This is a genomic window from Pseudomonas avellanae BPIC 631, assembly GCF_000444135.1.
Lineage (GTDB): Bacteria > Pseudomonadota > Gammaproteobacteria > Pseudomonadales > Pseudomonadaceae > Aquipseudomonas > Aquipseudomonas avellanae.
The window spans coordinates 1-46,097 of sequence record NZ_ATDK01000006.1 but is presented as its reverse complement, the minus strand read 5'-3'; the positions used below and the strand labels follow the sequence as shown (position 1 = coordinate 46,097).

Genomic DNA, 46,097 nt, shown 5'->3' with positions numbered 1-46,097 from the left:
GGCTGCGGCACTTATCCATTGCGCGACTGGGCGGGCTTGTGGGTGCAGCGACTTTGCCGCGCACTGGAGCGTGTGCGAACTATCGTTACGGAACGATGGTGTCAGGAGAATGCCCTGTAGGAGACTTCAGTGTTAGATTTGGGACACATCGTGTAGGTAACGCTACCTGCCGGCAGAAAGCGATCAGCGCCAGACTGTCGCGATAACGACCCACCTGCCATGTGCTGAGGTGATACGCCGAATTTGGCTTCGGTGGGTCATTCAATCTGAAGTGGTGTGTTAATAGTTCTTTATTACAGCAGGCCATCTTGTGCACAGACGCTGACAATTTGTTCGCGAAACCAGTGACTCACGCTGTCCTGCCCCAACTTTTCGTTCCACAACATGTCGAGCGTAAAGCTGGGTAAACCGGTGGGCGGTTGGCAGTGTGCGAATTTGTCTTCATTACTGATCAGCATCTGGACACGCCGAGGCAACGTCAGCACGAAATCGGTTCCAGGAATCATATACAGTGCCGCAACGTAACTATTGGCTCGAGCCGCTATCCTGCGGCTGTAAGCCCTTTGGCTGAGCCAGCCATCCACCATGTTAGTGTCTGAAGTCCACGGGGTGGGGAAGATGTGCTGACGTGCAACAAAGCTGTCTAGGCTGAATTCACCCTCCGGCGGGGCAGCATTTTTATCAACGACACAGACAAGATCATCTTCCAGCAGAACTTGTGACTTCAAATTTTCGAAGCTGCTATGGAAGTTGGGGCCGAAACAAATAACCAGATCAAAGCGACCGTCGATAAGCTCTTCGGCTGGAATATCTTTGTGAAACTTTTGGATGTTCACAACGACCGGAAAACAACTGCTAATAAAGCGCTTCAGCAAGCTTGGAAGTATCAAAAGCTCAAAGTACTCTGGTGCACAGACATTAAAAGTAATCTCTTTTTGCGTAGGGTCGAATGCATGCAAGCCGGAATGGCATATGTTTATGCTTTTCAGGATTTTCAGGATATGGCCATACATGGTGGCGGCCTTTTTAGTCGGCCACATGCGATTACGGGTTTTGATGAACAGCTCGTCGTCGAAGCACATACGCAACTTTTTCAAGCAGTAACTGACGGTGGACTGGCTGACGCAAAGGGCTTCAGAGACCTCTGTGACGCTGCTTTTTTCGTATACGGCAACGAACACCATCAGATCCTGCATATCGAGTTTTCTGAGCAAATTACTAATAATCATAAAATTCTTCTCGGTGAAAATCCACGTGAGTCATTATTTTTTTTGAAAAAAATTACTTATTATTTACAATATAACAGACGCAATTTATTTTTTAAATAGCCTTTCTGGGGTTTCCTTAATACATTATCGCTCACTTTAACAGGCGTCGCGAACAGGGACTAGGAGGTCAAAGTGTTAGTACGTGTCACAGAAAGCCATACACCATTATGGGTGCAAGCCACTGAAATTGTGAAGGAAAAATTTCGCAGTTCTTATAAGGCAACAGTAGAGCCCAGCCCGCAGTATTTTGCGATGACTCTGGATAATGAGGGTCGCATCCTCTCTTGTGCCGGTATAACGTTTGCAGATCACCGCACACTCTTCTCTGAACAATATCTGTCGCAACCGATAGAAAAGATACTCTCCGACCGTTTTGAAAAACCTATCGATCGGTCAACTATTGTTGAAATCGGTAGTTTGATTTCCCATCACCTGACGGCCGGAATGATCATGGTCAACATGATCCCATTGTTGGCCTGGTGCATGGGTGGTCACTATCTACTGTGCACCGTCACACCCCGGGTCCGGGAAATGATGGAAAGCTGCCAGATCGATTTCGAACCGCTGTTGACAGCTGATCCAGAGCGCCTGGCCAACGATGGCGGGAAGAACTGGGGGTCTTATTACTCGAAAATGCCGGTCACCGGTTTTATCCGGGTGGACCCGAAACGTTCGCGATTCGCCGCCATGACCCTCGGTACATTGTTTACCCAATTGCCGACGGACCTGCCGGAGAGGGCGCAATCATGAGTGACCGCTTTATTGCAGACCTGCGTCAGGCGCTACAGGTCAATCGCGAGAAAGTCTGTGTCGTCGATAGCGCCGCGTCCGGGCTGGAAAACGCCACGGTCATGACCTTCGGCGAACTGGAATCTCGGACGTTGAACCTCGCAGCTGAATTGCAACGGCGTTTTGACACCCCGGCCCATGGCGACCACGTCGTGCTGGGCATTGCGACGCGAAACAGCAGCGACTGGCTGGTGGCCGATCTGGCGTGCCTGTTTGCCGGGATTACCGCTCTGCCTTTGCCGCTGGCGTTCAGCCAGGCCCAAGCCGAACATTTGGCCGAGCGTTGCGACGGTTTTCTGGTGGATGCCGCCGGCGAACGCATCCTGGCCGAACGCTGGATGTTGGATTTTCCCGAGAGTCGCTTGAGGCGCCTCAGCGAACCAGCCCTTGAGCAGCCATTGCTGCGTGAGCCGGAAGGCGTCAGCGACTGGATCTGCAAAATCATTCACACTTCGGGCACGACCAGCCGTCCTAAGGGCGTGCGCCTGGGCACGGCGGCAGTCGGCGCGGTGTTGAACTCCCTCCGCCAAGGAATGCCGGTCGACGCCCATCGCCGTTACCTGTCGCTGGTGCCGTTGAGCCTGCTACTTGAACAAGTCACTGCCGCGTATCTGCCGCTGTTGGCCGGCGGCACTGTGTACTTCCTGCCAGAAGGCGAACCATTGCTCGGCGAACCGGGCACTTCGCCGCAACGTTTGATCGCGTGGATTCTGCGAGTCGAACCGACGGCGCTAACGGTCCCGCCAGTGATGATCAATCGCTTCTACGAGCAACTCGCCCAAGGCGGTGCGCAACGCGATCACTTGTCTCAATATCTGCATTCTGGCGTGCATATCACCTGCGGCGGCGCGGCGGTCAGCATCGACATCCTCAACGCCCTCGCCGAGGACGGCATCCCGGTGTTCCAGGGTTATGGACTGTCCGAAAACGCCTCGGTGGTCAGCATGAATACCGCTCAGCACCAGCGGCTGGGCAGCGTCGGCAAACCCTTGCCGCATGTGCAGGTGCGCATCGGCGCCGACCAGACCATCGAGGTCAAGAGCGGCTCCTTGTTCAGCGGTTACTCCGGCAAGGACCCGAGCGCCTGCTCGATGTCCGACGACGGCTGGATGGACACCGGCGACCTGGGCGAACTGGATGCCGACGGCTATCTCTACGTCCGTGGCCGCAAGAAGAATGTGATCTGCCTGCCCAATGGCCGCAACGTCAGCCCGGAGCAAGTCGAACTGGAATACCGCGAGTTTCCCGGCGTACGCGATGCCGCCGTGTTCTTCGATGAAACCCATGGCCTGGTGGCGCTGCTCTGTGTCGAGTCGGCGCCGGACCGCGACGAGTTAGCTTCTTGGTCAACCCGACGCTTTTCGGACATCGAGCGCCCGACTCGCCTCGGTGCAATACCGTGAAGGCACCGCCGATTTTCTGGTGTTGCTGGATGCCGAGCGCGAGCGTCTGACGGCCGAGGACTCTCAGGCCCAGGCACAAATCGAGCTGTATCGCGGCATCGTGGCAATCTACAAGGCGCTGGGCGGTGGCTGGCAGCCGCAAGCCTGATACGCAAGTCCAATAAATGTAACGCCGTGTAAAACGCCCCGCGCCCCCAAAGGCGCAGGGCTTTTTTCTGCCAGCCGTTCAATGCCCGTAAGATTGCCGTTTGACAGCTGCCATCGACTCCCCGAAGCTGCAACCCGTCAAGCATTGGAAACCGATATGCCCAGACTGCCTTTCAAGGGGTTATCGCCTCAACCCACTACTCGACGTCGCTGGCAGACAGGCGCAGCGGCCGCGGCGCTGCTGACGCTTGCGCTGGCGTTCTGGTGGTGGCGCATGCCAGTACAGACAACGCCAGTCAAGTTGAGCCATACCTACGCCCAGGCACTGGAGCAGGCACATGACGGCAAGCCCGGCGCAGCGCGCGTGCTGTATCAGCAACTGGCTCGCACCGATTTGTCTGACGAGCAACGCATCACGCTGCTCGCCGAATTGAGCGATTATCCCAGCCCTCAAGCGCTCAAGCTGCTCGACGCAGGCCTTGGCAACGCTTCCGATCAGGTGCGCAAGGCAGCCATCGACGCCAGCGTGAAGCTGGTCTCCAACAGCCAGCGCAGCCTGTTACTGGGCCCACTGCTGGACGACCCCGAGCAATCGGTCAGGTTTCACGCCACCCGTGCGCTGCTCGGCTTGTCACCCGACGAGCTGGGCCCTGTACTTCGCCGTCCTGCAACAAAGTGCCGAGGCGTTTCAGGAGTCGCTCAAAAGCCAGCCGCAGGATGCTCAGAACCAGCTGCAACTGGCCAGACTGTATCTGCAGACCGGCGACCTTGAACCTGCGGTTGCGGCGTTGCAACGGGCCACATCGCTGGACCCCGGCAATATTGAAGCGGCACTCGCCCACATCGAGCTGCTGGACCGCAAAGGCCAGGCCGAACAGGCGCGCAGTCTGTTTGCCGGGCTGCTTGAGCGCAACCCCGGCTCGTCAATCCTCCAGCACGCACTGGGTATGTGGCTGTTGAACCACGGGCAGGCCGAATTTGCATTGCTTAGCCTTGCCAAGGCCACCGAGCTGGCACCCGACAACAACGACTATCGCTACGATCTGGCGGTAGCACTGCATTCCTTGAACGAGCTTGAGGCGGCGCAAAAGCAGCTGACGCAGATCGTTCAAAACCAACCCGCCAACCGCAAAGCCAGGGTGCTGCTGATTCAGTACTGGAAAGAAACCGGTCAGTTGCAGAATGTCCAGATATTGTTGGCGGAGCTTGAGCAGCAGAATCCCGACGACCCGGTGCTGCAACAGGAGTTGTAGAGTCAAAAAACGACAAAAAGGCAGGCCAAAGGCCATCCCTTGGCACGGCTGCAGGCCTTTCAACTCGCTGCCTACGGACATTCCTGCCTCTCCCACACCTGACAGCCTTCATGCCTGTCAGATGTTTCTTTTTTTATGCGAGCCCTTCTCACATGGCACGTTTCTCATCAGCGACTATTATCGGAAATAACTTACAACGCACCGCGCCCGAGTACCCAGAAATCGTCACCTATATCCAACCGTGGCGAGCGGGTTCATTTAAGGAATTTGAAGAAGACTATTTTCTAACTGAAAAAAAAGGTGCATCATTTGCGTGCTACTGAGTTATAAACACCCTCTATCTGCGCAATGACAAGCCGAAAAGGCCAAGTTTCACCATAGAAACGGCAGGTAGCGGGCAGAATTGATTGAGCGAATCGGCCAAATAGTTTGGTCTCATCGCTTTATAGGGCTGACAACAGCCATTACATTGTTGGAGTGTATTACTTGTCCAGACTTGCCGAGTTTCGAGCAGCAGAGAAAGCCCTTCAAGAGCAGCTTGCACAGCTGGAATCCTTGAAAAATGACGCCGGATTGAAGAAGGAGATCGAATTCGAGCAAAAGCTCCAGACCCTGATGGGCACCTACGGCAAAAGCCTGCGTGACATCATCGCTATCCTTGACCCTTCAAGCTCTACGTCGCTGGTTGCGCCCGCCGGGCCCAAGCGCCGTCGTGCACGCGTGGTCAAGGTTTATCAAAACCCGCACACCGGCGAGCTGATTGAAACCAAGGGTGGCAACCACCGCGGTCTCAAAGCCTGGAAAGAACAGTACGGTGTGGACACTGTTGATTCGTGGCTTCGTGCCTGATTGCAACTACGTCATTTGAAGCCCTGCACTTGCAGGGCTTTTTTTTACCGGCCTGCGCGCCCGTCAATCGTCAGCGCATTGCCGCCGCGTGAGCATGCGTAACAACTGCGCAGCACCTCGACACAATCTGACATTCATACAGATCATTAAGTGAACTGGCCGGTACATCAAACTTCGGTGGCAGGCGGTATTAATACCGCGAGAATAATGACGCCAATAAAGTGCGGCTGATGCGATTCACTGCACAGTTACAAAACTGAACAATACCTGAACCGGGTAGAGTAATTATTCAGTTTATCTCCAGTAATGACATATAACAGATTTTGTAACCGGACGCGTCGAGAGGCGCCGGGTGAGCGAGGCGGTAGAGCTTCACACTTTTTTCACATGGAATCTCGGATGATGAAGACCGCTAAAGGAATAGCGCCCCATGCCCGCCTCGGCGGGCTTCTTTTTGCCTGCAGAAAAGCCCCGCCTTACTGCTCGGCATCCAGACGCAGACTCTCGCGAATGCGTAACGCCTCGTCCTTGTTGGCTGCATAACCTTCAGCCGACCCTGCGTACGACAGCGACCAGGCCATCTCTTTATTGGCAGCCGCCACCAGCGTCTGGGTCAGCACATGCACACCGTTCTGAGTGATGGTGCAGGTGGTTTCCAGCGCCGGCACGACGCTCAGCTGGCTCTTACGAACATGCGTGCAGACACTTTGCAGACCGCTGCGGGCGAAATTGACCTGCACGGATTTGCGCATCTCCAGCAGCACCCCCTGAACATTGACCTCATGACCGGGGCTCAGGCGCGTCTGGGTCAATTCCATGACCATCAGCGGGTTTCCACTTTGATCGTTTTTAACCGCGCGCTGTCTGACCTGCACGGAGGGTTGAACGGGCGTGTCCGACTCGGTCGGTAACGACTCGACCTCCCAGCCCGCAGGCCAGATGATCATCGCATCGGTGGCATGGGCATGTGCAGCGCACAGCAGCAGGCACAGGCCTGGCAAGAAACGTCGGTATTGCAAAGCAATCATGGTCAGGTCGCCAGAACGGTGGACCTGAAATTCTGAGCCTGTTACCGGCATCGAGCAAGGGCATAACGATGTTATCCGGGCCAGGGTTTGGCACTGACCGCCCTGCCCCGTATCATTTGGCACTAATTTGTACATTCTGTTGGAGACATATTCATGAGCTTGCACGAACTCAACACACTACCGGGCGTGACAGCCAACCCTGAAGCGGCTACCCGGCAGTTTGTGTTCAATCACACCATGCTGCGCGTCAAGGACATCACCCAATCGCTGGACTTCTACACCCGCGTGCTGGGCTTCAGCCTGGTTGAAAAACGTGACTTCCCGGAAGCTGAGTTCAGCCTGTACTTCCTTGCGCTGGTGGACAAGGCACACATCCCGGACGACGACGCTGCACGCAACAAGTGGATGAAATCGATCCCGGGCATTCTGGAGCTGACCCACAACCACGGGACAGAAAGCGATGCGACAGCCTCGTATCACAACGGCAACAGCGACCCGCGCGGCTTTGGTCACATCTGCGTGTCCGTACCCGACGTAAAGGTCGCCTGCGAGCGCTTCGAAGCGTTGGGTGTAGACTTTCAGAAACGCCTGTCCGATGGCCGCATGAACAGCCTGGCGTTCATCAAGGACCCGGACGGCTACTGGGTAGAGATCATCCAGCCAACACCGCTCTGAGGCCCTGCGTGAATCGTTCTGATACTGAACGATAAGCGAAAAAAAAACCCGTGATTGCTCACGGGGTTTTTTATTGACCGCTAAGCCATCAGGCTGGCGCGGAGGTACGGATCAGGTGATCAAAAGCGCTCAGCGAGGCCTTGGCACCCTCGCCCAGGGCGATGATGATCTGCTTGTACGGCGTCACGGTCACGTCACCGGCGGCGAAGATCCCCGGCACTGACGTTTCACCACGCGCATCCACCACGATCTCGCCACGCGGCGACAACTCAAGGGCGCCTTTGAGCCATTCGCTGTTGGGCAGCAGGCCGATCTGCACAAAAATGCCTTCCAGAGGAATGGTGATTTCTTCGCCAGTCGTGCGGTTCTTGTAGCGCAGGCCATTGACCTTCTGCTCGTCGCCAGTAACTTCAGTGGTTTGCGCACTGGTAAGCACGGTGACGTTCGGCAGGCTGTGCAGCTTGCGTTGCAGCACTGCATCGGCGCGCAGTTGCACGTCGAATTCCAGCAGCGTGACGTGAGACACGATACCCGCCAGGTCGATTGCCGCTTCGACGCCCGAGTTACCGCCACCAATAACGGCAACGCGCTTGCCTTTGAACAGCGGACCGTCGCAGTGCGGGCAATAAGCCACACCCTTGTTGCGGTATTGCTGCTCACCGGGAACGTTCATCTCCCTCCAGCGCGCGCCAGTAGCAAGGATGACCGTCTTGGCCTTGAGGCTCGCGCCGCTGGCGAACTTCACTTCGTGCAACTCACCGGCTGCGCCCGGAATCAGCTTGTCGGCGCGTTGCAGGTTCATGATGTCGACTTCGTACTGCTTGACGTGCTCTTCGAGCGCAACAGCCAGCTTCGGCCCTTCGGTGTGTTGTACCGAGATGAAGTTTTCGATGGCCATGGTGTCGAGCACCTGACCGCCGAAACGCTCGGCTGCAACACCGGTGCGGATGCCTTTGCGGGCGGCATAGACCGCAGCCGCCGAACCGGCAGGACCGCCACCCACCACCAGCACATCAAAGGACTGCTTGGCGTTGAGCTTCTCGGCCTGACGCGCACCGGCACCGGTGTCGATCTTGGCGAGAATTTCTTCCAGGCCCATACGGCCCTGGCCGAACAGCTCGCCGTTCAGGTAGATGCTCGGCACCGACATGATCTTGCGTTCGGTGACTTCGTCCTGGAACAGCGCGCCGTCGATGGCGACGTGCTTGATGCCAGGGTTCAATACTGCCATCAGGTTCAACGCCTGGACGACGTCCGGGCAGTTCTGGCAGGACTGCGAGAAATAGGTTTCGAAATGGAACTCGCCTTGCAGAGCGCGAACCTGTTCGATGGTTTCCGCACTGACCTTGGGTGGGTAGTCGCCAACTTGCAGCAACGCCAAAACCAGCGAGGTGAATTCGTGGCCCATGGGGATACCGGCGAAACGCAGGCTGATATCGTGGCCAGGGCTGTTCAGCGAGAACGACGGCGTACGTACGTCGGTGCCGCTGTCATTCAGGGTGACGTCTTTGGAAACACTGATCACATCGTTGAGCAGTGCAAGCATTTCCTGAGACTTCGCGCCGTCATCAAGGGACGCGACGATCTCGATGGGGCGAGTGACCCGCTCCAGGTAGGATTTCAACTGGGCTTTAAGATTGGCGTCCAACATGTGGCGACTTCCTGTTTTACAAAGGGTAGAAATAACAACGCCCAGGCGATTACCGCCCGGGCGTTTTATGGGGCGATGCGGTTTACTTGCTCAAGAGCTCAACGCCCCCAGCCGATTCATGTGAATCAGATCTTGCCAACCAGGTCCAGAGACGGAGCCAGAGTGGCCTCGCCTTCTTTCCACTTGGCAGGGCAGACTTCGCCCGGGTGAGCAGCAACGTACTGAGCGGCCTTGATCTTGCGCAGCAGCTCGGAAGCGTCACGGCCAACGCCGCCGTCGTTCAGTTCAACGATTTTGATCTGACCTTCAGGGTTGATCACGAACGTACCGCGATCCGCCAGGCCTGCTTCTTCGATCAACACGTCGAAGTTGCGCGAGATGGCCAGGGTCGGGTCACCGATCATGGTGTACTGGATCTTGCCGATTGCTGGCGAAGTGTTGTGCCATGCAGCGTGAGCGAAGTGGGTGTCAGTCGAGACGCTGTAGATTTCTACGCCCAGCTTCTGGAAGGTGTCGTAGTTGTCAGCCAAGTCTTCCAGCTCGGTCGGGCATACGAAGGTGAAGTCGGCCGGGTAGAAGAATACGACAGACCACTTGCCTTTGAAGTCGGCGTCCGAAACGTCAACGAAAGAGCCGTTCTTGAAAGCGGTAGCCTTGAACGGTTTTACCTGGCTGTTGATGATAGGCATCGGTATATCTCCTGATGGTTTGGATGGGTTGTGAATTCGATGGAGTGAAGCTTACGCATCATCCGTGACAATCGCTCATTGGCAAACCTGATGTCACTGATTGCTTTTCACTATGAAGGCAGCTTATCAATAGAAGAAACCTTCAGGCCGATTCCGCTCTCCGGGTTGCCTGGAAACGGCGCGGCGTCAATGTAACGCATCGCCGACTTGATGTCCCTCCAGCCGACATAAGCCATCAGCGACTTGAGATCCCAGCCAGCGGCATGCGCCCAGCAGGCAAAGCCACGACGCAGCGAGTGGCTGGTGTAATGCTCGGCTGCAATGCCTGCGCGTTCGAACGCCTGACGCAGCAACGGAATGACGCTGTTGGCATGCAGCCCCTCCTCCTGCAGATTGCCCCACCGGTCAACGGCTCTAAACACCGGACCGCGCACCAGCGCCGCACAGTTGACCCACTCGATGTAGGCCTGCACCGGGCACAACCGCTGCAAGGCGGGTGTCTGATAAGTCCTGCCCAGGTTGTCACGATCCCCTTTGCTGCGCGGCAGATACAGGGTGATACCCGAGTGGGCGATGGCCTTGATGTCCTGCACTTGCAGACGGCATAGCTCATCGCTGCGAAAACCCCGCCAGAAACCCAGCAGAATCAGCGCCGAATCACGACGACAGCGCAGCAGGCGCGGTTGATCGTGCTGCGCGGCCGCGTCCTGTATTTCGAGCTGCAGCCAGGCGATGACCTTTTCGAGGTCTTGCAACTGCAAAGGCTCGGCCTGTTTTTCCTGTGCCGGGTGCAGCGCACGAATGCCCTTGATGACCTTGCGCACCATCGGCGCCTTGGTGGGGTCGACAAAACCCTGGCTGACATGCCATTGGGCCAGCGCCGACAGACGCAGCTTCAAGGTATTGACCGACAACGTTCCTGCATAGCAGGCCAGGTAGCGCGCGACGCTTTCGCTGGTTGCCGGCAGAAACCCGCCCCACGTCACCTCGAAATGTTCGATGGCCGCCCGGTAGCTGCGGCGCGTGTTGTCACGGGTCGCGGCGTCTATATAGCGATCGACGTCATTCATGGCTGCTCATTGCTCAAAGCCTGCGGGTGTACCGGAAAAGGCATTCAAAAGGCCGCTGACAGCGCCTGACACGGGATAATACGCCAATATCCCATGTTAATTAATTCAAATTATGCGGATTTATTTTAGATAATATAGTATGTAATTACAGGGTACATACCACAGTACGAAATCGTAGGAGAAAGCATGGCTCGGGGCGGCGTAAACAAGGCATTGGTGCTCAAGGCAAGGGCTTCGCTGCTGGCCAGAGGCGAGAACCCGAGTATTGATGCGGTACGCATCGAAATGGGTAATACCGGCTCGAAAACCACGATTCATCGCTACCTCAAGGAGCTGGATGACACGCACGCGCCAGCGCCGGACATCAATGAAGAATTGAGCGATCTGGTGGCTCACCTAGCCCAGCGCCTTAACGAACAGGCGCAAGAGCGCATAGATGAGGCGCACGATAAGTACCAGGCCAGCTGCAATGACCTGCTGCAACAACTGGCGACAGCCCGGCGACAGATCAGTGAGTTGCAGGAACACCTGCAGCAACGCGACGAGACCGTCGAACATCAGGCCACCGCCCTGCTCCAGACCCGGCAAACGCTGCAAAGCGCCCAGACCGAACACGCCAGGCTGCTGCAGGCCAATCTTGATCTGGAATCTCGCCTGCAAGACAAGGAGGGCCAGATTCACTCTCTTGAAGAAAAGCACCAACATGCCCGCGAAGCCCTGGAGCATTACCGCAACTCAATCAGGGAGCAGCGCGAGCAGGAGCAGCAGCGCCATGAAGGCCAGGTTCAGCAATTGCAGATGGAATTGCGCCAGGCGCAGCAAGGCATCGCCATGCGCCAGGAAGAGATCACGCAGTTGAATCGCGACAACGAACGGTTGCTGGCTGAAAACCGCAGCACTCTGCGTGTCGTGCACGACCAAAAAGATCAGCTGAGCCGCGCCACCGCCCAGGCCGCTGCGTCAGTTGAACACCAGCAACGCACCCACACACAGTGCGCATTGCTGGAAGAAAGGCTACGCAGCCTGCAGGAAGAAAGTGCGGCGCTCAAACAGAGCATGACCGATGCCCAACAGCAAAACCGGATGCTGGAACTGCTGCTGATCAAAAAGGAAGTCGCACTGGAAAACCTGCAACTACAGGCTAACCCGCCTGAAAAACCTGCGACGGGCAAAAAGAAGCCACTCCACAAAGCGTAAGGGACAGATTTCAGGCAGTCGCTGCGTCACACGGCAGGTACAGACAAATCCGCGTGCCTTGACCCTGCTCGCTTTTTATCTGCACATGCCCGCCAGTCTGCTTGATGAAACCGTAAACCATCGACAGGCCCAGGCCTGTTCCCTGGCCAACGGGCTTGGTCGTGAAAAACGGGTCAAACACTCGATCGATGACATCCTGGGCAATTCCACAGCCATTGTCTTCGACACTGAGCCGCACATAGTCGCCTGCAGCCAAAGCACCATCCTGCGCAACAAGCCGCAAAGCCTGACTGCGAACCCTGATCAAGCCAGCGACAGGAACAGCATCACGCGCGTTGATCACCAGATTCAATAGCGCGTTTTCCAGCTGATGTTCGTCAGTCTGAATGGCGCTCAGCCCCTCCTCCAGCTCAACGTGCAATTGCGCATGATTGCCGACCGTGCCACGCAGCAACTCTTCCATCGAGCGCACCATGCAATTGATATCCACCGTACCGACACTCAGCGACTGACGGCGGGCAAAGGTAAGCAATCGTTGGGTCAGCGCAGCAGCACGATTGGCTGAACTGACCGCAGCGTCCACGTAGCGATCCACCTCACCGAAGCGCTGCGCTCCCATGCGCAGCCTGATCATCTCCAGCGCGCCGAGCACACCGGACAGCATGTTGTTGAAGTCATGGGCAATGCCGCCGGTCAATTGACCGATGGCGTCCATTTTCTGCGCATGGCGCAACACCTCTTCAGCCTGAGCACGCTCCGCGATTTCGACCTGCAACAACTCATTGGCCTTTGCCAGTTCGCGGGTACGATCAGCCACGCGCAACTCCAGACTTTCGTTGAGTTCGCGCAACGCTTCTTCGGCATTGACCTGAGCGGTGATATCGGTGTGAGTACCCAGCCAGTGGGTGATGTGCCCTTGTGCATCGCGCATGGGCAGTGCGCGTGACAGAAACCAGTTGAAGGCACCGTCCTTGCCGCGCAGGGCAAAGGTGTCCTCCCAGACAGAGCCGGTGGCAAAGCAGTATTGCAAGCGCGCCATCACCCGCTCGCGATGCTCGGGGTGCACGACCGAGCGCCAGCCCAGTGCCACCATAGCCTCCAGCGTAGTGCCGGTGTAAGCGTACCAGCGCTCGTTGTACCACTGGACCTGGCCACGCGGGCTGGCAGTCCAGGCCAGCTGACTCATGTTGTCAGCCAGCGTCCGCTCACGCAGCACATCGACAGGCTGCGCGACCTCACAGTCCTGCCTGGTCGGATACAGAGGTATCCAGGCCGAGGGGTTTTCTCTATTCACTCAGGGATCCGTCCTTTCAAGCTTTAACCCGGAGACCGTCCTGAACTCCGGGTACTGCGCGGTTTAACGCTTGGCAGGCGTGCGCATGGTAACGAACTCTTCTGCAGCCGTAGGGTGCACGCCGATGGTATCGTCGAACACCTGCTTGGTTGCACCCGCCTTGATGGCAATCGCCAGGCTCTGCACTATTTCGCCAGCATCCGGCCCTACCATGTGGCAGCCCAGCACCCGGTCGGTCTTCGCGTCCACCACCAGCTTCATCAAGGTGCGCTCCTGATCGTCGGTCAGCGTCAGCTTCATGGGCCTGAACCGACTCTCGAAGACCTGCACATCATGGCCCGCCTTGATCGCATCTTCTTCTGTCAAACCGACAGTGCCGATGTTTGGCAGACTGAAAACCGCTGTTGGAATGTGATTGTAGTCTACCGGACGATACTGCTCGGGCTTGAACAGGCGACGGGCCACGGCCATACCCTCAGCCAGCGCCACCGGCGTCAGCTGCACACCGCCTATGACGTCGCCGAGCGCGAGAATGGATGGCTCGCTGGTCTGGTAATGCTCGTCGACCTTGATGTAGCCGTGCTCGTCGAGCTTGACGTCGACACTGTCCAGGCCGAGGTTATCCAGCATCGGCCGACGACCCGTCGCATAGAACACGCAATCGGTCTCCAGCGTGCCACCGCCCTTCATGGACAATAGCAGACTGCCATCAGACTGCTTGTCGATACGTTCGATATCACTGTTGAAGCGGACCGTCATGTGGCGCTTGAGCAGCTCTTCATGAAGATGGCTACGCACGCTGCCGTCAAAGCCGCGCAGGAACAGTTCGCCACGGTAGACCAGCGTGGTGTCGGCGCCCAGGCCATTGAAGATCGACGCAAATTCCACGGCGATATACCCGCCACCTACCACCACCACGCGTTTTGGCAGGGCCTTGAGGTAAAAGGCCTCATTGGACGTGATGGCATGCTCGCGCCCAGGCACGTCAGGCACCTGCGGCCAGCCGCCGGTTGCAATCAGGATGCGATCGGCGCTGTGGGTCTGGCCGTTAATCTCGACCTGCTGCGGGCCGACGATCTTCGCATGACCTTCCAGCAGAGTGACGCCGCTATCAACCAGTAACTTGCGGTAGATGTCATTGAGGCGATTGATCTCGCGGTCCTTGTTGGCAATCAGCGTGGACCAGTCAAAGCTGGCTTCCCCCAATGACCAGCCGAACCCCTTGGCGTGATCGAAGTCTTCGGAAAAATGCGCGCCATACACCAGCAATTTCTTGGGCACACACCCCACATTCACGCAGGTTCCACCCAGATAACGGCTTTCAGCCACCGCCACTCGCGCGCCGAACCCGGCCGCAAAACGCGCCGCCCTGACGCCACCCGAACCGGCACCAATTACAAACAGATCAAAATCAAAGGCCATTGATATCTCCTAGGCAGGGGCACAGCATAACCGCTTGGCGGTCTGGCAGAAACGACAAAGCCACCCGAAGGTGGCCTTGTGCAAAAACGTCATCAATCAAAAATCAATGCGCTTTGCCAGCTTTGTAGAAATGTTCGAAGCAGAAGTTGGTCGCTTCGATGTAGCCTTCAGCGCCGCCGCAGTCAAAGCGCGTGCCCTTGAACTTGTAGGCCAGCACGTTACCTTCCGCTGCCTGCTTCATGAGGGCGTCAGTGATCTGGATCTCGCCACCCTTGCCTGGCTCGGTCTGTTCGATTTTTTCGAAGATGTCCGGCGTCAGGATGTAACGGCCGATGATCGCCAGGTTGGACGGTGCATCTTCAGGCTTCGGCTTTTCGACCATGTCGGTCACGCGGAACAAGCCTGGTTTGATCTCTTCGCCAGCGATGACGCCGTACTTGTTGGTTTCCGACGGATCGACTTCCTGAATGGCAATGATCGAGCAGCCATAGTGCTTGTGCAGCTTGACCATCTGCGCCAGCACGCCATCGCCTTCAAGGTTGACGCACAAGTCATCGGCCAGCACTACGGCAAACGCTTCATTGCCGATCAGCGGACGACCACTAAGGATAGCGTGGCCCAAGCCCTTCATTTCGGTCTGACGCGTGTAGGAAAAGCTGCACTCGTCGATCAATTTGCGAATACCGACCAGGTACTTTTCTTTGTCAGTACCTTTGATCTGATGCTCAAGCTCGTAGCTGATGTCAAAGTGATCTTCAAGAGAGCGCTTGCCACGGCCAGTCACGATGGAAATTTCGGTCAGACCTGCCGCGAGCGCTTCTTCAACACCGTACTGGATCAGTGGCTTGTTGACCACCGGCAGCATTTCCTTGGGCATGGCCTTGGTCGCTGGAAGGAAGCGAGTGCCGTAACCGGCTGCTGGGAACAAGCATTTCTTGATCATAAAAGTCCTTGGTAAGGGCTGATGGTGTTAACGAGCCAGTCTAATCAGGCGGCGGCCACCTTACAATGACCCGCCACGGGCCGTCCAATGCCATGATAGAGGAATCCACAGCCAGATAGTTCCGCACAATCTCGTATATTGCGAGCATCGAATGGCGCCGCTTGGGCATAAAACTGCCCCACTCTACTGACAATCAGGCTGAAGATAACGCCAGTATCAGCCGATGCAATAGGGGTGCAATAACGTAAAACATGGCGGAACGATGGCACCCACTTAAAGTCCAACGCTCGCTGTTGCCTTTTCTCTGAACTTATATCGAAGCGAAAAACATGATCAGACTCCTGTCCATTATTGCTGTGCTGGGCCTTGCCGGCTGCGCGACTGCCTCAAACACCTACCTGAAAAACGGTAAACAGGGGCTGAGCATCGACTGCTCCGGCGAAGCCATGTCATGGGCCAGTTGCTATGAAAAGGCCGATGCGTCCTGCGCAGGCACAGGCTATGAAATCGTCGGTACAGACGGCACGCCACAGCCTGCGGAAAGCGACAAGACCCTGGGCGTGGACGTCGGTAACTACAAGAGCCGCAGCGTGCTGGTGGTGTGTAAATAAGTCAGGCCTGCCGCCCCGTGTAAACACCACCGGGCGGCGTGATCCAGAAGGGCGCATCCGAACAGGGTGCAATCAGCCGGAAATACACGCGTCGGCGGCGTTCTGAACGTCCCTGAAGCGGATAGGCACATTGGAAAGTCGCTCATGGACCTTGATCGTACTGCCGCCCGAGCGGGTCTCGATATCGACGACGGCCGCTGGCGACTTGCTGAGCTTCTGCGCCACGATGACTCGCAAACCGTCATGACGAGGCTCTACCAAAGGGGGCTTGCGGCTGCTACTGATCTTGCCAATGAAACAGTCCGCATATTCCTGAGGCTTCTTGCCCGACATCACGCTCATGGTAGGGAGCGTATGCTCGATGTCATCCACAGTGGCACAGCCAGTCATCGCCAGAGCCAGGACTACTACAGCAGCCAGTTTCATACAAAGCCTCCGAATAAAAGTCCTACGACAAGCCTGGGCGCAATTAAATCCCGACACGGGTGTTTTTTGCGAGAAACACAGCAAATTAGCTGCCATGAGCGTCAAATTGCGAGCGTCACATGCTATCGTTTTGATTTTTCAGAAAAACCCTCGCTTCGGAGCCCGTCATGAAATTCGTACACCAGCGTGAGCATCTCAACGAGGACGACCTGGTCGTTATCGAGTGCTCCCAGACCTGCAATATTCGCCTGATGAACGACGCGAATTTTCGCAGCTTCAAAAACGGTGGTCGGCACACGTATCACGGCGGTGCGTTTGACACTTTCCCGGCCAAGATCGCTGCACCCAGCACTGGCTTCTGGAACATCACCATCGACACCGCAGGCCGCAAGGTAGATACCAACGCCGGACGCAAACCGCCTTTTACCCACAAGATCAAAATCGTCCGGCGCTCGACCTCTCGCCTGGGATGATGCAAGGAGTCACCGTGAACAATCCAGCACCGCGTACCACCAAATTCGCCGTCAGCTACAAACTCAACGGCGAACGCCGCTTCGAGTTCGCCCAGTTGCAGTCGGCTTCGGTAGAAGAAGCCGAGGCAGCCCTGAAGAAAATGCATGGCCCGGGCGACGATCAGATTACCGACGTCAAGGTCAGCAAGGCGCTCTGATTAAACGGAGCGCTGATTCAGCAAAGCACACGATACTGCCAGGTGTTCGACCCGATCATGCAACGCAAAGGTGACACTCCCGCCACTCTGGACCTGTTTGCCGACCAGACACCCCAGCCTCGACTCGACGAGCAGATCGGGCCGGGGTCATGGTTATTCAGCGGTTTCGCGCTGCCTGCCATGCCGCCGCTGCTGCTTGCCCTTGAACAGACGCTGGGCCACTCCCCGTTCAGACACATGCTCACACCTGGCGGGCTGAGCATGTCCGCTGCATTGAGCAGTTGCGGGCCGCTGGGCTGGATCACCGATCGTCACGGCTATCGCTACAGCAACGTGGACCCGCAGACCGGGCAACCCTGGCCTGCGATGCCGGACGTTTTCATGCAGCTGGCGCAGGACGCCGCACTCGCCGCCGGCTATCGCGGTTTTGTGCCTGACGCCTGCCTGATCAATCGCTATATACCCGGCGCAAAGATGTCGCTGCATCAGGACAAGAACGAGTACGACCATCGCTGGCCCGTGGTGTCGGTGTCATTGGGTATCCCGGCCGTCTTCCAGTTCGGTGGCATGCAACGCAGCGACAAGACCCGGCGCATTTCACTGTTTCATGGTGACGTGGTGGTCTGGGGCGGCGAAGACCGGCTGCGCTTCCACGGCATCTTGCCGATAAAGCAGGCTGACCACCCATTGCTGGGCGAGCAACGGATCAACCTGACGTTCCGAAATGCCGGTCACGATAGCTGACAGGCCTTCTAAGCCCCCTAAAGCGCCCCTGAAGTCCGTGTCAACGCAGGGCAGACCGCTCGATGCAGGTTAAGCGCGGTACTGATAATGCCGATGTGGCTGAACGCCTGCGGGAAATTGCCCAGCATCCGGCCATCCTTCGGATCATATTGCTCCGCCAGCAGCCCGACGTCATTGCACAGACCGCACAACCGCTCGAACAGCGCTGCGGCGTCATCGGCCCGGCCCAGCAGCACGTAGGCATCGGCCAGCCAGAACGAACAGACCAGAAAGGTCCCTTCGCGCCCCGCTACGCCATCGACGCTGCGCTCATTGTCGTAACGCAGTAACAGGCCATCCTGCATCAGCGTGCGCTCGATCTGCGCGACAGTGCCGATGACACGAGGGTCTTCGGGTGGCAGGAACCCGGTCAGGACAATCTGCAGCAGACTGGCATCGACCTCTGCCGAACCGTAGGTCTGTACGAAACTGCCCAGTTCGGCATCAAAGCCATGGCGACAGACATCCGCATGGATTTCATCCGCCACTCGCCGGTAGTGTTCCGCCAGAGCACGATCTTCTTCGCCTTCGGCAGCCTGAGCGATCTGCGTAGCGTTGCGGTCGAAGGCCACCCAGGCCATGACCTTGGAATGGGTGAAATGACGTGGCTCGGAGCGAATCTCCCAGATTCCTGCGTCTGGCAGGTGCCATATCTTCGCCAGATAAGGCATCACCACCTTGGAAATCGCCACGCTGCGCGGGTGCTGCGGCATGCCGCCTTTAAGGGCCTGAATCATGGCATCTGCGACTTCGCCGTAGACATCCAGCTGAACCTGATTGGCCGCGCCATTACCCACCCGCACCGGCAGCGAGTGCTCGTAGCCGCTCAACCACGGCAGCTCGTATTCCTGCAGACGCCGCTCACCGCCCACGCCGTACATGATCTGTATCTGTTCCGGGTTGCCGGCAATCGACCGCAATAGCCAGTCGCGCCAGGCGGTGGCTTCCTCGAAATAACCCAGATTCATGAAAGCCAGCAGGGTCATGGTCGCGTCGCGCAACCAGCAATAGCGGTAGTCCCAGTTACGCTCGCCACCCAGTTGCTCGGGCAACGACGTCGTCACGGCGGCAACAATGCCGCCGGTGGGCGCATAGGTCATGGCTTTGAGGGTGATCAGCGAGCGCTTCACCTGACCCGTCCACGGCCCGACATCAGGGCACCGATCAGAAAACTCGCGCCAGTAAGCTGCAGTGGCCTCGAGCGCATGATCGGCATCGATCTGTGCGCGCAACGGTTCGAAGGAAGGCTGGTACGCCAGAATGAACACCTTGCGCTCACCCTCCCCGACCTGAAATTGACTGGCGGTATGATGATCCTGCGGATGCAAGGCCACCGGGCTGTGCAAAACCAGCATTTCGGGGCCGGCCACCGCTGTCAACGTATGCGCGTCCTTGCGCTCGACCCACGGCACGCTGCTGCCGTAATCGAAGCGAATGGCAAGGTCTACGCCGAACTCCACTTGCCCGCTCAGCCCGACCACCATACGCACCACATGGCCGCTGGTGTTCATGGGCATGAAATCGATCAACATCGCGCGACCGTCACGGGTTTCGAAGACGGTCTCGAGAATCAGCGTCCCTTCACGATAACGGCGCTCGACCGCGATAACCTCGGCGCGTGGCGCGATCTTCCAGCGCCCGTGTTCTTCGCTGCCCAGCAACGCCGCAAAACAGGCCGTCGAGTCAAAGCGCGGGAAACACAACCAGTCCAGCGAGCCATCCCGGGCAACCAGGGCAGCTGTCTGACAGTTGCCCAGCAATGCGTAGTCTTCGATCAGTGCAGCCATTCAGAAATGCCCGTCTTGAGAGAGGGTTTGTCAGCGCGTACCACAGGCCGGTTCAGGCTGGCAGGATGTACCGCTCGATGGCTTTGGCAACACCGTCCTGCTCATTGCTATCTGTAACATGGTCAGCCTGTCCCTTGACTGTCTGCTCACCCTGCCCCATCGCGATGGACAACCCGGCTACGTGAAACATCGCCACGTCGTTACCGCCATCACCGATGGCTGCGGTACGGGACAACTCGACACCCAGGTATTTCGCCAGCGCGACCAGTGCCGAGCCCTTGCTGGCGTCCAGCGCGGTCACGTCCAGGTAGTATTTTTGCGAGCGGGCGGCCAGCGCCAGGCCTTCGATCTGCGGGTTGAGCTGTGACTCGAGGGTCTTCAGCAGCTCGAAATCGGCACTGGCTGCGACGATCTTGTCGACGCGATCAAGGTACGGCTCGAAACTCTCGACCTGAACATAATCGTAGCCCAGCGCGTCGCGCTCATGATCGACGTAGTCCGCGCCAGGGTCGAGCAGCAGCCACTGATCATCGGCGAACACCCAGATGCCGACGTTATGCCCTGCGAACAGGTCAAGGCAGGTCCTGACCGCCGCCGGATCAATACGATGAGCCGCGAGCAGGCTGCCATCGGGATGAGTAATGGTGCCGCCGTTAAAGGCCACCGTTGGCAGATCGACACCCAACGCTTCGATGACCTGGCGCATGGCCCTTGGCGGTCGGCTGCTGGCCAGGGTGAAATGGATGCCTGCCTGACGCAGGCGCCTGATCGCCTCGATGTTGGCATGACTCAGGCTGTGATCGCGGCGCAACAACGTGCCATCGATATCGGACAACAGAAACTGTACAGAGGATGAAGACGGCTCAGACATTCAGATCTCTCCACTCGCGACCATCACGACTCAGCAACTCGTCACCCGCATCAGGTCCGTTCTTGCCAGCCTCATACAGCTGAACTTCCGGCTGGCTGGCCCAGGCATCAAGAAACGGCTGCACCGCACGCCAGCCGTTTTCGATGTTGTCGGCACGCTGGAACAGCGTCTGGTCGCCTGTCAGACAGTCGTAAATCAGGGTTTCGTAGCCGGTCGAAGGCTGCATCTCGAAGAAGTCCTTATAGGCAAACCCCAGCGCGATGTCCTCCATGTCCAGCGTCGGGCCGGGCCGTTTGGCGAACAGGTCGAACCACATGCCTTCGTTAGGCTGAATCTGGATGCGCAGGTAGTTGGGCTTCAAACGATCGACTTCGGTGTCACGAAATTGCGCATAGGGCGCAGGTTTGAAACAGATGGCAATTTCAGTGCTGCGGGCACTCATGCGCTTGCCGGTGCGCAGATAAAAAGGCACGCCCACCCAGCGCCAGTTGTCGACCATGACCTTGAGCGCCACATAGGTTTCCGTCGTGCTGTCAGGCTCGACCCGATCTTCCTGGCGATAACCGGCAACCTCCTTGTCGCCCATCGTGCCCTGCGCATACTGACCGCGTACCGAATTGGCCAGTGCTTCCTCTTTGTTCCACGGCCTGATCGCGCCCACCACCTTGGCTTTTTCGCCACGGACCGCGTCGGCGCCGAATGCCGCCGGGGGTTCCATCGCGACCATCGCCAGCAACTGGAACAGGTGATTGGGCACCATGTCGCGCAGTGCACCGGTGTGCTCGTAAAAACTGCCACGGGTCTCGACACCCACGGTTTCCGCAGCGGTGATCTGCACGTGGTCGATGTAGTGGTTGTTCCAGAACGACTCGAAAAGGCCATTGGAGAAACGGCTGACCAGAATGTTCTGCACCGTCTCCTTGCCCAGGTAATGGTCGATTCGGTAGATCTGTTTTTCGCTCATGACCTTGAGCAGGCAGCCATTGAGCTCTACTGCACTGGCCAGATCGGAGCCGAACGGCTTTTCGATGATTACCCGGCGGAAGCCGTCATCGGTTTCATGCAGCAAACCGGACGACCCCAGGCGCTGGGCCACCTCGCTAAAGAACCGTGGCGCGGTAGCCAAGTAGAACACTGCATTTTTCGCACCGGTGCTCTCGATCTTGCTGGCGATATCCTGATAGGTCGAATCATCGAGAAAGTCGCCCTGCACATAGCTGATACGCTCGGCAAGCTTGCTCCACAGCGCGGGATCGAGAGGATCCTTGCCACCGCCAGCAATTTTGCCGGCAGCTTCGTCACGGATGAAATTCTCGAGTTTTTTGGCGAAGTCTGCATCGCTGATCGCGTTGTGATCGACGCCGACGATGTGCAGCCCTTCGTCCACCAGACCGTCGCGCGACAGGTTGTAAAGCGCCGGCATCAGCAGACGCTTGACCAGGTCACCGTGCGCACCGAACAGAAACAGGGTCGTCGGGGGCGCAACTTCGGCTTTTTGCTCGGCACTGCCGCGCGACAGCCCCATTACTTGGGTTCCTTGTGGCCACCAAATCCAAAGCGCATGGCAGACAGCATCTTGTCTGCATATGAGCTTGTCTGACGGGAGCGGAAGCGCGCGAACAAGGCGCTGGACAGCACCGGAACCGGTACGGCCTGCTCGATCGCCGCCTCGATGGTCCATCGTCCTTCGCCACTGTCAGCAACCGAACCGGAAAAGGCATCCAGTTGCGGGTCAGTCGCCAGGGCATCGGCGGTCAGGTCGAGCAGCCACGATGAAACCACGCTGCCACGACGCCAGACTTCGGCAATATCAGCAGTGTTCAGGTCAAAACGCTGCTCGGCTGGCAGGTGCTCGGAGTTTTTCTGCTTGAGCAAGTCGAAGCCTTCGGCGAAGGCCTGCATCATTCCGTACTCGATACCGTTGTGGATCATCTTCACGAAATGACCCGAACCTGCAGGGCCGGAATGGATGTAACCACGCTCGGCGCGGTCGTCGGTCGAGGTACGACCGCGGGTGCGCTCGATCGAACCAAGGCCGGGTGCGAGGGATGCGAACAGCGGGTCAAGACGCTCTACCTCCGCCACGTCGCCACCGATCATCATGCAGTAGCCGCGCTCAAGGCCCCAGACGCCATAATGCAGGCCTTTTTCGCTCAGTTCCTGCGCGCGACGAATGTCGTCCTTGTAGAAGGTGTTACCGCCATCGATGATCACGTCGTCGGCTTCAAGCAACTGACTGAGGGTCTGAATGGTGTCTTCGGTCGGGGCGCCTGCCGGGAGCATGACCCAGACTGCACGGGGTTTTTCCAGCGCACTCACCAGTTCCGCCAGATCAGCAACGGCAGTAGAGCCCTCATTGGCCAGGGCGCTGCGTGATGCCTCATCGCGGTCATACACCACTGTAGTGTGACCATCCAGCATCAGTCGCCGTGCAATGTTGCCGCCCATGCGGCCCAGTCCAATAATCCCAAGTTGCATGAAGGTGCTCCTTAAATCGTAAAAAGGTGCCCCACTTGCCGTCCAGCGCATCGACGGGTTGCGAGCATGCTGTTTAGTCAAGCGAGGCAGAACGTCGGTTCCCTTGCAAGAAGGTGAAGGCGGGATTGCCCTCCGATGGTGCATTTTGTCGCGATCAATAAACATTCGCGACAATTAAAAATAAAAAAGTTCCAAAATCATGCAAAAGAAATCAAAATCGGTGCCGATAGAGAGGTAAGCAACGGCGCTCATGGATTGAAAGTCATTGCCACGGACCTTTCTGAGGTTGAATCCGCCATTTGCGAGGTGAGCAATGGGCACTGTACTACCAGCACTTGCACCACAAACCCTTTATGTCACGATCCGTCGCGACGAATTGCGTGCGTTGAAAGAAGAACGCGAGCAGTTGCAGCGCAAAGTGGCTCACTTGAGCATGATGTTGCAGCAAAACCAGCTGCCTGCACCCGGTAAGATGCTTCAAGCCTGACCGCAGTTGCATCACCCTTCAGACCGCTCCGCGGCAAGCCCGATATGCTGGCTTGCCCGCTTGATCTGATGCTTTCCGTCACTGCCTCCGCTTCTCCCTCCCCCGGCCCGACCTGCAGCAGGCGCCCGCCACATTGGCTAGAGCGACTTTTGCCAGAACATCGCACGCCCCATTTCAGGGTTCAGCTGATAATTATCGAAGCCTAGCTTTTTATAAGCGCCTTGCGCCACGTCGTTGCCCTCGAGCACTTCCAGGGTCAGCTTGCAGCAACCGCGTTGACGGGCAATTTCTTCTACTTTGAGCAACATTTTGTGGCTGATACCCAGACCGCGATATTGCGAGACCACCGCCACGTCATGAATGTTGACCAGAGGGCGACAGGCAAAGGTTGAAAAGCCTTCGAAGCAGTTGACCAGCCCGACCGGCTCGCCGGAAATAAAGGCCAGCACGCTGAAGGCATGTGGACGCTTGGCCAGCTCTATGGCCAGTTGCTGCCGGGTATCACTGGACAGTGGCTTGCCCGACCCCATGACATCCATCGAATATTCGTTCAAGACAAATCCGATCGCGTCAGCGTGCACAGGATTTGTATAACTCGCTTGCAGTACCAGTACCTCGGGGGCTTCCATTTCCATCCTCGTCAATTCAATCAGAGTGATTCGGTTAAATCAGTCAAAGGGTCGCTCATCGGGACCAGCGCCAGGGCTGGGACGGCTGGTGCGATTCTATCCTGCCTCGCTCCAAAATGTTCCAGCACAAATGTAGGAAATTTCTACCCATGCCCGGAGATTGAACATCAGGCGCACCCGGAAAAGGCGTGCTGCACCGATGAGGCTCATCACCCCCTCGCGTTACTACCCTTCTGTTACAAAAACGAAGCACTTGGCAGGTATTGTCGAACGATCCGACGACCGGTCATGTGCGGCGCAGCCTCGAAATTGAGCCCGAAAAAAACGTATCGACTGCCGTGCCGGCTCTTGCAGCATGCCCAACGCTGCGGCGTCGAAGCCCATGCCAGACATTCGTAAATAAAAAAGTCGAAACTTCTCAAAAACCGCCGGGTCAGGTGAATAGAGCATCTATGCTATTGGCTGACATCCGGTTATGGCGACATCACGCCGCTTTGTCACTACGCATAATCGAAACGGGTATTGATCTTGCGTAGTGCACGTATGTGTACCCGGCCATAGGAAATGGCCAATAAAAATCAAAGTGATGCACCAAGACTGTTTAAGGGGAAAAATCGATGATTAGCGCTGCTGTCAAAACCCAGAAGGGAGAGAGTTTTAACCAGCCAGTTGGCGAGCTGACTCATCTGCCGATCTTTGCTGCCAAGAGCGTTACTTCGCTGCAATTGCCGACCTCGACCGTTCAACCGACCCTGTCTCAGGTCAACAGGCGCAAAGTGCTGTTCGTGACCTCCGAACTGGCCGATCTGGTGAAAACCGGCGGGCTGGGCGATGTGTCTGCCGCACTGCCACGCGCCATGCGCCACCTGCACGACGTTCGCGTTCTGATTCCTGGTTATCCGCAAGTGATAAACAGCGGCAACCCGATCCATATCATCAGCCAGCTGGGCGGGCATGCTGCACTGCCGCCCTGCAAGGTCGGGCGTATGGACATGAAAGATGGCCTGGTCATCTACGTGCTGATCTGCCCTGAATTGTACGAGCGCGAAGGCACGCCTTACGCTGACACTAATGGCCGCGACTGGTCCGATAACCACATCCGTTTTGCGCGTCTGGGCCTGGCCGCTGCCGAGTTCGCTGCTGGCGAAGTGAAAAGCCAGTGGTGCCCTGAACTGGTTCACGCCCACGACTGGCCTGCGGGGCTGGCGCCGGCTTACATGCACTGGCGCGGGCAGTCCACGCCGAGTATTTTCACAGTTCACAACCTGGCCTATCAAGGCACCGTGAGCACTGCGTCGAGCCGTGAACTGGGCATCCCGGATGAGGCGATCACCCCGGAAGGCATGGAATTTTACGGCAAGCTGTCGTTCATCAAAGCCGGCATGGCGTTCGCGAACCACATCACCACGGTCAGCGCCACCTACGCCCGGGAAATCACCACAGCTGAATTCGGCTGCGGCCTTGAGGGCTTTTTGCAGAGCAAGGCCGACAAAGGCCAGCTCAGCGGCATCCCCAACGGTATCGATGAAAGCTGGGACGCCGCCACTGACGAACACCTGATCTGTCACTTCGCGCCCAATGAATGGACGCGCAAGGAAATCAACGCCGATTACGTCCGCGAGCTGTTTGAGCTGGACGCCTCCAGCGGGCCGCTTTACGCGGTGGTTTCGCGCCTCGTTTATCAGAAAGGCCTGGACCTGACCATTGGCGTGGCCGAGCACATAGTCAACAACGGTGGGCAGATTGCAATCATCGGCCGCGGTGAGCCAGAAGAAGAAGATGCCATGCGCGCACTGGCGGCACGCTTTCCCGGCCGTATCGGTGTGCGTATCGGCTTCAACGAAACCGATGCACGACGCATGTTTGCCGGCAGTGATTTTCTGCTGATGCCGTCGCGCTATGAACCCTGCGGCTTGAGCCAGATGTACGCCCAGCGTTTCGGCTCGCTGCCTGTAGCCCGCAACACCGGCGGCCTGGCGGACACCATCGAGGATGGCGTTACCGGCTTTCTGTTCAATGAATCAACCGTCGAAAGCTATACCGAAGCCCTGAACCGCACGTTTCAGGTCTTCGCTCACCCGGAACTGCTCAATGCCATGCGCTGCCGCGCAATGGCTGCCCCCTTCAACTGGCATCAGGCAGTGGAGCCCTACGCAGAGCTTTATCGCGACCTGTTGAAGAAAAACGTGAGCATGACCAGCAACTAACCAGGTTAAGGATTAGTGGATGCCCCTGCGTACAGACGATAACTGGCGCCACGGCGCCGTTTTGTTGGACCCTGAACACACCCGGTTTGCCCTCTGGGCACCGGATGCCTCCTACGTAAGTGTCGAACTGCAGGATGGCCAGTCTCTGGCCATGCTGCCCCAGCCAGAAGGCTGGTTCGTGCTTGAGGCCCGCTGCAAGGCGGGTACTCGATACCGCTTCAAAGTCGACCATACGCTCGAAGTGCCAGACCCGGCATCGCGTGCGCAGTTCGATGACGTTCATTCGCAAAGCATCGTGGTCGACCCCCAGGCCTATTCGTGGCGAAACACTGCATGGAACGGTCGTCCGTGGCATGAGGCTGTTATCTATGAGCTGCACGTCGGCGCGATGGGTGGCTATGCAGCAGTCGAGAAGTATCTTGCGCGCCTCGCCGCGCTGGGCATCACCGCCATTGAGCTGATGCCGCTGGCGCAGTTCCCCGGTGATCGCAACTGGGGCTATGACGGCGTTCTGCACTATGCCCCGCAGTCTTCATACGGCACTCCCGAACAGCTCAAACACTTGATCGACACCGCTCATGGCGTTGGCCTGATGGTGATTCTGGACGTGGTGTACAACCACTTCGGTCCGGACGGCAATTACCTGGGCAGTTACGCCAAGGAATTCTTCCGCAGCGACCTGCACACACCGTGGGGCGACGCGATCGATTTCAGGCGCCCGCAAGTGCGGGATTTCTTCGTCGACAACGCCCTTATGTGGCTGCTCGAATACCGCATCGACGGGCTGCGCATGGACGCCGTCCACGCCATTCGCGACGAGACCTTCCTGCCCGAGTTCGCCACCCGCGTGCGCGAGCGGATCGAACCGTCCAGGCATGTGTGGCTGAACCTTGAAAATGAGTTCAATCAGGCCAGCCTGCTGGACAAGGGTTTCGACGCGCAATGGGACGATGACGGGCACAACACGCTGCATGTGCTGTTGACCGGCGAAACGGACGCCTATTACTCGGACTTCGCCAAAAAGCCGACCCACAAACTTGCGCGCCTGCTCAGCGAAGGCTTTGTCTACCAGGGCGAACAAACGCGCCATGGGCACACCCGAGGCGAGCCCAGCGGCCACCTTGCACCGACCGCCTTTGTGCTGTTCCTGCAGAACCACGACCAGATCGGCAACCGGGCGCTCGGCGAGCGTCTGCCACAACTTTGTTCCCCCGATGCGCTCAGGGCCGCGACTGCGCTGTTGTTGCTCTCGCCGATGATTCCGCTGATGTTCATGGGCGATGAATGGGCCGCGAGCGAACCTTTCCTGTTTTTCACCAGCCACCACGGCGAGCTGGCCGACGCCGTGCGTGAAGGGCGTCGCAAGGAGTTCGCCGACTTCGCAGCGTTTGCCGACCCGGAAAAGCGCGAGCACATTCCTGATCCCAACGACATCAAGACCTTCGAGGCCTCCCGCCCGGCGTTCTCGGCGACCGACCTGCAGACCGAGAAAGGCCTGGAACACCGTCAATGGGTCGATTACTACGCACAATTGCTGGCCTTGCGTCATCAGGAAATCGTCCCGCGCCTGCCGGGTGCGCGCTTCCTCAACACCGAGATCCTTGGCGACAAGGCGGTCAGTGCACGCTGGACGCTGGGCGACGGCAGTGTGCTGCGTATCGACCTGAACCTCAGTGAGCAGGCCGTTACAACCACGCCTGCGCCACGTGCACGGGAGATTTTCTCCAGCGCTGCGAAATCGTCCGAACTTTCCCGGGACGCAATCCTCAATCCTTACACGGCCATTGTCAGCCTGACAGCAAGTGATGTTCTGGAGGAACAGGATGAACAATGAGCAATTGGAGCGGCTTGCGACCGAGGCAGGACTGTCGGTGCACTGGGTCGATGCCAACGCGAGGCCACAGGTCGTCAGCCCTGATGTGCTGCGCAAGGTTCTGGAAGCCTTGGGCTATCCTGCCGAAAACGGCGAGGCCATTGATGCCAGCCTGCAAAAGCTGCAGCTCGCCCGTCATGGCGCAAGCGCCCCGCCATTGCTGACGGTCGATCAGGACAGCAATCTGGACCTGTCGGAATGGTTTTCGGCGCAAACACCGTTCACGCTGCACCTTGAAGACGGCTCGTCGATCGACGCCACGCTGACCGCAAGCGGCGAGTTGCCGGCACTTGCGCCCGTCGGCTATCAACAGCTGGAAATTGCCGACCAGCATCTGACCATCGCTGTTGCACCGAAAACCTGCTTCAGCATGGCAATGGCTGTCGATGCGCCAGTGCCGCGCGGCTGGGGCCTGACGGCGCAGCTTTACAGCCTGCGCCGCGACGGTGATGGAGGCTTCGGCGACACCGAGGCACTGGAAATGCTGGTGCGTTCGGCCGGTGAGCGCGGAGCCGATGCGCTGGGCATCAGCCCTATTCACGCCATGTTCGCCAACGATCCACACCGTTACAGTCCGTACTCGCCTTCCAGCCGGCTGTTCCTTAACAGCCTGTACGCCGCGCCGGGTGCAATTCTCGGCGAGCGCGCCTGGCGCCAGGCAATCGAAGATGCAGGCGTAGGTGAAGAAATGGCGCGCCTGGAAACACTGTCCTTGATCGACTGGCCAAGCGCAGCCAACGCAAAATGGAAAGCGTTGCACGCCCTTTACGACGTGTTCAGCACCGGCGCGCATCCACTGCACGAAGACTTCAACAGTTTCCGCCACAGCGGTGGTGAAGCGCTGGAAAATCATTGTCGCTTCGAAGCCCTGCGCGCCGAATCGGCCACGCTGGGTATCAGCGAAAACTGGCACGAATGGCCGGAAACGTTCAAGGACCCGCGCAGCCAGGCTGTCGCGCAATTTGCCGAAACACACGGCGAGCAGATCAGCTTCCATGCCTTCGCCCAATGGCTGATTGCCCGTGGCCTTGAGCGTGCTCAGGTTGCCGCGCGCAGCAGCGGCATGCGCATCGGCCTGATCGCCGACCTGGCCGTGGGTGCCGATGGTGCCGGCAGCCAGGCCTGGAGCCGTCAGGATGAGTTGCTCTCGGCCCTGACCGTAGGCGCGCCGCCCGATATCCTCAACCGCGCCGGACAAAGCTGGGGCATCTCGGCTTTTTCACCAGATGGCCTCAAGCGCAACGGGTTTCGGGCATTCATCGAGATGCTGCGTGCCAACTTCGCCCATGCAGGCGGGTTGCGCATCGACCACGTCATGGGGCTGCAGCGTTTGTGGGTTGTCCCGCAGGGTTCGCCGCCCAGCGAGGGTGCCTACCTCAACTTCCCGCTCGACGACATGTTGCGCCTGCTGAGCCTTGAATCCTGGCGGCATAAGGCAATCGTGCTGGGCGAAGATCTCGGCACCGTTCCTGAAGGGCTCAGCGAGAAACTCAGCGCGCGAGCGATTCTGGGCATGCGCGTACTGTTGTTCGAACAGAACAACGGCCAGTTCAAACCGATCCTCGACTGGTCCGATCAAGCCCTGGCCACCACGAGCACGCATGACCTGCCGACGCTGGCGGGCTGGCTCAGTGAGCTGGACATCGAATGGAACGCCCGCCTGGGTCACATCGATGAACAGCACGAAGCCCAATGGCGTGATGAACGTGTACGTGAATACCACAGCCTGCGTCGCGCCTTGAGCCAGAACATCGAAGAGATGCCCGCCGACAGCGAAGACCCGGAGCAGATTATCGACGCGAGTGTCCGTTACCTGGGCCACACGCGTGCGCCGCTGGTGCTGCTGCCAATGGAGGATGCACTGGGTGTCGAGGAGCAGGCCAATCTGCCCGGCACCATCGACAGCCACCCGAACTGGCGCAGGCGCCTGCCCGGCACTGCTGCTTCCCTGCTTGATCATCCACATGCTGCTCGACGACTGGAATTGCTGTCCCAATCCCGGCTGCAAGCTGCGGAGCGTGACCGATGAACCGTCCATTACAGCCGTTGCGCGCCACCCAGCGCCTGCAATTTCATAAAGACTTCACCCTTGACGACGCCGTGCCACTGGTGTCCTACTTCGCTAGTCTGGGCATCAGTCACATCTACGCGTCGCCGTTGCTCAAGGCCCGCGCTGGCTCCATGCATGGCTACGATGTGGTCGACCCGACCGTCATCAACCCGGAGCTGGGCGGCGAACCTGCCCTGTTGCGCCTGGTATCGACCCTGCGCGAACACGGCATGGGCCTGATCCTCGACATCGTGTCCAACCACATGGCCGTCGGCGGCGCCGATAACCCGTGGTGGCTGGACCTACTGGAATGGGGACGTCGCAGCCCTTACGCAGACTTCTTCGACATCCAGTGGAACTCCCCGGACCCGCTGCTGGAAGGCCAATTGCTGCTGCCGTTTCTGAGCAGTGATTACGGCACCGTGCTGCAGGCCGGAGAAATCCCCTTGCGCTTCGATGCCGAGCGCGGCGCGTTTTACATCGAGCACTATCAGCATCACTTCCCGATCTGCCCGCTGACGTATGACTTGTTATTGCAGGCAGTGGAACAGCCGCACTTGAAGGAGATGGCGCAGCGCTTCACGGCGCTGGCGCAATACCCGCAAGCGTATGAACGCGCACGTCAGGCCAGGGCCGAATTGGCTGAACTGGCCAAGGATGCGCAGGTTTCGCAGGCTATCGAGCAGATTCTTGCGCACTTCGACTCCAGCAAACCGGAGGGTTTCCAGCGTCTGCATCAGTTGCTTGAGCGTCAGCATTATCGTCTGGCCAGCTGGCGCACCGCCGGTGATGACATCAACTGGCGGCGCTTCTTCGATATCAACGAGCTGGGCGGCTTGCGCGTCGAGCGGCCGCAGGTCTTCGAGGCCACTCACGGCAAAATCTTTCAGTTGATCGCGGACGGCCTGGTTGACGGGCTGCGTATCGATCACATTGACGGTCTGGCCAACCCGCGCGGCTATGGCCGCAAGTTGCATCGCCGGGTCAAAAGCCTGCTGAAGCAGCGCCCTGCCGAGGCGCAAATCGAACACTTGCCGATCTTCGTCGAGAAAATCCTCGGCCCGGATGAGCCGCTGCGCGAGGACTGGAGCGTAGACGGCACGACCGGTTACGAATTCATGAACCAGGTGTCGTTGCTGCAACACGACCCCAAGGGCAAAGAGCCGCTGGGCGAGCTGTGGAGCCGACTGTCAGAGCGTACCGCTGACTTTGATCAGGAAGTGCTGGTGGCCCGTGACTTGGTGCTGCACGGCACTCTGGCGGGCGATTTCGAGAACGTCGCGCAGTCATTGCTGCAAGTGGCACGCAGCGACCTGATGAGCCGCGACCTGACACTGGGGGCGATTCGCCGGGCCTTGCTGGCGCTGGTGGTGAATTTCCCGATCTACCGCACTTACATTTCGGTGTGCGGCCGCTCTGAGCAAGATGATCGTTATTTCCAGCAGGCCATGGAAGGCGCTCGTACCACGCTGAACGAAGGCGATTGGCCGGTGCTCGATTACCTGGCACGCTGGCTGGGTGGCGAATCATGGCGACAATTGCAGCGCGGGCACCTGCGCAAGCTGTACAAGAATGCTTGCGTGCGTTTCCAGCAGTTGACCTCCCCTGTCGCCGCCAAGTCGGTCGAGGACACATCTTTCTACCGCTCTGCGGTGCTGCTGTCGCGCAACGATGTGGGCTTTCATCCGCAGCATTTCAGTGCCCCGGTGGAGGACTTCCACGCAGTCTGCCTGGAGCGTCTGGAAAAATTTCCTGACAACTTGCTGACCACCGCCACCCATGACCATAAACGCGGCGAAGACACCCGTACACGCCTTGCGGTACTGAGTGAATGCGCGCCGTGGTACGCCGAACAGGTGGAGCGCTGGCGACAGCTGGCCGTGCCGCTGAAGGGTGACGAGCCCACTATCAGTGCGGGCGACGAGTTGATGCTATATCAGGCACTGCTGGGCAGCTGGCCGCTCAGCCTGGAAGGCGAACAAGCCCATCAGGACTACGCCAAGCGTATGGTCCAGTGGCAGGAAAAAGCCCTGCGCGAAGCCAAGCTGCAAAGTAGCTGGAGCGCGCCTAACCAGCCTTACGAAACGGCCTGCCGCAAGTTTCTGGAGCGCCTGCTGCTGGCGCCAGAAGCGCTTGCGCTGCGTCAGTCCCTGAGTGCAACGGCCAACCGTATTGCCACCGCTGGTGCGCTCAACAGTCTGGCGCAAACCTTGCTACGCTTGAGCGTGCCCGGCGTGCCCGATTTGTATCAGGGCACCGAGTTCTGGGATTTCAGCCTGGTGGATCCGGACAACCGCCGGCCGGTGGACTATGCAGCCCGGCAGAAGGCGCTGGCGCAGGACGCCAGCGCTGCCGACCTGCTGAGCAACTGGCAGGATGGCCGGATCAAACAGGCGCTGATCTCGAAGGTACTGAACCTGCGGGCCCAGTACCCGGCGCTGTTCAGCGAGGGGAGCTACCAGCCCCTTGAGATAAAGGGCAGCCACGCCGATCAGGTGATGGCCTTTGCCCGGGAGACGCAAGGAGTGCGCGCTGTCATCGTAGTCCCACGCATAAGCAGTGAACTATTGGGTACCGCACAAACTCCATTGATTAATGCTGCCAATTGGGGCGACACGCGGATAATGCTGCCGTTTGCCGATTCCGATTCTGACTGGAAGGGGCTCTTTTCTGACGTTGTCGTAATGACTGATCGGGAAATACCGCTCAGTGCAGCGCTTGAAAGATTTTCCGTCAATTTGCTTATTCAAACTACGTAATAGCTGGGAGTCTCAAGATGAGTGCAGACGAAAAAAGAATTCGCGATTTTGCCTATCAGATCTGGGAATCGGAAGGTAAACCCTCCGGCCATGATGAGCGTCACTGGGAAATGGCGCGCAAGCTGGCAGAGGCCGAAGCACTGTCACCCAACAAGTCCACCGTGCGCAAATCCAGCAAGCCGAAACTGCCTGAGGTAGACAGCGCCAAGGCGCCTGCCAAAGGCGCGGCCAAGCCGGTGGCCAAATCGGCTCCTGCGCCAAAGCCTGCGGCCGACAGCAAACCCAAGGCAGCGCCTAAAGCAGCGCCGAAGCCTGCGGCCAAGCCGGCTGCAAAACCGGCAACTGCGGCGGCGTCCGATGCGCCTTCCAAAAAAGATGCACCTGCCAAACCTGCTGTTGCGAAGAAGCCGCGCAAGCCGTCAAATTCTTGAAACTCTTCTGGCCCGGTGCCAGTCCATTGTTACAGGTCCCGCTCTGATCCAGAGACGGGACCTGCTGCAACCCCACACTTTATCTTCAATGTTGGAGCCCCTGCGGCTTCGATAGCGGTCTTGGCCGCTCAGAAAATCATTCGACGTCAGGAAGGCACCATGAATACGAAGTCAACTCCAGCGGCAGATGAAAGCTCCGCTTCGCACGATAATCCTGCCAGCACCCCGACGCGCATTCGTGAAGGGCTTCCCTTTCCTCTCGGTGCCAGCTGGGACGGTCTGGGCGTCAACTTCGCCCTGTTCTCGGCCAACGCCACCAAAGTCGAACTCTGCCTGTTCGATTCGACCGGTGAAGTGGAGCTGGAGCGTATCGAGCTTCCGGAATACACCGACGAGATCTACCACGGCTATCTGCCCGACGCTCACCCTGGGCTGATCTACGGCTACCGTGTTTATGGTCCTTACGATCCGAAGAACGGCCATCGCTTCAACCACAACAAACTGCTGATCGACCCGTACGCCAAGCAATTGGTCGGCGAGCTGAAATGGTCGGAGGCGCTGTTCGGCTACACCATCGGCCACGCTGACGGCGACCTGAGCTTCGACGAGCGCGACAGCGCGCCGTTCGTGCCAAAAAGCAAGGTGATTGACGAAGCCTACACATGGGGCCGTGACCAGCGCGTCGGGACGCCGTGGGACAAGACCATTTTCTACGAGACCCACGTGCGCGGCATCACCATGCGCCACCCTGAGGTCGCGGAAGAGTTGCGCGGTACGTTTGCAGGCCTGGGATCAGCGCCCGTCGTCGATCACATCCGCAAGCTGGGCGTGACGTCTGTCGAGTTGCTGCCGATCCATGCGTTCGTCAACGATCAGCATCTGTTGCAAAAAGGCATGACCAACTACTGGGGCTACAACAGCATCGCGTTCTTCGCCCCGGACCCCCGTTACCTGGCCAGCGGCAAGATCGCCGAGTTCAAGGAAATGGTCGCGCACCTGCACCATGCAGGTCTGGAGGTCATTCTCGACGTGGTCTACAACCACACCGCCGAGGGCAACGAGCTGGGTCCGACCCTGTCGATGCGCGGTATCGACAACGCCTCGTATTACAGGCTGATGCCGGACGACAAACGCTATTACATCAACGATTCCGGTACCGGCAACACCCTCGACCTGAGCCACCCTTGCGTATTGCAGATGGTCACCGACTCGCTGCGTTACTGGGCGTCGGAAATGCACGTCGACGGCTTCCGTTTCGACCTGGCAACCATTCTCGGTCGTTACCACGATGGCTTCGACGAGCGTCACAGCTTTCTGGTTGCGTGCCGTCAGGACCCGATCCTGCGTCAGGTCAAACTGGTCGCCGAGCCTTGGGACTGCGGTCCGGGCGGCTATCAGGTGGGCGGTTTCCCACCGGGCTGGATGGAATGGAACGACAAGTTCCGCGACACCGTGCGGGCGTTCTGGAAAGGCGACGAAGGCCAACTGTCCGACTTCGCTGCGCGCATGACCGCTTCGGGCAACATGTTCAACCAGCGCGGTCGTCGCCCTCAGGCGTCGGTCAACTTCATCACGGCGCACGATGGCTTCACGCTGCACGACCTGGTGTCGTACAACGACAAGCACAACGAGGCCAACGACGAAAACAACCAGGACGGCAGCAATAACAACGTGTCCTGGAACCACGGCGTCGAAGGTCCGACCGAAGACCCGGAAATCAACACCCTGCGTCTGCGCCAGATGCGTAACTTCTTCGCCACATTGCTGCTGGCTCAAGGCACGCCAATGATCGTTGCCGGCGATGAATTCGCGCGCACTCAGCACGGCAACAACAATGCCTACTGCCAGGACAGTGAAATTGGCTGGATCAACTGGGATCTGGACGAAGACGGCGAAGCGTTGCTCAAGTTCGTCACCCGTGTGATCAAGCTGCGTCAGAGCTACCCGATCCTGCGTCGTAGCCGCTTTCTGGTCGGCGACTACAACGAGGAAATCGGCGTTAAGGACGTAACCTGGCTTGCGCCAAGTGGCGAAGAAATGAGTGTCGAGCAGTGGCACGATGCCAACGGCCGCTGCCTGGGCATGCTGATGGATGGCCGCGCGCAGGAAACCGGCATTCGTCGTCCGGGTGCCGACGCCACGCTGCTGTTGGTAGTCAACTCGCACCATGACGGCGTCAACTTCACCTTGCCGGAAGTGCCGGAAGGCACCCATTACGAGTGCCTGATCGACACCAATCAGGACGATGCACGCAGCAAGGAGAAGTTTGCGTTCGGTTCGCATTACACCGTCACCCCACGTTCGCTGCTGCTGTTTGAAGTCAAGCGTGAAGATCAGCAATGACTGATGCCTTGAGCGAGTTTCTCGACTGGCGCAAGCATGGCTATGCCGATACGCATGCGCTGGGCGAGTGCTTGCAGGCACTGGTCAATGAAGGTCTGGATCAACTCCCGTTGCCTGCCCGCGGTCAGACTCTTGAGCGCTGGCAGGCGCTGGCCTGCGTGGCAGGCCACGACCTGGGGTTGTGCAAATTGTACGAGGGGCACACAGATGCGTTGGCGATCATGGCTGAGCTGGGTGCCCCGCCCCCCGAACAATTCAGCACCTGGGGCATGTGGGCGGCAGAGCCGCCGCAGGCACGGGTGACGTTAAGCGGCAAGGGCGATTCGCTTCGCCTGAACGGCCGCAAGGCCTGGTGCTCAGGCGCCAATGCCCTGAGCCACGCATTGATCACCGTGTGGGACGAGGCGCATCGCCAGCAACTGGTTGCGGTGCGCCTCGATCAACCCGGTGTGCACATCACCAACGATGGCTGGCGTGCAGTGGGTATGGGCGCGACGGGCAGCGTCGAGGTGATGTTCGAGAATGCCGACGGGCAGCTTGTCGGCGCACCCGGCGGCTACCTGCAAAGACCCGGTTTCTGGCACGGCGGCATCGGCATCGCAGCCTGCTGGTATGGCGCGTCCCGCTCCATTGCGCAGCGCCTGCTTGCGCACATCGGCAAACGTGAAGAGCCGCACGCCCTCGCCCATCTGGGCGCGGTAGACGTGGCGTTGCACGCTGCAATTGACGTCCTGCGTGCCGCTGCCGTGCACCTGGATCAGGCGCCGACGGAACCCGCCGAAATTCTGGCCCGGCGCTGCCGCGCCTATGTCGAGCAATCCGCAGAGCTGGTCATTCAACATGTAGGTCGCGCAGTGGGCGCAGGCCCCTACTGCAAGGACCCGCATTTCGCCCGATTGATTGCCGACCTGCCGGTCTTTTTACGGCAGAGCCACGCCGAGCAGGACCTGGCGGCGCTGGGCCAGTTGGCTGGCAAGCAGTCGCAGGCTGTCCGGCCCTGGTCATTATGAGACAGCATGTATGAAAGTGTACGGTCATGAGTGAAGCCTTTGTGGTGAGCGACAACGCATCGGACCAAGGCACACCGCTGGCCGCCTGGAATGCCTCGGCCAGACTGCGCGCATTGCCGGCGATCACTGCCGACCTGCTGGTGCCGCCCAACTGCCGGGCGGTGATCATCGCACCGCACCCGGATGATGAAATACTCGGCTGCGGCGGCCTGATGAGCCAATTGGCGCAACTGCAACGCAACCTGCTGCTGATTTCGGTGACCGACGGCACCGCCAGCCATCCGGGCTCAGCGCTCTGGCCTGTCGAGCGACTGGCCGAAAACCGCCCTCAGGAAAGCGCGCAAGCCCTGAACCTTCTCGAAATCCCCTTTGAACAGCTCGCCTGGACAAGAGGCGGCTTTGCAGATGGCACGCTTGGCGAACATGAAGACCGGCTGGTGGAGTTTCTTGCCCAGCAGTTGGGGCCTACCGATGTGGTGTTTGCCACTTGGGCAGGCGACGGCCACCCCGATCATGAAGCCGTCGGCCGCGCCAGTGCCAGAGCCTGCGCCAAAACAGGCGCTCAGCTTCACGAAGTACCGATCTGGGCCTGGCACTGGGCCGACCCCGAGGACGAACGCCTGCCATGGGATCGCGCCCGCAAACTGTTGCTGGACCCCATGACCCTCGCGCACAAACGCAGTGCGGCCCGGGCTTTTACCAGTCAGTTGCAGGGCGACCCGGCCATCGGTCTGTCGCCGGTACTGCCCGAGGCTGTTCTGGAGCGCCTGCTGCAACCCTTTGAGGTGGTGTTCACATGAGCGTCGCCGACAGCTATTTCGATGAGTTATTCCGCAACAACGACGACCCGTGGGCGTTCAAACAGCGCTGGTACGAGCGACGCAAGCGCGCCCTGACGCTCGCCGCCCTGCCCCGCGAGCGCTACAGCGCGATATTCGAGCCCGGTTGCGCCAATGGTGAACTCAGTGCCGACCTTGCCGAACGCTGCGACACGCTGATGTGTTGTGACACATCGACCCAGGCAGTCGAACTGGCGCGCCAGCGTCTGGCAGATGTGCCCCATGCCAGGGTTGTGCAAGCGCGCTTGCCGCAACAATGGCCGGCGGGGCAGTTTGATCTGATCGTCTTCAGTGAACTGGGTTATTACCTGGACGCCGCTGACCTGCATCGCCTGATCGACTGCGCATTGGCGGCGCTGTCGCCGGATGGCCAACTGCTCGCCTGTCACTGGCGCCCGGACATCGAGGGCTGCCCGCTGAACGCGCAGGCGGTCCATGCGATCCTGGCCGAACGGTTATCCATGCACCGACTTTTCAGTCATCACGAACAGGATTTTCTGCTGGACCTGTGGAGTCGTGATGGAACCTCCGTGGCAGAACAGGAATTCTCCGATGATCGGCATATTGATCCCGGTGCACAATGAAGAGCAGCTACTCGATTTGTGTCTCGAAACGATAAAACACGCTGCCGCGCACCCGGCCCTCAAGGGCGAGCGGGTGGAGGTGCTGGTGGTTCTCGACAGTTGCACCGATCGCTCGGCTGACATCGCACGTGCGCACGGCGTGATGATTCTCGAAGTGGCGGCACGCAATGTCGGACAGGCACGCGCTGAAGGTGCTGCGTTCCTGCTCGACAGAGGCGCACGCTGGCTGGCATGCACCGATGGCGACAGCAGCGTGGCCAGTGACTGGCTGGCCGAGCAATTGGCGCTGGATGCCGATGCGGTATGCGGAACCGTCACACCCGGAGACTGGAACAAGGACATCTCGGCCGCCGCCCAGGCGGCTTATCTCCAGCATTACCAGCAACGTGATGGTCATCGACACATTCACGGGGCCAATCTGGGCGTGAGTTCGATTGCCTACATCAGCGCGGGCGGGTTTCCATCACTGACCTGCCACGAAGATGTTCATCTGGTGCGCCAACTGGAGCTGATCGGCGCGCGAATCGCCTGGAGCTGTCGCCCCAGAGTGACCACCAGCACGCGCCTCGACTCCAAGGCCAGAGGCGGTTTTGGCGACTACCTGAGTTCGCTGAACGCCTGAGCGGCTGTCACTGACTGCTCACTACTGACTGCACGTCATTGATGATGCGCGGTTTGCATGCCTGAATGATCAGGGTCGGCAGAGTTGAGCGCAGTACTGAAAAACCGCACAGCTTCGGCACTCAGGTTGCGGTGAATGTCTTCACGGTCAACACCGTCCGGGTCGTTGCACAATAACGGTGCGGTCGCGCGTTGCTCGTCACTGCACGGGGCCATGAAGACAAAGTGCCCTGCCCCCGCCAGCAGCTTGTAATCCGGTGCCTGTGGCAGCTTGCGCGCCAGCGCTTCGGCGTTTCTGTCGAGCGCAAGCAGTTGATCGTCATCGCCGGCATACATCAGCACCGGCACATGGACATCACCCAGTGTGTGACGGCCAAACATCAGGCTCAACGGCGCCATCAACATCAACGCACCGACCCTCGGGTCAGCCTGGGCGTGCAAGTCATCCCGGTCGGCAACCAGCTCGCCCTGGGTCTTGCAGGCGTCACGGTCTGTCGGGCGTTCCAGGCAGTATTGGCGCAGGCGCTGCAGGTCAGGTTGCGCGCCAGCGAGTATCAACGCGGTCTCACCGCCTGCCGAATAGCCGATCACACCCACCTGACGGGCGTTGAGATAAGGCGCGAGTACGGGGTCGAGCAAGGCGGTGCTGATGGCTTCGGAAATCTGCAATGGGCGGCCATACAAATTGCTCAAACTGCCCAGACGACTGTGATCACGGTCGTTGTCGCCGGGGTGCACCACCGCAACCACCACAAAGCCCTGACGGGCGAGCGACGTTGCCAGGTCGTGCAGCGCCAGCGGCGTGCCGGTGTTGCCGTGGGACAGCAGCAACAGCGGGAAGCGGCCCATCGCAATCGGCGCATCTTCACTGGCTTCAACGCGGTAGCCGTGAATGGTGCTCAGGTGTTCGCTACCGGTTGAGGGGTAGAACGCAATGGCCTGCACGGGCTGTGAATCCAGCGGGTCGGGGAAACTCAGCGCGCGGTAGCCCGCGCTCCAGGTTTCATCCGCCTGAGCGTGCACCGAAATCAGGCTATCGAGCAGGCAAACCAGCATCACTGCACAAAGACGTACCATGGCAAGGCCCAACCTTTGCAATTCCGGAAACCTGGTCCGGACAGTCCATTAAGCGCTTGTGTCGAGCATCTTGCTCCAGCGCGCCGTTCTCACCCAGATGAGAGTGTTGAAAACAGAATTAGTGCACAAGCCGGGCCACAATCACCCTGCTGTTTTTCGCAGTGTTGAACCGTCTTGCAAACGCAGAAAAAACGCTCTGCAATGCCGTTAGTTTAGTACCGTCGTCGCCCGTTGACCTGTAAGGAAGCTGTCAAGCTTTGCGCCATAAACAAAAAACCCCACAACCCGACGCAAAACCGTGCGCGGAGTGTGGAGTTTTATTCAAGCAACTACCGATCAGGCGGCCAACAGTTCGCTCTCGATCTGCTGCTTCGCGGCGGCCATGGCGTTGGCGCGAGGCTCTTCGCCGTACGCCAGGCCGTGTGCGCGAACGAACTGCAGGTCGGTGATACCGATGAAGGCAAACAGTGCCTTGAGCAACTCTTCGTGGCCAGCGCCGGTTGGCAGACCTTGGTGCAGGCCACCGGAAGTGGAAACGATAATGACTTTCTTGCCGCCGCACAGGCCTTCAGGCCCGGCTTCGGAATAACGGAAAGTGCGACCGGCAACCGCAATGCGATCAATCCACGCTTTCAACTGCGACGGAATGCTGAAGTTGTACATCGGCGCACCGATCACCAGCACGTCGGCGTCGAGAAACTGCTGCAACGTGGCTTCGTTATTGTCGACTTCCTGCTGCTGAGCGGCATCACGTGCTTCTACCGGAGTGCCCGCGGCTGCAAGGCTGGCCGCAGAGAAATGCCCCAGAGCTTCGCTGGCCAGATCGCGGTACGTTACGTGGCTATCGGCGTGGGCGCTTTTGTACGCCTCAACGGCATCATGGGTCAACTGGCGCGAAGCGGAATGATCGCCGAGGATGCTGGAATCAAGGTGCAGAATGTTCATAGCGGGCTTCCCAAGTGAGTATCGCCGGTGGACGACCAAGTGAGGAGCATCCTATCTGTGATCGTAATACTTGATTAGTCGCCCTGAATGCGACTGTTCGTTCTATGTAAGGAACAATAAAGCGACTCTGGGTTGTGCGTCAGTTCCGTGAACGAGCTCTCAAAGGCATCCAGCAAGCCTCTGACGGCGGGCAGCAGCCCCCTGCGTGAGACGAACACGGCGTGCAGAATGCCGCACTTGGGGCGATGCGCATCGAACAGTTCCACCATACGGCCCTGCTGCAAGGCTTCCCTGACCAGAATTTCCGGCAGTTGCGCCACACCTACCCCCTGCAGAACAGCTTGCAATATGCCATCCAGATCCGAACTGACCAGCCGCGGCACGTGGCGCACTTCGACGTAATGGCCCGGCCCGTTTTCCAGCAGCCAGCGGTGTTCCGGCGTGGAGGACGGCACATCAAGGCTCGGCAGCCCGGCCAACGCTTCAAATGATGCGTCAGCCGGGAGCAGCGCAGCCAGGTCAGGGTGTGCAACCAGCCGTTGCGCGCTGTGGCCCAGCGTTTTGACCACCAGACCGTCGTCTTCCAGCGGCGGAAAACGTACCCGCAACGCGATGTCGATGTTCTCGCTCAGCGGATCGACACGCCGGTTGGTGCTTTCGATGTGCACCTGCACTTTGGGGTGCGCCGCCATGAAACCGGCAATGGCCTCATTGATGCCCATGGCCGCCATCGCTGGCGGGCAACTGATGACCACCTTGCCCTGGGGTTCGGATTTGGAACGCTGAATGGCTTCTTCGGCCGCGTCGGCCTCCACCAGCATCGCCACGCAATGGCCGTAATAATCGCGACCGCTTTCAGTCACGGCAAACTTGCGGGTCGAACGGTGAATCAGGCTAACGCCCAGGCGCTCTTCCAGCCCGGCAATGCGCCGACTGAGCTTGGACTTGGGGATCCCGAGCTTGCGGCTGGCAGGCGCAAAGCCTCGGCATTCGACCACCTGGACGAAATAAAACAGATCGTTGAGATCAAACACCCGGCCACCTCGCTTTCAGAGCCGCGAGTATGCAGCGCCATGGCAAGCGCCTCAAGACCGGGTTTACGGGGTTTGCAGGTTACTCAGCAGTCAAAAACGCCAGCACCGCCGCCGAAAACGCTTCCCCGGCCTCGACGCTGGACAGGTGCGCGGCGTAAAGCTCGATCATCTGCGCGCCCTGAATGCGCTCGACCATGAAGCGGCCGTCGGCAGGCGTTGTGACAGCATCCTCTGTGCCGCAGACCACCAGCACCGGCAGCGTGATCGAAGCAATCTGCTCACGGAAATCGGCGTCGCGCACCGCTGCACAATTGGCGGCGTAACCTTGCGGCGAGGTGCGAGCCAGCATGCCGACAACCGTGTCGACCCGATCCGGCTCGGCGAGTGCGAACGCAGGCGTAAACCAGCGCGCGATCGAGGCATCACGCAACGCAACCATCGCCGCCTGCCCGTCACGCAGCACGGTGTCGATACGAGGGTTCCAGATATCAGGGTTGCCGATCTTTGCCGCCGTGTTGCACAGCACGACCCGCTGCAAGCGCTCGCTTGCATTGATCGCCAGCCACTGACCGATCAGACCGCCCATGGACAGGCCGCAAAAAAACGCCTTGCCCATGCCCAGTGCATCCAGCAGCGCCAGAACATCGCGACCGTTCTGCTCAATGCTGTAAGTGCCCTCGCTGACCACTGATTTGCCGTGCCCGCGCGTGTCGTAGCGCAACACCTGAAAATGACCGGTAAACGCCGCAATCTGGTTGTCCCACATGTGCAGATCAGTGCCCAGCGAATTGGACAACACCAGTACCGGCTTACCGGCCGGGCCTTCGAGCAGGTAATTGAGTTCACCATCGGCGAGTTGCACAGCAGGCATACGAGGCTCCAGAGAAAGGCAAACCCGCACACTAATCAGTGTGGCGGCAGCATACAATCCGCTGATCGAATATCCGTGCGGCTATCGAACAGCTTGGCGTTCGACGCCAGATCCAGGAGGCACTGCATGTACAAAGAAAACACCCGGCACAAAGAAGACATCGCCAGATTCTGCCTGAGCCTGCCCGGCGCGCGCGAGGACTACAAATGGGGCGGCGTGCGGGTGTTTTCCATCGTCGAAAAGAAGATGTTCGCGCTCATGGACCTGACCGGTCAGGACCTCTCGTTCAAGGTCCACCCGGAATTGTTTCTGGGCTATGTCGATCGGCCCGGCATACGTCCTGCGCCGTATCTGGCGCGGGCACACTGGGTCAGCGTGGCAGACTTGCACACGCTGAGCGACGAAGAAGTCCGCGACCTGCTGACGCGCTCGCACCAACTGGTGGTGGGCAAGCTGTCGAAAGTGAAGCAGATCGGCCTGAAGTTATAGAGGCGCTGCCTGCAAAAAAGGCACTGTTTGCAAAAAGGGTAACGCCTGCAACAGCCGCTTGCCCAGAAACAGCCAGTCGATCCACAGCGCCTGATGCACTAGCACGATCAGCCAGAACACGACCTGAAAAGACACCTTGCGGGTCTTGTGGCGAAACGCCTGTTGCGCCAGCAATGCGCCCGGCCAGCCGCCCAGCAACTCGACTGTGTGCAGCACATTTTCCGGCGTGCGCTGGCCGCCGTTTCCGGCCTGGCGCTTGTCGTGGCGATACAGCACAAATGCAAACAGGCTCATGACCGTCAAGGCAATGGCCGGGATCATCATGCCCTGCCTGATCCACAGCAACGCCGAACCGTAGACAGGCAGCGCGCACAACAGCGCAAACACCACCCGCTTGAGGCGCAGTTGCTGAACGGGCGCCCTGCCCCGGCTGGCAGGCGCGCCAGTGCGGCGTGTGGTCGTCATTCCTTGGCCGACGCCCAGTCGATCCAGCCAAACTGCCAGGTCGCCAGAATCAGCAGGCCGAAGGCAATGCGATACCAGGCAAACACCGCGTAGCTGTGGGTGGCAATGAACTTGAGCAACGCGCGAACAGCGATCATCGCGAAGACGAACGAGGTGATGAAGCCGATGGCGAAGACCGCGAAGTCGTCCGGGCGAAACATGTCACGGTACTTGTAGCCCGAATACACCGCCGCACCAACCATGGTCGGCATGGCCAGGAAGAACGAGAATTCGGTCGCCGCCTTGCGTGACAGACCGAACAGCAGGCCGCCAATGATGGTCGAGCCTGAACGCGATGTTCCGGGGATCATCGCCAGACACTGCACCAGACCGATTTTCAGCGCGTCGCTCCACGTCATGTCATCGACGGTCTCGGTGCGCACCGTGTGCACCCGACGCTCGGCCCAGAGCATGATCACACCTCCAACCACCAGCGCAGTCGCCACAGTGATGGCGTTGAACAGGTAGTGGTGAATCGTGTCGGCGAAGATCACCCCCAATACGACAGCAGGCATGAACGCGATCAGCAGGTTGAGGGTGAAACGCTGCGCCTCTTGCTGCTTGGGCAGGCCCACGACAACGTCGAGAATCTTGCGCCGAAACTCCCAGACCACGGCCAGAATCGCACCCAGCTGGATGATGATATTGAAGGCCATGGCACGCTCGCCGCCAAAATCGATCAGGTCGGCGACGATAATCTGATGCCCGGTGCTGGAGATCGGCAAAAACTCCGTCAGCCCTTCCACAATACCCAATATCAACGCCTGAGCAGCGGTCCAAAGATCCATCATTCCCCCATGAAGCGATGCCGCAGGCTCGCTGTTTAATGTTGTTGTGTAAAAAATGGTTGCCACTATGCCGCCGCACGCCTGAACGTAGCTTGAACCTGCAGCGAGCCTGGAACTGCGCGTCGAGCGAGTGCCAGGCGCGGAATGCTAGCAGACCCGCACGCAGCGCGCCTGCTGGCGTTGCGTCTGACACAACTCAAGCTCCCCGCCGCGCGAAGAAGCGCATACAATCGCCGCCCTGACGCTCACAACCCTCATCCCTCTTACCAAGGAGCCGCCATGTCCGGGCTTGAACTCTTCGCTGCCGCCATCGGCGTTATCGCAGTCTGGCTGACAGTGAAGCAGAATCCCTGGTGCTGGCCGATCGGGCTGGTGATGGTGGTGATCTACATCTGGATTTTTTTCGATGTGAAACTGTATTCGGACATGCTGTTGCAGGTCATTTACGCCGGTTTACAGGTCTATGGCTGGCTGCAATGGACGCGCCACGGCAACGGCTTGCCGATCAAAAGGGTCACGGTACTGCCTGGCCGTTCGGTTGTTAACGGGCTGGCGGTCGGCGCGGTCATCAGTGTCGTGTTGGGCGCAGGCATGGCGCACTTCACCGACGCCGCACAGCCCTGGCTGGACGCGGCACTGACAGGTGTGGATGGCGCAAAAGCGCGTTCAGTGCTGGCCGCTGTGGATCCTGCTCGATGTGATTTTTGTCGGTCTGTTTGTCTATAAAGAGCTGTACCTGACCGCTGCATTGTATGCGCTGTTCACCCTGCTGGCCGTACAGGGCTGGCGCGAATGGCGCAACGATCTGGTGCTGCCGCGATGAAAGTCCTGGTGCTGACCGGCCCTGAATCGAGCGGCAAGAGCTGGCTCTCGGCCGAAATACAGCGTCGGTTCGGCGGGGTTCTGGTCGGCGAGTACGTGCGTCACTTCATCGATCAACAAGGCCGCGATACGACCTACGGTGATATTCCGGCCATTGCTGAGGGTCAACTGGCCTGGGAAGACGCTGCACGTGCTGCGCTGCCCCGCTTGCTGATTCTTGATACGCACTTGCTGAGCAACCTGCTCTGGAGCTGCGCCCTGTTCGGCGATTGCCCGGCGTGGATCGAACAGCAGTTGCTGAGCAGAACCTACGACCTGCACCTGCTGCTGTCCCCCGAAGGCGTGGAATGGATCAGCGACGGGCAGCGCTGCCAGCCCCACCTGCGCGAGCGCCAGGCCTTTTTCGACGCCAGCCGGGAGTGGCTGGCCC

General features: G+C 58.9%; 42 protein-coding genes and 3 pseudogenes. 25 read left to right on the top strand and 20 right to left on the bottom strand.

What is annotated here, in order from left to right; translation table 11 throughout:
* Positions 1–293 precede the first annotated feature (293 nt).
* Positions 294–1,229: a LysR family transcriptional regulator gene (locus DW49_RS0100365; RefSeq protein ID WP_005618520.1), complete on the bottom strand. Its 936-nt coding sequence runs from the start codon at positions 1,227–1,229 to the stop codon at positions 294–296.
* 171 nt (positions 1,230–1,400) lie between these two features.
* Here DW49_RS0100365 and DW49_RS0100360 point away from each other — a divergent pair, with 171 nt between their 5' ends.
* From DW49_RS0100360 to DW49_RS0100340, 5 genes and pseudogenes are all read left to right on the top strand, one after another.
* On the top strand, positions 1,401–2,018 hold the full coding sequence (locus tag DW49_RS0100360) for a thermostable hemolysin (protein WP_024420515.1): 618 nt from the start codon (positions 1,401–1,403) through the stop codon (positions 2,016–2,018).
* Positions 2,015–3,460: an AMP-binding protein gene (locus tag DW49_RS0100355; RefSeq protein WP_005618521.1), complete on the top strand. Its 1,446-nt coding sequence runs from the start codon at positions 2,015–2,017 to the stop codon at positions 3,458–3,460. The genes DW49_RS0100360 and DW49_RS0100355 overlap by 4 nt, the downstream gene beginning before the upstream one ends.
* Positions 3,447–3,608: pseudogene (locus DW49_RS1000000131505) on the top strand (TolC family protein); the annotation flags it as partial. The gene DW49_RS0100355 and the pseudogene DW49_RS1000000131505, both read left to right, overlap by 14 nt.
* A gap of 156 nt (positions 3,609–3,764) precedes the next feature.
* Positions 3,765–4,860, top strand: a pseudogene (locus DW49_RS01000000127905) (tetratricopeptide repeat protein).
* 486 nt (positions 4,861–5,346) lie between these two features.
* Complete coding sequence (locus DW49_RS0100340; protein WP_003380449.1) at positions 5,347–5,709, top strand: histone-like nucleoid-structuring protein, MvaT/MvaU family; 363 nt, start codon at positions 5,347–5,349, stop codon at positions 5,707–5,709.
* Positions 5,710–6,185: 476 nt separating this feature from the next.
* Here DW49_RS0100340 and DW49_RS0100335 read toward each other — a convergent pair whose 3' ends face one another.
* A complete protein-coding gene (locus DW49_RS0100335) occupies positions 6,186–6,788 on the bottom strand; it encodes a DUF4946 domain-containing protein (RefSeq protein ID WP_024420516.1) in 603 nt (200 codons plus the stop codon).
* Between the two features lie 102 nt (positions 6,789–6,890).
* Here DW49_RS0100335 and gloA point away from each other — a divergent pair, with 102 nt between their 5' ends.
* Positions 6,891–7,412, top strand: a complete 522-nt coding sequence (gloA, locus tag DW49_RS0100330; RefSeq protein ID WP_005618526.1) for a lactoylglutathione lyase — start codon at positions 6,891–6,893, stop codon at positions 7,410–7,412.
* An 88-nt stretch (positions 7,413–7,500) separates the two neighbouring features.
* On the opposite strand, the gene ahpF is transcribed toward gloA, so the two are convergent.
* The 3 genes from ahpF to DW49_RS0100315 all read right to left on the bottom strand — a co-directional run bounded on the left by ahpF (position 7,501) and on the right by DW49_RS0100315 (position 10,822).
* Positions 7,501–9,063 carry an alkyl hydroperoxide reductase subunit F gene (gene ahpF, locus DW49_RS0100325; RefSeq protein ID WP_005618529.1) on the bottom strand — a complete coding sequence of 521 codons (1,563 nt, stop codon included), beginning with the start codon at positions 9,061–9,063 and terminating at the stop codon, positions 7,501–7,503.
* 125 nt (positions 9,064–9,188) lie between these two features.
* Complete coding sequence (gene ahpC / locus DW49_RS0100320) at positions 9,189–9,752, bottom strand: alkyl hydroperoxide reductase subunit C (RefSeq protein ID WP_003380444.1); 564 nt, start codon at positions 9,750–9,752, stop codon at positions 9,189–9,191.
* A 110-nt stretch (positions 9,753–9,862) separates the two neighbouring features.
* Positions 9,863–10,822 carry a site-specific integrase gene (locus tag DW49_RS0100315; RefSeq protein ID WP_005618531.1) on the bottom strand — a complete coding sequence of 320 codons (960 nt, stop codon included), beginning with the start codon at positions 10,820–10,822 and terminating at the stop codon, positions 9,863–9,865.
* Positions 10,823–11,008: 186 nt separating this feature from the next.
* On the opposite strand from DW49_RS0100315, the gene DW49_RS0100310 reads away from it, so the two are divergent.
* Complete coding sequence (locus DW49_RS0100310; protein WP_024421049.1) at positions 11,009–12,019, top strand: DNA-binding protein; 1,011 nt, start codon at positions 11,009–11,011, stop codon at positions 12,017–12,019.
* Between the two features lie 10 nt (positions 12,020–12,029).
* On the opposite strand, the gene DW49_RS0100305 is transcribed toward DW49_RS0100310, so the two are convergent.
* The 3 genes from DW49_RS0100305 to galU form a co-directional block, all read right to left on the bottom strand.
* Positions 12,030–13,313 carry a hybrid sensor histidine kinase/response regulator gene (locus DW49_RS0100305; protein WP_005618534.1) on the bottom strand — a complete coding sequence of 428 codons (1,284 nt, stop codon included), beginning with the start codon at positions 13,311–13,313 and terminating at the stop codon, positions 12,030–12,032.
* Positions 13,314–13,376: 63 nt separating this feature from the next.
* Complete coding sequence (gene gorA, locus DW49_RS0100300) at positions 13,377–14,735, bottom strand: glutathione-disulfide reductase (RefSeq protein WP_005618535.1); 1,359 nt, start codon at positions 14,733–14,735, stop codon at positions 13,377–13,379.
* Between the two features lie 103 nt (positions 14,736–14,838).
* Positions 14,839–15,678 carry a UTP--glucose-1-phosphate uridylyltransferase GalU gene (gene galU, locus DW49_RS0100295; protein ID WP_003315315.1) on the bottom strand — a complete coding sequence of 280 codons (840 nt, stop codon included), beginning with the start codon at positions 15,676–15,678 and terminating at the stop codon, positions 14,839–14,841.
* A 329-nt stretch (positions 15,679–16,007) separates the two neighbouring features.
* On the opposite strand from galU, the gene DW49_RS0100290 reads away from it, so the two are divergent.
* The gene (locus DW49_RS0100290; RefSeq protein WP_003380436.1) at positions 16,008–16,289 is read left to right on the top strand and encodes a hypothetical protein; all 282 of its coding nucleotides are present in this window, start codon (positions 16,008–16,010) and stop codon (positions 16,287–16,289) included.
* Between the two features lie 72 nt (positions 16,290–16,361).
* Here the strand turns inward: DW49_RS0100290 and DW49_RS0100285 are convergent, their stop codons facing one another.
* A complete protein-coding gene (locus DW49_RS0100285) occupies positions 16,362–16,715 on the bottom strand; it encodes a hypothetical protein (RefSeq protein WP_005618536.1) in 354 nt (117 codons plus the stop codon).
* A gap of 167 nt (positions 16,716–16,882) precedes the next feature.
* Between DW49_RS0100285 and DW49_RS0100280 the strand changes: the two genes are divergently transcribed.
* Genes DW49_RS0100280 through alkB form a run of 3 tightly spaced genes read left to right on the top strand, consistent with a single transcriptional unit; the run spans position 16,883 to position 18,129 of the window.
* On the top strand, positions 16,883–17,188 hold the full coding sequence (locus DW49_RS0100280; RefSeq protein WP_003380432.1) for a DUF1883 domain-containing protein: 306 nt from the start codon (positions 16,883–16,885) through the stop codon (positions 17,186–17,188).
* A 14-nt stretch (positions 17,189–17,202) separates the two neighbouring features.
* Positions 17,203–17,385: a hypothetical protein gene (locus tag DW49_RS0100275; RefSeq protein WP_003380430.1), complete on the top strand. Its 183-nt coding sequence runs from the start codon at positions 17,203–17,205 to the stop codon at positions 17,383–17,385.
* 57 nt (positions 17,386–17,442) lie between these two features.
* The gene (gene alkB, locus DW49_RS0100270) at positions 17,443–18,129 is read left to right on the top strand and encodes a DNA oxidative demethylase AlkB (protein WP_029768725.1); all 687 of its coding nucleotides are present in this window, start codon (positions 17,443–17,445) and stop codon (positions 18,127–18,129) included.
* Positions 18,130–18,146: 17 nt separating this feature from the next.
* On the opposite strand, the gene DW49_RS0100265 is transcribed toward alkB, so the two are convergent.
* From DW49_RS0100265 to gnd, 4 genes are read right to left on the bottom strand one after another with little or no spacing between them, the layout of a single operon-like run.
* Entirely contained in the window at positions 18,147–19,955 is a 1,809-nt protein-coding gene (locus DW49_RS0100265; protein WP_029768727.1) for a glycoside hydrolase family 15 protein, read from the bottom strand.
* 52 nt (positions 19,956–20,007) lie between these two features.
* The gene (locus tag DW49_RS0100260) at positions 20,008–20,826 is read right to left on the bottom strand and encodes a Cof-type HAD-IIB family hydrolase (RefSeq protein WP_005618540.1); all 819 of its coding nucleotides are present in this window, start codon (positions 20,824–20,826) and stop codon (positions 20,008–20,010) included.
* Positions 20,819–22,351, bottom strand: coding sequence for a glucose-6-phosphate dehydrogenase (gene zwf / locus DW49_RS0100255; RefSeq protein ID WP_005618541.1), 1,533 nt, complete (start codon positions 22,349–22,351; stop codon positions 20,819–20,821). Before zwf ends, DW49_RS0100260 begins: the two co-directional genes overlap by 8 nt.
* Positions 22,351–23,304, bottom strand: a complete 954-nt coding sequence (gene gnd / locus DW49_RS0100250) for a phosphogluconate dehydrogenase (NAD(+)-dependent, decarboxylating) (protein ID WP_005618542.1) — start codon at positions 23,302–23,304, stop codon at positions 22,351–22,353. The genes zwf and gnd overlap by 1 nt, the downstream gene beginning before the upstream one ends.
* Before the next feature lie 313 nt (positions 23,305–23,617).
* On the opposite strand from gnd, the gene DW49_RS1000000132995 reads away from it, so the two are divergent.
* Positions 23,618–23,791, top strand: a complete 174-nt coding sequence (locus DW49_RS1000000132995) for a DUF6026 family protein (RefSeq protein ID WP_003380418.1) — start codon at positions 23,618–23,620, stop codon at positions 23,789–23,791.
* A gap of 137 nt (positions 23,792–23,928) precedes the next feature.
* On the opposite strand, the gene DW49_RS0100240 is transcribed toward DW49_RS1000000132995, so the two are convergent.
* Positions 23,929–24,420 (bottom strand): GNAT family N-acetyltransferase, encoded by a 492-nt coding sequence (locus DW49_RS0100240; RefSeq protein ID WP_024420519.1) that lies wholly within the window; start codon positions 24,418–24,420, stop codon positions 23,929–23,931.
* 617 nt (positions 24,421–25,037) lie between these two features.
* On the opposite strand from DW49_RS0100240, the gene glgA reads away from it, so the two are divergent.
* The 10 genes from glgA to DW49_RS0100190 all read left to right on the top strand — a co-directional run bounded on the left by glgA (position 25,038) and on the right by DW49_RS0100190 (position 39,138).
* The gene (gene glgA / locus DW49_RS0100235) at positions 25,038–26,627 is read left to right on the top strand and encodes a glycogen synthase GlgA (protein WP_005618544.1); all 1,590 of its coding nucleotides are present in this window, start codon (positions 25,038–25,040) and stop codon (positions 26,625–26,627) included.
* 19 nt (positions 26,628–26,646) lie between these two features.
* Positions 26,647–28,461 carry a malto-oligosyltrehalose trehalohydrolase gene (treZ, locus tag DW49_RS0100230; protein WP_005618545.1) on the top strand — a complete coding sequence of 605 codons (1,815 nt, stop codon included), beginning with the start codon at positions 26,647–26,649 and terminating at the stop codon, positions 28,459–28,461.
* Complete coding sequence (gene malQ, locus DW49_RS0100225) at positions 28,451–30,529, top strand: 4-alpha-glucanotransferase (protein WP_024421048.1); 2,079 nt, start codon at positions 28,451–28,453, stop codon at positions 30,527–30,529. The genes treZ and malQ overlap by 11 nt, the downstream gene beginning before the upstream one ends.
* Positions 30,526–33,309: a malto-oligosyltrehalose synthase gene (locus DW49_RS0100220; RefSeq protein ID WP_005618547.1), complete on the top strand. Its 2,784-nt coding sequence runs from the start codon at positions 30,526–30,528 to the stop codon at positions 33,307–33,309. Before malQ ends, DW49_RS0100220 begins: the two co-directional genes overlap by 4 nt.
* Before the next feature lie 17 nt (positions 33,310–33,326).
* Positions 33,327–33,740: a DUF2934 domain-containing protein gene (locus DW49_RS0100215; RefSeq protein ID WP_005618549.1), complete on the top strand. Its 414-nt coding sequence runs from the start codon at positions 33,327–33,329 to the stop codon at positions 33,738–33,740.
* A gap of 159 nt (positions 33,741–33,899) precedes the next feature.
* Positions 33,900–36,083 carry a glycogen debranching protein GlgX gene (gene glgX, locus DW49_RS0100210; protein ID WP_024420521.1) on the top strand — a complete coding sequence of 728 codons (2,184 nt, stop codon included), beginning with the start codon at positions 33,900–33,902 and terminating at the stop codon, positions 36,081–36,083.
* Positions 36,080–37,093 carry an acyl-CoA dehydrogenase family protein gene (locus DW49_RS0100205; protein WP_024420522.1) on the top strand — a complete coding sequence of 338 codons (1,014 nt, stop codon included), beginning with the start codon at positions 36,080–36,082 and terminating at the stop codon, positions 37,091–37,093. The genes glgX and DW49_RS0100205 overlap by 4 nt, the downstream gene beginning before the upstream one ends.
* 26 nt (positions 37,094–37,119) lie before the next feature.
* On the top strand, positions 37,120–37,893 hold the full coding sequence (locus tag DW49_RS0100200; protein ID WP_005618555.1) for a PIG-L deacetylase family protein: 774 nt from the start codon (positions 37,120–37,122) through the stop codon (positions 37,891–37,893).
* On the top strand, positions 37,890–38,516 hold the full coding sequence (locus DW49_RS0100195) for an SAM-dependent methyltransferase (RefSeq protein WP_005618557.1): 627 nt from the start codon (positions 37,890–37,892) through the stop codon (positions 38,514–38,516). The genes DW49_RS0100200 and DW49_RS0100195 overlap by 4 nt, the downstream gene beginning before the upstream one ends.
* The gene (locus DW49_RS0100190; RefSeq protein WP_003380403.1) at positions 38,485–39,138 is read left to right on the top strand and encodes a glycosyltransferase family 2 protein; all 654 of its coding nucleotides are present in this window, start codon (positions 38,485–38,487) and stop codon (positions 39,136–39,138) included. The genes DW49_RS0100195 and DW49_RS0100190 overlap by 32 nt, the downstream gene beginning before the upstream one ends.
* A gap of 35 nt (positions 39,139–39,173) precedes the next feature.
* Here DW49_RS0100190 and DW49_RS0100185 read toward each other — a convergent pair whose 3' ends face one another.
* From DW49_RS0100185 to pcaD, 4 genes are all read right to left on the bottom strand, one after another.
* Complete coding sequence (locus DW49_RS0100185; RefSeq protein ID WP_005618563.1) at positions 39,174–40,214, bottom strand: alpha/beta hydrolase family protein; 1,041 nt, start codon at positions 40,212–40,214, stop codon at positions 39,174–39,176.
* Between the two features lie 336 nt (positions 40,215–40,550).
* Positions 40,551–41,159 carry an FMN-dependent NADH-azoreductase gene (locus DW49_RS0100180; RefSeq protein WP_005618565.1) on the bottom strand — a complete coding sequence of 203 codons (609 nt, stop codon included), beginning with the start codon at positions 41,157–41,159 and terminating at the stop codon, positions 40,551–40,553.
* A 74-nt stretch (positions 41,160–41,233) separates the two neighbouring features.
* Positions 41,234–42,193, bottom strand: coding sequence for a LysR family transcriptional regulator (locus tag DW49_RS0100175; protein WP_005618567.1), 960 nt, complete (start codon positions 42,191–42,193; stop codon positions 41,234–41,236).
* 79 nt (positions 42,194–42,272) lie between these two features.
* Positions 42,273–43,064, bottom strand: a complete 792-nt coding sequence (gene pcaD / locus DW49_RS0100170; protein ID WP_005618569.1) for a 3-oxoadipate enol-lactonase — start codon at positions 43,062–43,064, stop codon at positions 42,273–42,275.
* 126 nt (positions 43,065–43,190) lie between these two features.
* On the opposite strand from pcaD, the gene DW49_RS0100165 reads away from it, so the two are divergent.
* Positions 43,191–43,553, top strand: a complete 363-nt coding sequence (locus DW49_RS0100165) for an MmcQ/YjbR family DNA-binding protein (protein WP_005618571.1) — start codon at positions 43,191–43,193, stop codon at positions 43,551–43,553.
* Here DW49_RS0100165 and DW49_RS0100160 read toward each other — a convergent pair.
* Together DW49_RS0100160 and DW49_RS0100155 are read right to left on the bottom strand one after the other, a co-directional pair.
* On the bottom strand, positions 43,548–44,018 hold the full coding sequence (locus DW49_RS0100160) for a DUF1294 domain-containing protein (protein WP_005618572.1): 471 nt from the start codon (positions 44,016–44,018) through the stop codon (positions 43,548–43,550). The two genes, DW49_RS0100165 and DW49_RS0100160, sit on opposite strands and share 6 nt — an antisense overlap.
* Positions 44,015–44,845, bottom strand: coding sequence for an undecaprenyl-diphosphate phosphatase (locus tag DW49_RS0100155; protein ID WP_005618574.1), 831 nt, complete (start codon positions 44,843–44,845; stop codon positions 44,015–44,017). The genes DW49_RS0100160 and DW49_RS0100155 overlap by 4 nt, the downstream gene beginning before the upstream one ends.
* Positions 44,846–45,124: 279 nt before the next feature.
* On the opposite strand from DW49_RS0100155, the pseudogene pnuC reads away from it, so the two are divergent.
* Positions 45,125–45,668, top strand: a pseudogene (gene pnuC / locus DW49_RS01000000127895) (nicotinamide riboside transporter PnuC).
* Positions 45,665–46,097 (top strand): AAA family ATPase (locus DW49_RS0100145; RefSeq protein ID WP_024421047.1); only part of this gene is annotated, 433 nt, incomplete at its 3' end. The pseudogene pnuC and the gene DW49_RS0100145, both read left to right, overlap by 4 nt.

Excerpts from the sequence above, each read along its gene's own strand:
- DW49_RS0100365 (WP_005618520.1), bottom strand. The coding sequence starts at position 1,229 with ATGATTATTAGTAATTTGCTCAGAAAACTCGATATGCAGGATCTGATG.
- DW49_RS0100355 (WP_005618521.1), top strand. The coding sequence starts at position 2,015 with ATGAGTGACCGCTTTATTGCAGACCTGCGTCAGGCGCTACAGGTCAAT.
- DW49_RS0100335 (WP_024420516.1), bottom strand. The coding sequence starts at position 6,788 with ATGCCGGTAACAGGCTCAGAATTTCAGGTCCACCGTTCTGGCGACCTG.
- gloA (WP_005618526.1), top strand. The coding sequence starts at position 6,891 with ATGAGCTTGCACGAACTCAACACACTACCGGGCGTGACAGCCAACCCT.
- ahpF (WP_005618529.1), bottom strand. The coding sequence starts at position 9,063 with ATGTTGGACGCCAATCTTAAAGCCCAGTTGAAATCCTACCTGGAGCGG.
- ahpC (WP_003380444.1), bottom strand. The coding sequence starts at position 9,752 with ATGCCTATCATCAACAGCCAGGTAAAACCGTTCAAGGCTACCGCTTTC.
- DW49_RS0100315 (WP_005618531.1), bottom strand. The coding sequence starts at position 10,822 with ATGAATGACGTCGATCGCTATATAGACGCCGCGACCCGTGACAACACG.
- DW49_RS0100310 (WP_024421049.1), top strand. The coding sequence starts at position 11,009 with ATGGCTCGGGGCGGCGTAAACAAGGCATTGGTGCTCAAGGCAAGGGCT.
- gorA (WP_005618535.1), bottom strand. The coding sequence starts at position 14,735 with ATGGCCTTTGATTTTGATCTGTTTGTAATTGGTGCCGGTTCGGGTGGC.
- galU (WP_003315315.1), bottom strand. The coding sequence starts at position 15,678 with ATGATCAAGAAATGCTTGTTCCCAGCAGCCGGTTACGGCACTCGCTTC.
- DW49_RS0100290 (WP_003380436.1), top strand. The coding sequence starts at position 16,008 with ATGATCAGACTCCTGTCCATTATTGCTGTGCTGGGCCTTGCCGGCTGC.
- DW49_RS0100285 (WP_005618536.1), bottom strand. The coding sequence starts at position 16,715 with ATGAAACTGGCTGCTGTAGTAGTCCTGGCTCTGGCGATGACTGGCTGT.
- DW49_RS0100280 (WP_003380432.1), top strand. The coding sequence starts at position 16,883 with ATGAAATTCGTACACCAGCGTGAGCATCTCAACGAGGACGACCTGGTC.
- alkB (WP_029768725.1), top strand. The coding sequence starts at position 17,443 with ATGCAACGCAAAGGTGACACTCCCGCCACTCTGGACCTGTTTGCCGAC.
- DW49_RS0100265 (WP_029768727.1), bottom strand. The coding sequence starts at position 19,955 with ATGGCTGCACTGATCGAAGACTACGCATTGCTGGGCAACTGTCAGACA.
- DW49_RS0100260 (WP_005618540.1), bottom strand. The coding sequence starts at position 20,826 with ATGTCTGAGCCGTCTTCATCCTCTGTACAGTTTCTGTTGTCCGATATC.
- zwf (WP_005618541.1), bottom strand. The coding sequence starts at position 22,351 with ATGGGGCTGTCGCGCGGCAGTGCCGAGCAAAAAGCCGAAGTTGCGCCC.
- gnd (WP_005618542.1), bottom strand. The coding sequence starts at position 23,304 with ATGCAACTTGGGATTATTGGACTGGGCCGCATGGGCGGCAACATTGCA.
- DW49_RS1000000132995 (WP_003380418.1), top strand. The coding sequence starts at position 23,618 with ATGGGCACTGTACTACCAGCACTTGCACCACAAACCCTTTATGTCACG.
- DW49_RS0100240 (WP_024420519.1), bottom strand. The coding sequence starts at position 24,420 with ATGGAAGCCCCCGAGGTACTGGTACTGCAAGCGAGTTATACAAATCCT.
- glgA (WP_005618544.1), top strand. The coding sequence starts at position 25,038 with ATGATTAGCGCTGCTGTCAAAACCCAGAAGGGAGAGAGTTTTAACCAG.
- treZ (WP_005618545.1), top strand. The coding sequence starts at position 26,647 with ATGCCCCTGCGTACAGACGATAACTGGCGCCACGGCGCCGTTTTGTTG.
- malQ (WP_024421048.1), top strand. The coding sequence starts at position 28,451 with ATGAACAATGAGCAATTGGAGCGGCTTGCGACCGAGGCAGGACTGTCG.
- DW49_RS0100220 (WP_005618547.1), top strand. The coding sequence starts at position 30,526 with ATGAACCGTCCATTACAGCCGTTGCGCGCCACCCAGCGCCTGCAATTT.
- DW49_RS0100215 (WP_005618549.1), top strand. The coding sequence starts at position 33,327 with ATGAGTGCAGACGAAAAAAGAATTCGCGATTTTGCCTATCAGATCTGG.
- glgX (WP_024420521.1), top strand. The coding sequence starts at position 33,900 with ATGAATACGAAGTCAACTCCAGCGGCAGATGAAAGCTCCGCTTCGCAC.
- DW49_RS0100205 (WP_024420522.1), top strand. The coding sequence starts at position 36,080 with ATGACTGATGCCTTGAGCGAGTTTCTCGACTGGCGCAAGCATGGCTAT.
- DW49_RS0100200 (WP_005618555.1), top strand. The coding sequence starts at position 37,120 with ATGAGTGAAGCCTTTGTGGTGAGCGACAACGCATCGGACCAAGGCACA.
- DW49_RS0100195 (WP_005618557.1), top strand. The coding sequence starts at position 37,890 with ATGAGCGTCGCCGACAGCTATTTCGATGAGTTATTCCGCAACAACGAC.
- DW49_RS0100190 (WP_003380403.1), top strand. The coding sequence starts at position 38,485 with ATGATCGGCATATTGATCCCGGTGCACAATGAAGAGCAGCTACTCGAT.
- DW49_RS0100185 (WP_005618563.1), bottom strand. The coding sequence starts at position 40,214 with ATGGTACGTCTTTGTGCAGTGATGCTGGTTTGCCTGCTCGATAGCCTG.
- DW49_RS0100180 (WP_005618565.1), bottom strand. The coding sequence starts at position 41,159 with ATGAACATTCTGCACCTTGATTCCAGCATCCTCGGCGATCATTCCGCT.
- pcaD (WP_005618569.1), bottom strand. The coding sequence starts at position 43,064 with ATGCCTGCTGTGCAACTCGCCGATGGTGAACTCAATTACCTGCTCGAA.
- DW49_RS0100165 (WP_005618571.1), top strand. The coding sequence starts at position 43,191 with ATGTACAAAGAAAACACCCGGCACAAAGAAGACATCGCCAGATTCTGC.
- DW49_RS0100160 (WP_005618572.1), bottom strand. The coding sequence starts at position 44,018 with ATGACGACCACACGCCGCACTGGCGCGCCTGCCAGCCGGGGCAGGGCG.
- DW49_RS0100155 (WP_005618574.1), bottom strand. The coding sequence starts at position 44,845 with ATGGATCTTTGGACCGCTGCTCAGGCGTTGATATTGGGTATTGTGGAA.